Source organism: Granulosicoccus sp. 3-233, assembly GCF_052681095.1.
The window spans coordinates 111,623-169,293 of the sequence record NZ_JBQYLE010000003.1 but is presented as its reverse complement, the minus strand read 5'-3'; the positions used below and the strand labels follow the sequence as shown (position 1 = coordinate 169,293).

At 59.7% G+C, this 57,671-nt stretch carries 45 protein-coding genes (1 of these 45 cut by a window edge); 33 read left to right on the top strand and 12 right to left on the bottom strand.

Going from position 1 to position 57,671, the window contains the following annotated elements; translation table 11 throughout:
- The 7 genes from fabF to ACUNV4_RS10135 form a co-directional block, all read left to right on the top strand.
- Positions 1-30, top strand: partial view of a beta-ketoacyl-ACP synthase II gene (gene fabF / locus ACUNV4_RS10165; protein WP_430878429.1) — the end only. Its footprint begins 1,218 nt before the window's first position; the window shows 30 of its 1,248 coding nt (coding positions 1,219-1,248); the start codon falls outside the window, past its left edge; the stop codon is at positions 28-30.
- Positions 27-1,034: an endolytic transglycosylase MltG gene (gene mltG, locus ACUNV4_RS10160; protein ID WP_430878428.1), complete on the top strand. Its 1,008-nt coding sequence runs from the start codon at positions 27-29 to the stop codon at positions 1,032-1,034. The genes fabF and mltG overlap by 4 nt, the downstream gene beginning before the upstream one ends.
- A gap of 82 nt (positions 1,035-1,116) precedes the next feature.
- On the top strand, positions 1,117-1,749 hold the full coding sequence (gene tmk / locus ACUNV4_RS10155) for a dTMP kinase (RefSeq protein WP_430878427.1): 633 nt from the start codon (positions 1,117-1,119) through the stop codon (positions 1,747-1,749).
- A gap of 1 nt (position 1,750) precedes the next feature.
- Positions 1,751-2,725, top strand: coding sequence for a DNA polymerase III subunit delta' (gene holB, locus ACUNV4_RS10150; RefSeq protein WP_430878426.1), 975 nt, complete (start codon positions 1,751-1,753; stop codon positions 2,723-2,725).
- A 10-nt stretch (positions 2,726-2,735) separates the two neighbouring features.
- On the top strand, positions 2,736-3,083 hold the full coding sequence (locus ACUNV4_RS10145) for a PilZ domain-containing protein (protein ID WP_430878425.1): 348 nt from the start codon (positions 2,736-2,738) through the stop codon (positions 3,081-3,083).
- A 184-nt stretch (positions 3,084-3,267) separates the two neighbouring features.
- Positions 3,268-3,750 carry an SET domain-containing protein gene (locus tag ACUNV4_RS10140; protein ID WP_430878424.1) on the top strand — a complete coding sequence of 161 codons (483 nt, stop codon included), beginning with the start codon at positions 3,268-3,270 and terminating at the stop codon, positions 3,748-3,750.
- A 6-nt stretch (positions 3,751-3,756) separates the two neighbouring features.
- The gene (locus tag ACUNV4_RS10135; RefSeq protein ID WP_430878423.1) at positions 3,757-5,271 is read left to right on the top strand and encodes a carboxypeptidase M32; all 1,515 of its coding nucleotides are present in this window, start codon (positions 3,757-3,759) and stop codon (positions 5,269-5,271) included.
- 525 nt (positions 5,272-5,796) lie between these two features.
- Here ACUNV4_RS10135 and ACUNV4_RS10130 read toward each other — a convergent pair.
- Together ACUNV4_RS10130 and ACUNV4_RS10125 are read right to left on the bottom strand one after the other, a co-directional pair.
- Positions 5,797-6,918 (bottom strand): CaiB/BaiF CoA transferase family protein, encoded by a 1,122-nt coding sequence (locus ACUNV4_RS10130; protein WP_430878422.1) that lies wholly within the window; start codon positions 6,916-6,918, stop codon positions 5,797-5,799.
- Positions 6,919-6,995: 77 nt separating this feature from the next.
- Positions 6,996-7,682 (bottom strand): histidine phosphatase family protein, encoded by a 687-nt coding sequence (locus ACUNV4_RS10125; protein ID WP_430878421.1) that lies wholly within the window; start codon positions 7,680-7,682, stop codon positions 6,996-6,998.
- 79 nt (positions 7,683-7,761) lie between these two features.
- Between ACUNV4_RS10125 and ACUNV4_RS10120 the strand changes: the two genes are divergently transcribed.
- Positions 7,762-8,637, top strand: a complete 876-nt coding sequence (locus tag ACUNV4_RS10120) for a fructosamine kinase family protein (protein ID WP_430878420.1) — start codon at positions 7,762-7,764, stop codon at positions 8,635-8,637.
- A gap of 28 nt (positions 8,638-8,665) precedes the next feature.
- On the opposite strand, the gene ACUNV4_RS10115 is transcribed toward ACUNV4_RS10120, so the two are convergent.
- Positions 8,666-10,066: a M20/M25/M40 family metallo-hydrolase gene (locus ACUNV4_RS10115; RefSeq protein WP_430878419.1), complete on the bottom strand. Its 1,401-nt coding sequence runs from the start codon at positions 10,064-10,066 to the stop codon at positions 8,666-8,668.
- A 324-nt stretch (positions 10,067-10,390) separates the two neighbouring features.
- Here ACUNV4_RS10115 and ACUNV4_RS10110 point away from each other — a divergent pair, with 324 nt between their 5' ends.
- A complete protein-coding gene (locus tag ACUNV4_RS10110; RefSeq protein WP_430878418.1) occupies positions 10,391-11,173 on the top strand; it encodes an urea carboxylase-associated family protein in 783 nt (260 codons plus the stop codon).
- Between the two features lie 50 nt (positions 11,174-11,223).
- On the opposite strand, the gene ACUNV4_RS10105 is transcribed toward ACUNV4_RS10110, so the two are convergent.
- Both ACUNV4_RS10105 and ACUNV4_RS10100 read right to left on the bottom strand, forming a co-directional pair.
- On the bottom strand, positions 11,224-11,943 hold the full coding sequence (locus tag ACUNV4_RS10105; protein ID WP_430878417.1) for a maleate cis-trans isomerase family protein: 720 nt from the start codon (positions 11,941-11,943) through the stop codon (positions 11,224-11,226).
- Positions 11,944-11,946: 3 nt separating this feature from the next.
- Complete coding sequence (locus ACUNV4_RS10100) at positions 11,947-13,191, bottom strand: M24 family metallopeptidase (protein ID WP_430878416.1); 1,245 nt, start codon at positions 13,189-13,191, stop codon at positions 11,947-11,949.
- 212 nt (positions 13,192-13,403) lie between these two features.
- Here ACUNV4_RS10100 and ACUNV4_RS10095 point away from each other — a divergent pair, with 212 nt between their 5' ends.
- From ACUNV4_RS10095 to ACUNV4_RS10040, 12 genes are all read left to right on the top strand, one after another.
- Positions 13,404-14,105: an SDR family oxidoreductase gene (locus ACUNV4_RS10095; protein ID WP_430878415.1), complete on the top strand. Its 702-nt coding sequence runs from the start codon at positions 13,404-13,406 to the stop codon at positions 14,103-14,105.
- 250 nt (positions 14,106-14,355) lie between these two features.
- Entirely contained in the window at positions 14,356-14,964 is a 609-nt protein-coding gene (rnhB, locus tag ACUNV4_RS10090) for a ribonuclease HII (RefSeq protein WP_430878414.1), read from the top strand.
- Positions 14,965-15,011: 47 nt separating this feature from the next.
- Positions 15,012-18,521: a DNA polymerase III subunit alpha gene (gene dnaE / locus ACUNV4_RS10085; protein ID WP_430878776.1), complete on the top strand. Its 3,510-nt coding sequence runs from the start codon at positions 15,012-15,014 to the stop codon at positions 18,519-18,521.
- 203 nt (positions 18,522-18,724) lie between these two features.
- On the top strand, positions 18,725-19,687 hold the full coding sequence (locus ACUNV4_RS10080; protein ID WP_430878413.1) for an acetyl-CoA carboxylase carboxyltransferase subunit alpha: 963 nt from the start codon (positions 18,725-18,727) through the stop codon (positions 19,685-19,687).
- Positions 19,684-21,081, top strand: a complete 1,398-nt coding sequence (gene tilS / locus ACUNV4_RS10075; protein ID WP_430878412.1) for a tRNA lysidine(34) synthetase TilS — start codon at positions 19,684-19,686, stop codon at positions 21,079-21,081. The genes ACUNV4_RS10080 and tilS overlap by 4 nt, the downstream gene beginning before the upstream one ends.
- 294 nt (positions 21,082-21,375) lie before the next feature.
- Positions 21,376-23,094, top strand: coding sequence for a CTP synthase (locus tag ACUNV4_RS10070; protein ID WP_430878411.1), 1,719 nt, complete (start codon positions 21,376-21,378; stop codon positions 23,092-23,094).
- A 67-nt stretch (positions 23,095-23,161) separates the two neighbouring features.
- The gene (gene kdsA / locus ACUNV4_RS10065) at positions 23,162-24,001 is read left to right on the top strand and encodes a 3-deoxy-8-phosphooctulonate synthase (RefSeq protein ID WP_430878410.1); all 840 of its coding nucleotides are present in this window, start codon (positions 23,162-23,164) and stop codon (positions 23,999-24,001) included.
- A 128-nt stretch (positions 24,002-24,129) separates the two neighbouring features.
- On the top strand, positions 24,130-25,416 hold the full coding sequence (gene eno / locus ACUNV4_RS10060; protein ID WP_430878409.1) for a phosphopyruvate hydratase: 1,287 nt from the start codon (positions 24,130-24,132) through the stop codon (positions 25,414-25,416).
- A 100-nt stretch (positions 25,417-25,516) separates the two neighbouring features.
- Entirely contained in the window at positions 25,517-25,849 is a 333-nt protein-coding gene (ftsB, locus tag ACUNV4_RS10055) for a cell division protein FtsB (protein ID WP_430878408.1), read from the top strand.
- Positions 25,846-26,562 (top strand): 2-C-methyl-D-erythritol 4-phosphate cytidylyltransferase, encoded by a 717-nt coding sequence (gene ispD, locus ACUNV4_RS10050; protein WP_430878407.1) that lies wholly within the window; start codon positions 25,846-25,848, stop codon positions 26,560-26,562. The genes ftsB and ispD overlap by 4 nt, the downstream gene beginning before the upstream one ends.
- Positions 26,559-27,056 (top strand): 2-C-methyl-D-erythritol 2,4-cyclodiphosphate synthase, encoded by a 498-nt coding sequence (gene ispF, locus ACUNV4_RS10045; protein ID WP_430878406.1) that lies wholly within the window; start codon positions 26,559-26,561, stop codon positions 27,054-27,056. The genes ispD and ispF overlap by 4 nt, the downstream gene beginning before the upstream one ends.
- Positions 27,056-27,814, top strand: a complete 759-nt coding sequence (locus tag ACUNV4_RS10040; RefSeq protein ID WP_430878405.1) for an S-methyl-5'-thioinosine phosphorylase — start codon at positions 27,056-27,058, stop codon at positions 27,812-27,814. Before ispF ends, ACUNV4_RS10040 begins: the two co-directional genes overlap by 1 nt.
- Before the next feature lie 9 nt (positions 27,815-27,823).
- Here ACUNV4_RS10040 and ACUNV4_RS10035 read toward each other — a convergent pair whose 3' ends face one another.
- From ACUNV4_RS10035 to ACUNV4_RS10025, 3 genes are all read right to left on the bottom strand, one after another.
- Complete coding sequence (locus ACUNV4_RS10035; protein WP_430878404.1) at positions 27,824-29,296, bottom strand: protein adenylyltransferase SelO; 1,473 nt, start codon at positions 29,294-29,296, stop codon at positions 27,824-27,826.
- Positions 29,297-29,452: 156 nt separating this feature from the next.
- Entirely contained in the window at positions 29,453-30,292 is an 840-nt protein-coding gene (gene fghA, locus ACUNV4_RS10030; RefSeq protein WP_430878403.1) for an S-formylglutathione hydrolase, read from the bottom strand.
- Positions 30,292-31,401: an S-(hydroxymethyl)glutathione dehydrogenase/class III alcohol dehydrogenase gene (locus ACUNV4_RS10025; RefSeq protein ID WP_430878402.1), complete on the bottom strand. Its 1,110-nt coding sequence runs from the start codon at positions 31,399-31,401 to the stop codon at positions 30,292-30,294. The genes fghA and ACUNV4_RS10025 overlap by 1 nt, the downstream gene beginning before the upstream one ends.
- A gap of 259 nt (positions 31,402-31,660) precedes the next feature.
- On the opposite strand from ACUNV4_RS10025, the gene ACUNV4_RS10020 reads away from it, so the two are divergent.
- The 4 genes from ACUNV4_RS10020 to ACUNV4_RS10005 all read left to right on the top strand — a co-directional run bounded on the left by ACUNV4_RS10020 (position 31,661) and on the right by ACUNV4_RS10005 (position 37,050).
- Complete coding sequence (locus ACUNV4_RS10020) at positions 31,661-32,770, top strand: Gfo/Idh/MocA family protein (protein ID WP_430878401.1); 1,110 nt, start codon at positions 31,661-31,663, stop codon at positions 32,768-32,770.
- A 68-nt stretch (positions 32,771-32,838) separates the two neighbouring features.
- On the top strand, positions 32,839-34,035 hold the full coding sequence (locus ACUNV4_RS10015) for a phytanoyl-CoA dioxygenase family protein (protein WP_430878400.1): 1,197 nt from the start codon (positions 32,839-32,841) through the stop codon (positions 34,033-34,035).
- Positions 34,036-34,153: 118 nt separating this feature from the next.
- Positions 34,154-35,176 (top strand): tRNA dihydrouridine(20/20a) synthase DusA, encoded by a 1,023-nt coding sequence (gene dusA, locus ACUNV4_RS10010; protein ID WP_430878399.1) that lies wholly within the window; start codon positions 34,154-34,156, stop codon positions 35,174-35,176.
- Positions 35,176-37,050: an ABCB family ABC transporter ATP-binding protein/permease gene (locus tag ACUNV4_RS10005; RefSeq protein WP_430878398.1), complete on the top strand. Its 1,875-nt coding sequence runs from the start codon at positions 35,176-35,178 to the stop codon at positions 37,048-37,050. The genes dusA and ACUNV4_RS10005 overlap by 1 nt, the downstream gene beginning before the upstream one ends.
- 26 nt (positions 37,051-37,076) lie before the next feature.
- On the opposite strand, the gene folE is transcribed toward ACUNV4_RS10005, so the two are convergent.
- Positions 37,077-37,628 carry a GTP cyclohydrolase I FolE gene (folE, locus tag ACUNV4_RS10000; RefSeq protein WP_430878397.1) on the bottom strand — a complete coding sequence of 184 codons (552 nt, stop codon included), beginning with the start codon at positions 37,626-37,628 and terminating at the stop codon, positions 37,077-37,079.
- A 279-nt stretch (positions 37,629-37,907) separates the two neighbouring features.
- On the opposite strand from folE, the gene ACUNV4_RS09995 reads away from it, so the two are divergent.
- Positions 37,908-40,340 carry an acyl-CoA dehydrogenase gene (locus ACUNV4_RS09995; RefSeq protein ID WP_430878396.1) on the top strand — a complete coding sequence of 811 codons (2,433 nt, stop codon included), beginning with the start codon at positions 37,908-37,910 and terminating at the stop codon, positions 40,338-40,340.
- A gap of 114 nt (positions 40,341-40,454) precedes the next feature.
- Here the strand turns inward: ACUNV4_RS09995 and ACUNV4_RS09990 are convergent, their stop codons facing one another.
- The 3 genes from ACUNV4_RS09990 to ACUNV4_RS09980 all read right to left on the bottom strand — a co-directional run bounded on the left by ACUNV4_RS09990 (position 40,455) and on the right by ACUNV4_RS09980 (position 44,810).
- Positions 40,455-41,030, bottom strand: coding sequence for a chalcone isomerase family protein (locus tag ACUNV4_RS09990; protein ID WP_430878395.1), 576 nt, complete (start codon positions 41,028-41,030; stop codon positions 40,455-40,457).
- Positions 41,031-41,210: 180 nt separating this feature from the next.
- Positions 41,211-43,358 (bottom strand): hypothetical protein, encoded by a 2,148-nt coding sequence (locus ACUNV4_RS09985; RefSeq protein ID WP_430878394.1) that lies wholly within the window; start codon positions 43,356-43,358, stop codon positions 41,211-41,213.
- Between the two features lie 12 nt (positions 43,359-43,370).
- Complete coding sequence (locus ACUNV4_RS09980; RefSeq protein ID WP_430878393.1) at positions 43,371-44,810, bottom strand: OmpP1/FadL family transporter; 1,440 nt, start codon at positions 44,808-44,810, stop codon at positions 43,371-43,373.
- 648 nt (positions 44,811-45,458) lie between these two features.
- Here ACUNV4_RS09980 and ACUNV4_RS09975 point away from each other — a divergent pair.
- The 7 genes from ACUNV4_RS09975 to ACUNV4_RS09945 form a co-directional block, all read left to right on the top strand.
- Positions 45,459-47,780, top strand: a complete 2,322-nt coding sequence (locus ACUNV4_RS09975) for a hypothetical protein (RefSeq protein WP_430878392.1) — start codon at positions 45,459-45,461, stop codon at positions 47,778-47,780.
- The gene (locus ACUNV4_RS09970) at positions 47,765-48,763 is read left to right on the top strand and encodes a hypothetical protein (protein ID WP_430878391.1); all 999 of its coding nucleotides are present in this window, start codon (positions 47,765-47,767) and stop codon (positions 48,761-48,763) included. The genes ACUNV4_RS09975 and ACUNV4_RS09970 overlap by 16 nt, the downstream gene beginning before the upstream one ends.
- The gene (locus ACUNV4_RS09965; protein WP_430878390.1) at positions 48,750-51,029 is read left to right on the top strand and encodes a tetratricopeptide repeat protein; all 2,280 of its coding nucleotides are present in this window, start codon (positions 48,750-48,752) and stop codon (positions 51,027-51,029) included. Before ACUNV4_RS09970 ends, ACUNV4_RS09965 begins: the two co-directional genes overlap by 14 nt.
- Positions 51,030-51,032: 3 nt before the next feature.
- On the top strand, positions 51,033-52,043 hold the full coding sequence (locus ACUNV4_RS09960; protein WP_430878389.1) for an AAA family ATPase: 1,011 nt from the start codon (positions 51,033-51,035) through the stop codon (positions 52,041-52,043).
- Between the two features lie 71 nt (positions 52,044-52,114).
- Positions 52,115-53,014 carry a DUF58 domain-containing protein gene (locus ACUNV4_RS09955; protein ID WP_430878388.1) on the top strand — a complete coding sequence of 300 codons (900 nt, stop codon included), beginning with the start codon at positions 52,115-52,117 and terminating at the stop codon, positions 53,012-53,014.
- On the top strand, positions 53,011-55,038 hold the full coding sequence (locus tag ACUNV4_RS09950; protein WP_430878387.1) for a BatA domain-containing protein: 2,028 nt from the start codon (positions 53,011-53,013) through the stop codon (positions 55,036-55,038). The genes ACUNV4_RS09955 and ACUNV4_RS09950 overlap by 4 nt, the downstream gene beginning before the upstream one ends.
- Positions 55,035-57,671, top strand: a 2,637-nt coding sequence (locus ACUNV4_RS09945) for a hypothetical protein (protein ID WP_430878386.1), incomplete at its 3' end; no start/stop codon positions are given. The genes ACUNV4_RS09950 and ACUNV4_RS09945, both read left to right, overlap by 4 nt.

The window sequence follows — 57,671 nt, the reverse complement described above, 5'->3', positions numbered from 1 at the left end:
ACTCTGATTTTCGCGAAAGACGGCGTGTGATCCGTTTACTGCTGTTGCTTGTCACGCTGGGCGTGGCAGCTGCCGGTTGGTATGGCTGGAATGATTACCACCGTTACCTGACCGATCCACTGGATCTGCCAGAAGCCGGTGAAACATTCACCATCGAAAAAGGCTGGTCGGCCGGCCGTGTGGCCGTCGAGCTGGAGCAGCAGGGTGTCATCGACAAGCGCTACTGGTTCGATCTGTTCGTGAGGTTGAGCGAGAAGGCCGGCGGCATCAAGACCGGTGAATATCGTCTGATGGCGCCAATGACAGTGCCTGACTTGCTGGATACCTTTCACGGTGGCCAGACAACCCAGTATACCCAGAGCGTCATCGAGGGATACAACTGGCGCCAGACACTGGCTCATGTAGCGGCATCCAGTGATCTGCAACACACGCTGAGTGCGGAGCAGCTGAGCTCTCCCGAGAGTCTCATGGCGCTGCTGGGTTTCCCCGGTCTGCATCCGGAGGGGCAGTTCTACGCTGACACTTACGCCTTTCCCCGCGGTACCACCGACGTTGAATTCCTGCAGCGCGCAAAATCGACCATGGACCGTGTTCTGGCCGAAGAATGGGCTGATCGCCAACCGGACCTGCCGCTGGAAACTCCCTATGAGGCTCTGATTCTGGCGTCGATAGTCGAGAAGGAGACGGCACTGGTCAGCGAACGACCTCTGATCGCGGGGGTATTTGTCTCGAGGCTGCGCAAGAACATGCGCTTGCAGACCGATCCCACAGTCATCTACGGTATCGGTGAAAGCTTTGATGGCGATATCCGTCGCAAGGATCTGACCACCGATACACCCTACAACACGTATACTCGGGCAGGATTGCCACCATCACCCATTGCCATGGTCGGTCGTGAAGCCATTCATGCAGTCATGCATCCGGAGGACACGACAGCCCTGTATTTCGTGGCGCGTGGCGACGGCTCCCATCAGTTCTCTGAGACACTCTCGGAACACAATGCCGCGGTCCGCAAGTACCAGTTGAAGCGCTGACACGGCGGCGAGTGGGACGGTTCATCCGTCAAGGCACGGGTCCGACTCAACCATGAGGAACACAGGCCGGAGTGACAGAGGCATGACTGAAGGACGTGGCAAGTTCATCACGCTTGAAGGGCTGGAGGGTGTTGGCAAGACAACCAATCGGCAATTCGTTGAAAGCCTGCTGGATGATGCGGACATCGATTTCATCGGTACGCGTGAGCCCGGAGGGACCGCTCTCGGGGAAGCTCTGCGTGAGCTGGTACTGGCGGCAGATGGCCAGATGCAGGATCTCACCGAATTGCTGCTGATGACAGCTTCACGGGTCGAACACATTGCCAATGTCATCGAGCCGGCACTGGCAGCCGGTCAATGGGTGCTGTGTGATCGCTTTCTCGACGCCAGCATTGCCTATCAGGGGGCGGGGCGCCAGTTGGGCGTCGAGCGAGTCGCCGACTTGCATCGACTGATGGATGTGACCCTGGAGCCCGATCTGACGCTGTTGCTGGACATGCCGGTTGCAACGGGACTCGAGCGCATGGCCGCGCGCGGAACTCCGGACCGGATAGAACGCGAAGCCATGGCGTTTTTCGAACGGGCGCGCCAGGCCTATCTGCAGCAAGCCGCCATGGCGCCTGATCGGGTGCTTGTCGTCGATGCCGCCAGACCGCTGGATGCCGTACAGGAATCGGTACGGCAAGCGCTGTTGCCCTTGCTGGAGGGTGCCTGATATGGCCGAGCTGACTGCCTGCCCGCCCTGGTTGCGAGAGGACGGGCAGGCCTTGATGAGTCGCTCTCGAGAAGGTCGTCTGCCCCATGCCATCCTGCTCGGCGGTATCCATGGCATCGGCAAACGGGCTTTTTCCCAGTGGCTGTCAGAATCTCTGCTGTGTCGCAATCGGGGAGAATCGGGAGCCTGCGGGCAATGTGATTCCTGTCTGCAGTTGCTCGCCGGGGCTCACCCTGACTTTCGCAAGCTGTTGCCCGAAGGCGCCAACGCCGCCATCAAGGTCGATCCGGTGCGCGATCTGGTGGAGTGGCTGCAGTTGACCGCCAGTCAGGGCAGTTACCGAATCGCCGTGCTGGAACAGGCGGACAGCATGAACCGAAGCGCAGCCAACAGTCTGCTGAAGACGCTGGAAGAGCCGAGTGATCATGCGGTGATCATCCTCACTGCCACACGTACCGGAGCCTTGCCGGCCACCATTCGCAGTCGCTGTCAGACCATCAACCTGAAGATGCATGACAGGGCCGCGGCCATCGAGTGGTTATCAGCGTCGGTCCAGGACCCGGAGACAGCGCTGCTGGAGGCCGGCGGCGGACCCTATGCGGCATTGGCGATGCAGAACGACGAGTATCTGGCTGCCCGTGAGCTGTTGCTCAAGGCCTGGCACGATCTCTTTCTGCACAAGGGAAGTGTCGGGCGCATCAGTGATTCCCTGGCCGATCTGGAAACATCATTGTGCCTGGCGACCTTCAGTCGCTGGACCTTGCTGGCGGCCAAGCAGGGAGCAAATCTGTCCATCGAAGCCAATCCGGCTGTGATGGAGGTTATATCGGAGACGCGAGATCGACTTCGTAGTGAGCAATGGTTCACACTTCACGAGCGTTTACTGCAATTACATCGATCTGACAGTGCCAGCTTCAAGACTCAAGCTGTGCTTGAGGGAATGTTTGCCGATACGAGAATCATGACCAACAGCTGAAGTCTCTCCAATGACCGAAGAAACTCGCAAGGGAATCATCTCCTTTTCCATTACTGACCGTGGCGCGCTGTACTCATCCTATATGTCGTTCGTGCAGAACGGTGCGGTGTTCGTGCCCACGGCCCGGAGTTACGAGATAGGCGACAAGGTGTTCATGCTGTTGAAGCTCATGGACGACCACAGTGTTTCGCCGGTCAGTGGCACTGTGGTCTGGCAGACTCCAGCCGGAGCGCAGGGTAACAAGGTTGCCGGCGTTGGGGTGCAATTCTCGGATGAAGATCAGGGCAGCACCAAGAACAGTATCGAGCAACATCTGGCAGCGGCCATTCAGGGCGATCGTCCTACCCAGACCATGTAGGCGCAGCAGAGTCCGCAGCCCGCCCAGATGGCCTTGCCGACTGAGCTTGCCGTCATGGCCTGGCGCTGATGGCAAGCCGTGACATCTTCCGGTGAAATCCTGTTTGCGAAGTATCACGACATGGGAATGCATCGGAGCTCGGTAATCCGGTAGGCTTCATGTTTTTGCATGGCTGAATCAGAACATGGCTGCGGTCAGGAAGAAGGTTGAAGTATCCGGTACGCGTACTACCGGGAAACGTGCGGTTTCCGGCAAGCCGACCGGCAAGAAAACGGGAAACCGGAAGGCCTCGGTGACGACAGGCAGAAAAACCTCACCGCGAGCCCGAAGAACGGTGGAGCAGGTCATGGCGTACTTCGAGGATGCTCGCCCCAGCGATGTCTCCGACAAGGTTTTCGTCGCGACCAGTCCGGTTCACGGCAAGGGGCTTTTTGCGGCCACACGTCTGAAGGCGGGGACTCTCATCAGCCGCTTGCACGGCATGCCTACCTTCGACGATGGTACCTACGTCTTGTGGATTACCGACGAGCTGGGTCTCGAGTTGACCAACGATCTGAAGTACATCAACCACGACAAGAACCCCAATGCGGCCTATTCCGACCTGGATGTCACCTTGTTGCGTGACGTCGAGGCTGGCGAAGAGCTGCTACATGATTACGGGTGGTAACGACAAGTGAGCCGAACGATCAAGCAACTGGAAGGGCAGTTTCACCGTATCGCCCAGCTGGATCATGCCAGTACCTTTCTGTCCTGGGACCAGATGGTGATGATGCCCGATGGGGGCAATGCTCCTCGGGCGGCGGCTCTGGCGGAGCTTGCCAGTCTGCGACATGAGCTTCTGACTGCACCGGCAATGGGCGACTGGCTCAGTGAAGCAGAGTCTGAAGTCGTTTCAGGCAAGCTGGCCCCCGAACTCCTGCCGCATGTGCGGGAAATGAAACGGACCTGGCAGCAGGCGGTTGTCCTGCCAGCCAGCCTGGTACATGCCAAGGTGCTGGCTGGATCACGTTGCGAGCACGGCTGGCGGAAGCAGCGGGGAGAGAACGACTGGAAAGGCTTTCTCGAGAATTTCACGGAGGTGGTGGAGCTGTCCAGAGAGGAGGCAGGCTGTCGCCAGTCAGCCGCCGCGGACGACTTTGCCACACCCTATGACGCACTGCTGGATCTGCATTGCACCGGTGACACCCAGGCTCTGATCGATCGCGTTCTGGCAGAACTTCGGCAGGAGCTGCCATCCTTGTTGCAGGAAGTGATGGAGAAGCAGGCATCGCAAACGGTTGTCGATCTGCAGGGGCATTACCCGCTTGCTCAACAGCAATTGCTGAGTGAAGAGCTGATGCGCATGCTGGGCTTCGATTTCAGTGCCGGTCGACTCGATGTCAGCATGCATCCGTTCAGCACCGGTGGAAAAGGTGATCAACGCATCACGACTCGTTATCGCGAAGTCGACTTTGCCGATGCCTTGCAGGCCACTGCTCATGAAACCGGCCATGCCAGTTATGAAGCGGGTTTGCCGGAGGCCTGGCAATCCTTCCCGTTGGGCCGTTCACGCAACATGTGCATTCATGAAAGCCAGAGTCTGATGTTCGAGAAGCAGATCTATCTGTCGCGTGCCTTTACCCGGTCGATGGCCACGGTAGTGAAACGGTTTCTGCCAACCGCCGGCTTTGCGGACAGTGATTCCCTGTGGGCGGCGCAGACTCGCGTCAAGCCGAGCTTCATTCGGGTGGAAGCGGACGAAGTCACCTATCCACTGCATATCATGCTGCGCTACGACATCGAGAGCGCTCTGATCAACGGGCGGATGGAGGCAGCCGACATTCCAGCGGCCTGGGAGTCGGCGATGCAGCATTACCTTGACTTGTCCGTCGATGGCAATCATGCCATCGGATGCTTGCAGGACATCCACTGGACGGATGGGGCCTTCGGTTACTTTCCGTCCTATACCATGGGGGCAGTCAATGCCGCGCAGCTCATGGCATCACTCAAGCAGCAACATCCGGATTGGCAGGCGCACTTTTCCCGGGGCGATATCGCGTTTGTTCGCGAGTGGCTGTCCCGAACGATCTGGCAGCACGGCTGTGAGCTGGAATCTCAGGATCTGATGAGTTCGGCTACTGGTGAGGGCAGTAATGCGGCCCATCTGCTGGCCCATCTGCGCTCGAGGTATCTTGACGAGAGTGATTGAACCGTGAGCCCAGGGCTTGTCGTGTACTTCGAGTCTGGGGGCGGGGTGGTCAAAGGCGCCCTGGGCTTGAAGGTGTTCCTGCGAGTTCTGAGGCGCGGTGGTCAAAGGCGCCCTGGGCTTGAAGGCGTTCTTGCGAGTTCTGAGGCGCGGTGGTCAAAGACGCCCTGGGCTTGAAGGCGTTCTTGCGAGTTCTGAGGCGCGGTGGTCAAAGGCGCCCTGGGCTTGAAGGCGTTCTTGCGAGTTCTGAGGCGCGGTGGTCAAAGACGCCCTGGGCTTGAAGGCGTTCTTGCGAGTTCTGAGGCGCGGTGATCAAAGGCGCCCTGGGCTTGAAGGTGTTATTGCGAGTTCTGAGGCGCGGTGGTCAAAGACGCCCTGGGCTTGAAGGCGTTCTTGCGAGTTCTGAGGCGCGGTGATCAAAGGCGCCCTGGGCTTGAAGGTGTTATTGCGAGTTAAAGGGCGCGGTGGTTACTGGCGTTCAGGGCTTCTACGTGTTCTTTCAAGTGCCGGCGCAACAGTGTCAAGGCGTCAGGGCTCGTCGTGCTCTCCGAGTCTGGGGGCACGATGATCAAGATTCAGACGGCTGTTACTGAACCGGATCGGTGTGCGTACACCGGGAATGCCATCCGGTTCGATCTGCATTCCCCGTGCCTTGAACTGAGGGTCGGCAAAGACATCAGCCACGCTGTTGATCGGACCTGCGGGAACCACGGAGTCCTCCAGTGCCTGCAATAATGCATCTCTGGTCCACATTGAAGTGCGGGCACTCAGCACTTCCTCAAGCGAAACACGGTTCATGACCCGGGCCGCATTGGTGGCGTAGCGCTCATCGCTGGTCAGTTCATCGAGTTCAAGCAAGGAGCACAGGCGAGCGAATTGTCCATCGTTGCCCACGGCAATGATCAGGTGGCCGTCGCTGACAGGAAAGGTCTGATAAGGCGCAATGTTCGGGTGACGATTGCCCATGCGGGTGGGTGATTTGCCGCTGGCCAGAAAATTCATGGACTGGTTGGCCAATACGGCCGTCATGCAATCGAACAGCGACAGGTCGATGTGCTGGCCCTGGCCATTGGACTGGCGTTGCAGAAGAGCCGCCTGAATGGCAATGACACCATAGAGCCCGGTGAAGATATCGGCAAAGGCGACACCGATCTTCTGCGGCTGGCCATCGGGTTCGCCGGTCAGATCCATGATGCCGCTCATGCCCTGGATCATGAAATCGTAGCCTGCCCGGCTGGCATAGGGCCCGGTCTGACCAAAGCCTGTCACCGAGCAATAGATCAGGGCCGGATGCCGTTTACACAGTGTTTCTGCGTCCAGACCGTATTGCTCGAGACCACCCACCTTGAAATTCTCGACGACCACATCGGCCTCGGCAATCAGCTCCAGAACGCGCTGCTGGCCGGCCTCGGTCTTCAGATCGACCACAATGGATTGCTTGCCGCGATTGCAGGCATGGAAATAGGCAGCGCTGCGTTCACCGTCGATGTCGATCCAGGGAGGTCCCCATTGCCGCGTATCGTCTCCCATCGGGCTTTCCACCTTGATGACTTCGGCACCCAGGTCAGACAGGGTTTGTCCGATCCAGGGGCCGGCAAGGATTCGCGCCAGCTCCAGCACCTTTATTCCAGTCAATGGGGCTTCGTTCATGAGGCAGTGCTACTCGCTTTGTTGGATGGAACGGCTCTGTACGCTTCGAATCTGCAACAGGCCGGGCAAGGCAGATTCTAGACGGTTGGCACTTCCCCGGCACCGTGGTTGGCACCGGGAATCAGCTGATCGGCCGATGCCCAGGGCGTTTCACTGAAAGGGCGACTTTCGATCTGCTCGACGCTGCGAGTCTCACCCGAGACTTGCAGAATGCAGTGTGAGCAGTTTGACAGGGTCGGCAGTTCGTGCAGGACGTTCAGGTCGACATTGGCGTAGTGCGCCAGAATGGTTTTCATTATCGCGCCATGGCTGACAACCAGCAGATTCGCCTCTTCAGGCAAATGACTGTGCTCGCTGATGATCGACTCGATGGCGCTCACGCCGCGTAGCTGGACTACCTGTGAAGTCTCGGCGCCTTCCACTTCGAACAAGGGCGAGGCGATGCGGTGCAGCTCGACCATTTCCGGGTGAGCGCTTTCGATATCGGCCCACATGTGGCCCTGCCATATGCCCAGTCGCACTTCTCGCAGATCATCCCGGTAGACGACTTCATCCTCGCGTTCACCGAGAATCAGTGCTGTGGTCTGTCGGGTGCGCACACTGCTGCTGGAATACACCGCACTGAGCGGCATGTCCCTGAAATCCGCCCCTCTGTCGGTAGCCTGTTGTCGGCCGATGTCATCCAGCTCGGATTCCAGCTGACCCTGAATCCGTCGAATTGCGTTCCAACTGGTCTGGCCGTGACGGACGATGTGTATTCGCATGGTGGTAGTGACGAACAGTCAAAGTGAGCGGGCAGATAGGGTAACGTATAGTGCAAGAGTCTGTATGGAGCGTCAGGAGATGTGGCAACAATCGGCAGAACGGCAACTGGGTGTCGTGTTGCGCAGCTGGTGGCAATTGGGTGGCGGAGATTTTGCCCAGAGCTGGAGAGCCGAGGTTGTTGGTGGAGATTCCACGACGTTGCGTACGGGCGATCATGTCTTCATCAAGACTCACGCCAACCCGCCTCCACGGCATTTTTCGACAGAGGCAAGGGGCCTGTCCTGGCTTGCTGACGCCGGTCCGGTTGCCGTGCCTGCGGTGCTGGGTGTCAGTGATGACCCGCCCTGGCTGGCCTTGCAATGGGTGGAGGAGGGGTCTCCTGTGGAGGTGACGGAGCAGTGTCTGGGTGTGGCTCTGGCTCAATTGCATCGAGTACCGTGTCCACTGTTCGGCCGGGAAGACGAACGCAGCACTGGCAGCCTGGGCTTGCCGAATTCGCCCTGTCAGTCATGGGCGGAATTCTATGCAACGCAGCGCCTGTTGCCACTGGCGGCCATTGCGGCTGAGAGACAGGCCCTGTCCGCCAGGACTCTGCGTCGCATCGAGCAACTGGCCGAGCGACTGGACGAGCATGAGGATGATGCCGTGCAGGCATCTCGCCTGCATGGCGATCTGTGGGCGGGAAACCGATTGGTGGATATCGAGGGGAACAGCTGGTTGATCGACCCGGCCTGCCACGGCGGGCACCGGGAATTCGACCTGGCCATGATGCGATTGTTCGGTGGCTTTGGTGATGCCTGTTTCGCGGCCTACCAGGAAAGCTGGCCATTGGCAGCAGGCTGGCAAGAGCGTATCGCTCTACACCAGCTTGCCCCCCTCATCGTTCACGCCATCAAGTTCGGCAGTGCCTATGTCGGCCCGACCGAAGCCGCATTGGACCAGTATCTGGGCTGACCGGGTCTGGTACCGCCCGAGTAACGTTTCAGCCGGCCTTTTCGTCCTGCGCCAGTGCATCGAGGATTCTGACCCAGCTGCGGATTCCCTTGTGGAAGCTCTTCAGAGAATATTTTTCATTGGGGGAATGGATGGCATCGTCGTCCAGCATGAAGCCGATGAGTAGGCTGTCCATGTCCAGTATCTTCTTGATATGACCCACTACCGGAATGGAGCCGCCACAACCGGCATAGACGGCTTCCTTCTGCCACTCCCGTGTCAGGGCTTGCTGGGCCTGCCTGAACGCAGGAGCCTCTACCGGCATCACGGTGGCGGGAGAGCCGTCCTTGCTCAGATAGGATGCGGTGCAATCCGGTGGCAGACGGTCTTCGATGTGCTTGTACAGTGCCTGCTGGATACTGACCGGGTCCTGATTGCCGACAAGACGGAAGCTGACCTTGGCCATGGCCCTGGAGGGCAGCACTGTCTTGAATCCTTCACCGGAATAGCCGCCGGCTATACCGTTCACATCGCAGGTGGGGCGTGCCCATATCTGCTCCAGTACCGAGTAGTCCGCTTCGCCGGCAGGCTTTGACAGTCCGACGGATTCGAGAAAGCCTGCATCGTCATGCTGCAGGGATGCCCATTGGGCGCGTACGTCTTCAGGGAGCTCGGGCACACCCTCATAGAAACCTGGCAGGGTGATGCGGCCCTCATCATCGTGCAGGTCGGCCAGTATGCGAGTCAGCACGCGAATCGGATTGATGGCCGGGCCTCCGTACATGCCGGAATGCAGGTCCAGCGACGGTCCCGTGATGGTGATTTCCTCGCCGACCATGCCGCGCAGCATGGTCGAGATCGTGGGTGTTTCGCTGTCCCACATGCCGGTGTCACAAACCAGGGCCAGGTCGGCCTTGAGCTCGTCGTTGTGCTTCTGCATGAAAGGTATCAGCGATGGCGAACCACTTTCCTCTTCGCCTTCGAAAAACAGGCTGACACGGGTGGGCAATGAACCGGTGACCTGCTTCCAGGCTCGGCAAGCCTCCACGAACGTCATCAATTGACCCTTGTCATCGGCAGCTCCGCGGGCGCGAATGACCTTTCCCTTGTCCGTCTCCTCGACGGCCGGCTCGAACGGCGGCCGGTGCCACAGCTCCAGAGGATCCACGGGTTGCACATCATAATGACCGTAGAAGAGCAGGTGCGGACCCTGCTCACTGGCGCCGGCCTGATGTCCGACGACCATCGGGTGGCCCGGTGTGTCATGTCGCTGAGTCTCGAACCCGATGCTGCTCAGATCCTCCACCAGCCAGTCGGCCGCCTTTCGACAGGAATCCCGATAGGCCGGGTCCGTCGAGATGCTGTCAATTCGCAGCAACTCGAACAACCGCTCCAACGCCCCCGGCAACCCCTCATCCACCTGCCGCAATACTCGCTCTACATCACTCATCGGGTCGGACCACGCTATGTCGTTGATTATCAGTAAGAATCATGCGGATTCCCGGTGCTATCACACCTTGAATCAGCCTTTTGACATGGAATTATGGCATTCAAAGACCAAATCTCCAGCCAATGACGTTGACGCTGCACGAAAGTGAGGTGCGTTTCTTTCGCTCTACTGGTGTCAGATGCTTCCTTGATCGACTGTTTTCGGGTTGAAAAACGGCTCGTCTAGAGTTATGAACAGGTACTTTTTACTCGTTAGTGTTTTAATATCAAGTGTTTATGGTGGTCCGACCCGGGGGGGGATGTGATTTGTTATGAGGTGGGGGCAGTGCCGAGGCGCGATGAGGGGTGGTTGCGGCGGTGGCGTGAGAGTCTGCAGGTGGTGGACACGGTCATGGTGCCGCCTCGCGATGCGGCCACATTCGAGGTGCCTGCGGGCCACGGCTTTCGCATACACAGTGTTGAAGGGCCGCAGGTGGGTGATCTCAATCTGTGGAATGCGGACGACCTGACAGAGCGATTCTTCAGTGGCAAGACGCGTCAGCTGCATGCCACCCATGTGACTCGTGGTGATCGTCTGTGGTCTTCCATGCCCGGCATCCGTGCCATGGCGACGATTACGCACGATACTCTGGAGTGGTATGGATGGGACGAGGAGGGAGGAGGTGTGCATGATGTGATCGGCACACGTTGTGATCCCTACACCAACCGTCTGTTGAAGGGTGTTGATTATCATCACTGCTGTCATTCGAATCTGACTCGCGCCATGGCACGCAAGCTGGGTCGACCTGTCGCGGAGGTGGAGCCGCTGATCCACGATGTGCTGAACGTGTTCATGTGCACCGGATTCACACTGGACACTCACCAGTACTTCATGAAGGCAAGCCCGGTTCGACCTGGTGACTATCTTGAATGTCTGGCTGACATCAATCTGCTGGGTGCCCTGTCAGCCTGCCCTGGCGGTGATTGCGGCAGCAGCCATTCGGATGATGAAACCCCCTGTTATCCGCTGAAGGTGGACATCCTTGCCCCCTCGAAGGAGATACTGGCAAGCTTCGAACCTGAACCGGCCAATGCCTATGATCGAAGTCACGGCATACCGGTTACGTAGCCTTGAATCGGCCCTTGCCGGTGAAGCGGAAGAGTCGCCGGTCTGTGGGGTCACCCCTGCATATCAAGCAACTGGAGCACATGCCAGGCCAGCGCTGAATTGCTGCTGATGACCGGTATGCCCAGTCGCTGGCTGGCCTCCTCGATCAGGCCGTGCGTTCGAAGATTGGTGCATGAGGCAACGATTGCATCGGGTCTGCCGTCACGCGCAAGCATGTCCAGAGAATGCATGAGAGAAGAGCGGGCGATGCGTGCAACCCGATCGTCGCGCGATTCGTTGAACGAGGCCACGCTGACCAGCTGCCGTTCGGGCGTTTGCAGGGCATCGATGAGTGCCCGGGAAACTTCCGGCACATAGGGCGTCAGCAAGGCCGGCCGACAGACCTGCAGGACATCGAGCTGCGCCTTGATGGCACTCAGGGGGTTGCTCACGGCAACCCCGGGAAACACGCCACGCACGGCGTCACTGACGGCCTGCTCGCCGATGACGGTCGTCGCCGAGGTGCAACCGTAGACGATGACCCTGAATGGTGTGGTCGAGGGCAACAGCGCAACACTGGCGGGCAATGCCTGTTTCATCTGTTGCAGGCTGTCATTGCTGATGTCCACGCTGTTGGGGATGCGACTGTGAAACAGTCGGATGGAATCAGGCAACCAGAGCCGCAGCTCATGTTCCATGGTTTCGTCGGTCTGCAAGACGACAAGTCCGACGGCTGGCAGATGTTCGGAGTCCTCGTCAATCTCGAAGGGCAACACCTGAATATCGATCATCGCTTACTCCCCGGTCCAGTCAATCAAGGGTATGTCTCTGGGCGCCCTGGTAGACAGCAGTTCATAGCCGCTATCGGTGACCAGCAGGTTTTCCTCATGCACCATGACCTTGCCATCAGCATAACGGTATCCCGGTTCGAGTGTCATTACCATGCCGGGTAGCAGGGGGCTGTGGTCGAACGGGGTTATGGAGGGAGTTTCGGTCAATTGCATGCCGAGGCCGTGTCCGAGTCGGCCCACACCGGAGTCGGACTTGTCTTTCTGGTCTGGAGAAAGAATGGATTGCATGGCGTCGTAGACACTGGCGCAGCTTGCATGACCTGCAGCAATGCAGGCCAGACCTGCCTCGGTGGCATCCCAGGTTCTCTGGTGCGCAGCAGCACTTGCCGGGTCGACATGGCCTATGGCGAAGTTGCGATCGAAATCGGCATGATAGCCATCGAAAATACAGCCAGTATCCAGAATCAATACATCTCCGGCCCCGATCGCACGATCCCCGGGCGGCGAGATGATGTCTTCATAGCCACCGGTACCTGCCGCTCCCACCAGATAGGGCACGTCATCGGCCCCCTGTTGCAGGCACAGAATTCGGAAGGCGCGAAAGACTTCCACTTCAGTCATGCCCGGACGAACAAGCTCTGGCAATAGTGCGAAACTGCGTGAGACCAGCGCGCAGACATGCCGCAGTTTCTCGATCTCGGCGGCTGACTTGATCTGCCGCACGGCCCTGAGTGACGCGGTGGCATCAACGAAACGACTTCCACCCAGAGCGGCTCTGAGGCGTTCGAAGTCGTTCAGTGGATAACGCAACTGTGTCTCTGCCGCCATCGGCAGACCGATGGTTCCTCTGCTGCCCGCCAGTTCCGTCAGGGTATCGATCAGCAGAGAGACGCCGTCGTCGCTCGGATGCGGCGATGACCAGCTGCGAATATCGCTGACCCAGGTGCGTTGCATGCAGCTCAGACCGATGCTCGGTATGACCGCCACCGGTGCGCCGGCTTGCGGTAGCAGCAGATGCCACGGTCGGGTCGGACTCTGCCAGAACTGCGTCATGAAGCCGCTCAGGTAGCGAACATCGGCTTCACTGGTCAACCATAGCAGATCGATGTCGGCCGAACGCATGTTGGCCTGTACCCGACGAGCCCGCTCTTCGAACTCACGCCTGTCGAAGCCACGAGGGGGCACTATTTGTCCGGTTAGCCGAATGGACAGGTCCGTCATCGCCTGCGGCAGGCTGTCATCGCTCATATGCTGCAGAATCTCAGGTTATGATGCAATCATGGGCCGCAGGAGGTGGTCGCTTGCCTGCGTAACACCGTAAACAGTGTCCACACGGTTGTTGCCATATATTTACAGGCAGTTGCAAGACCACGCAAGCCAGTCAACCGGGTACCCGGATGCACCTGGGACTGTAGTCGCAGAACTCGTCGTCACTGCCGTGCCAGGTCAAGGATATGTTCATGGGCCACAAGAAGACCAAAACAAGAACCATCGTCATCACCGGCTGCAGTCGCGGCCTGGGGCGCGCGCTCGTCGATGAGTTCGTGGCAGCCGGGCATACGGTGGCTGGCTGCAGCCGTTCGTCCGTGGAAATGCAGGAGCTGGCCCGAAGCTATCCCGACGGCCATGACTTTCGAGCGCTGGATGTCGCTGATGACACGGCAGTGACCGAGTGGTCTGCCGACGTGCTGCAATCGGTTGGTGTACCCGATCTGCTGATCAACAATGCCGGGATCATCAATCGCCCCCTGCCTCTGTGGGAAATTCCGGCAGAGGAGTTCCAGCAGCTGCTGGCGGTCAATGTCGCTGGCGTCCATCATGTCATCCGCGCGCTGTTGCCGCACATGATCGAAGCGGGTAGAGGGGTCATCATCAATCTCAGTAGTGGCTGGGGGCGTTCGGTCTCTACCCAGGTTGCACCGTACTGCGCCAGCAAGTGGGCCATCGAAGGTCTGACCAGGGCACTGGCGGAGGAATTGCCCGATGGCCTGGCCGCCATACCGGTCAGCCCCGGCGTCATCGATACGCAGATGCTGCGTCAGGTCTGGGGCGAACGGGCAGGTGGCTATCGCACTCCACAGCAATGGGCACGGCAGGCCGCACCCTATCTGCTGGGGCTGAATGCATCCCACAGTGGTCAGCCACTGACGGTACCGGGTTGATCCTGGCGCTCTCTGCTCAGGGGAAAGATCGGCAGTGTGTGTTAACTCGCGAACCTCGCCTCACCCGGTGGGCAGGCGTCACGTGATCGATCTGCTGACACGCTGAATGGCGTGGAATCAAGGGCCTGTCGACAGGTGCTTGAGGGCCGCTTCACGACAATGCCTTGCCCTCTGTGCCAGAACGACATTCGTGAACCATTTTTTTCGTTCAGGGCTTGGGAGTTGGACGCTTTGACAGTATCCTTGTGCGATGCAAATACAGCCCTTTCTGATTGCCGGTGTCGATGAAGTCGGACGTGGCCCGCTGGCTGGTCCCGTGGTGGCCGCCGCTGTGATTCTTGATCCTGACAACCCCATTGACGGACTGCTCGATTCCAAGATGCTGAACGAAGCCACCCGTGATCGACTCGATGTGGACATCCGCGAGCGAGCTCTGGCATTTTGCGTGGCGGAGGCCAGTGTCGAGGAAATCGATACCATCAATATCCTGCATGCCAGCATGCTGGCCATGTCGCGAGCCGTGGACGGCCTGGCCATGACGCCGAATGTGGCCCTGATTGACGGTAATCGCTGCCCCGCGCTGGATTGCCCTGCGCAGGCCATCGTCAAGGGAGACCAGCGTGTGCAGGCCATCAGTGCGGCCTCCATCATTGCCAAGGTAGCGCGTGATCGAATGATGATCCAGCTCCACGAGCAATACCCGGAATACGGTTTCGCCGGCCACAAGGGCTATCCAACGGCCAGACATCGGCAAGCCATCATCGAGCACGGAGTCACTCATCTGCATCGTCGTTCCTTCAAGCCGGTGCGTGAAGCACTGCAGGCAGCTGCAGCGTTGCAATCACAGGTGCCTGTCTGATGAGCGCTGACAGTCATGACGCCGACCCGCTGACAACCGGCACCGACATGGCAGAGGCCAGCCCGCCACCGCCGTTCGTGCACCTGAGCATTCATACCGAATTCTCGCTGGTCGACAGTACCATTCGCATCAAGCCCCTGGTCAAGCAGGTGGCGAAGAGCATGCCGGCCGCGGCCGTGACCGATCGCGTGAACATGTTCTCGCTGGTCAAGTACTATCGCGCGGCCATGGGAGCTGGTATCAAACCGGTTGCCGGTGTCGACATGACGCTGCGCGGTGCCTTGCCCGATGGCGAGACCAGCCGAGTCATCCTGCTGGTGCAGAACGACAGGGGGTACAGCAATCTGACGACTCTCGTGTCACGCGGTTACCAGGAAGGCCAGCACGGTGGCTCGCCGGTGGTGGACATCGAGTGGTTGTTCGAGGCCAATGATGGCCTGATCGCACTGTCCGGCAGCGTTGATGGTGATGTGGGTCAGGCGCTCAAGCGTGGTCATGCAGATGAAGCGCAGGTACTGGCGCAGCGCTGGAAGGCGGTTTTCGGCGATCGCTATTATCTGGAGCTGACGCGCACCGGCAAGGACTTCGAGGAAGAGTACATTGTCGGCGCCTGTGCCATCGCCATCGACAATGATATCCCGGTGGTGGCCACCAACGATGTGCGCTTTCTGGAAAAGGATGATTTCAGTTCTCACGAGGCACGTCTGTGCATCCAGTCGGGCTATGTGCTGGCCGATACGCGACGCCCGAAGCTGGTTACCGAAGAACAGTACCTGAAGTCAGCCGATCAGATGCATGCGCTGTTCGCCGATATTCCGGTGGCGCTGGCCAACTCGGTGGAAATCGCCCGCCGTTGCAATCTGACGCTGAATCTGGGCACACCGGTGCTGCCGGATTTCCCGATTCCCGACGGCATGACCGAAACGGAATTCTTCTATCAATCGGCTCAGGAAGGGCTGGAGATCCGTCTGCAGCAGTTGTATGACACGAATCGTCCGGATTTTGCCGACATTCGTGCGCCTTACGATGCCCGCCTGAAGCGCGAACTGGACGTCATCGCCGAGATGGGCTTTCCCGGTTACTTCCTGATTGTCGCCGACTTCATTCAATGGTCACGCGACAACGGCATTCCGGTGGGACCGGGTCGAGGTTCGGGTGCCGGCTCGCTGGTGGCCTATGTATTGACGATCACCGATCTGGACCCATTGCAGTATGACCTGCTGTTCGAGCGCTTTCTGAACCCGGAACGTGTCTCCATGCCGGATTTCGATATCGATTTCTGCATGGATGGCCGTGACCGGGTCATCCAGTACGTTTCGCAGAAATACGGCGCGCACCGGGTCTCGCAGATCATCACCTACGGCACCATGGCCGCCAAGGCGGTGGTGCGAGACGTAGGTCGTGTGATGAGTCACCCATATCATTTCGTCGATTCCATCGCCAAGATGGTGCCGTTCGAAGTGGGCATGACCCTCACCAAGGCCATGGCGGAATCGGAAGATCTGGCGCGCGCCTACAAGGATGACGAAGAGGTCACCTCGCTGCTGGACATGGCTCTCTCGCTGGAAGGACTGTCACGCAACTGCGGCAAGCATGCCGGAGGCGTGGTCATCGCCCCGACCGCCCTGACCGACTTTGCGCCACTGTATTGCGAACCGGACGGTTCGAGTCTGGTGACGCAGTTCGACAAGGACGATGCCGAGGCGGTAGGCCTGGTGAAATTCGACTTTCTCGGCCTGCGCACACTGACCATCATCGACAATGCGGTCAAGGAGATCAACAAGCACCGGGACGAGCCGCTGAATCTGCTGGCGCTGCCACTGGACGATGCTCCGACCTACAAGCTGTTGCAGGATGCCCAGACCACGGCGGTCTTCCAGCTGGAATCCGCGGGCATGAAACGTCTGATCGAACGTCTGCGACCTGACAACTTCGAAGACATCATCGCTCTGGTGGCCCTGTATCGTCCGGGGCCTCTGCAGTCAGGCATGGTGGATGACTTCATCGACCGCAAGCATGGTCGAAAGAAGATGGCCTGGCCGCACGAGGACTATCAGCTCGAAGCGCTGCGGCCCACTCTGGAACCTACCTATGGGGTCATCCTGTATCAGGAGCAGGTCATGGGGATTGCCCAGGTCATGGCGAAGTTCTCGCTCGGTACCGCCGATATCCTGCGGCGCGCCATGGGCAAGAAGAAGCCCGAGGAGATGGCCAAGCAGCGAGCGGTCTTTCTCGAAGGCTGCAAGGGCAATGGCATCGATCCCGAACTGGCGGGCAATATCTTCGATCTGGTGGAGAAGTTTGCCGGATACGGATTCAACAAATCGCACTCGGCGGCCTATGCCTTGCTGTCCTATCAGACAGCCTGGCTCAAGTGCCATCACCCGGCAGCCTTCATGTCGGCAGTCATGTCGGCGGATATGGACAACACCGAAAAGGTGGTTGGCCTGATCGACGAGTGCAATGTCATGGGACTGACCGTGCAGCCGCCGGATATCAATCGCTCGGCGGTGCGCTTCTCGGTTGTCGATGAAAAGACGGTGCTGTATGGGCTGGGGGCCATCAAGGGCGTCGGTGAATCAGCGCTGGCCAATGTACTTGAAGCGCGCGATGCCTCGGGCGCTTTCGAGACGCTGGATGATCTGTGTCGCCGGGCGAGTCCCGGTACGGTCAACAAGCGCGTGCTGGAAGCCTTGGTCAAGGCGGGAGCCGTGGACTCACTGGGCCCGAATCGAGCCAGTCTGTGGAAGCATCTGGCCAGCGCTCTGCGTGGCGCAGACCAGTTTCACAAGAATCAGGCGGCCGGGCAGAATGACCTGTTCGGATTGGGTGAGCCGGTGGAGAGCGATGAGCCGGAACTCATGGAGACGCTGCCGGACTGGAGCGACAGGGAACGGCTGCGAGCCGAAAAGGAGACGCTGGGCCTGTACCTGAGTGGTCATCCGATCAACGAGTATCTGCCGGAACTGTCGCATTTCACCCACGGCCGGCTCAAGGCCGTCTGCGCCAAGGCGGGCAGCGCTGACAGCGGTCCATCCTTTCGCCAGCGCGGTGTGCCGGTGGTAGCGGCAGGTCTGGTCATGGCAGTGCGCCAACGTGATGGAAATCATGGCCGCATGCAGTTCATCACGCTGGATGACGGCACGGGTCGGGTCGAGATCACGCTGCGCGGTGAGCAGATCGATGCCAGCGGACACCTGGTGGTCAAGGATGAAGTGCTCATCGTTGACGGGGATGTCAGTCCGGACGAGTTCAATGGGGGTTACAAGATTCGCGCACGGGAAATCTACGATATGGGCAGTGCCCGTGCCCGCTTCGCCCGGCAGCTGCTGATCCGTCTGGATGGTCGCCTGTGCCGTGAAGGCACGCTGGATCAGATGATCAGTACCCTGTCGAATTACAAGAGCGGAACGATTCCCGTGTGGTTCAGCTATCGGAATGGCAAGGCCCAGGCGCGTATACGTGCCGGAAATCGCTGGGCCGTCACCCCGCAACTGGAGCTGATCGATCAGCTGGGACAGCTGACGGGTGAGGGGAATGTGGAGCTGGTCTATTGACGTGCCGGAATTCCGGCGCCACAGTAGTCACCAGCAGGCACGGTCAGCGTGCCTGAAATCATCAATTGTCACTATCCAGTACACTACGCACTCTGCGAGTGCAGGCAGCTCACCGGAGCGTACCGGATGCAGGCCACAGCCTCGCCGAAACCGATCCGGTAAACTAGAATCCATCTGACCACCAAAGGCGCCGTCGCTTATCCATGAATCCCAATTTTCTTGACTTCGAGCAACCGATTGCCGAGTTGGAGGCGAAGATTCGCGAACTGCAGTTCGCCACCGCCGATGCTGACATCAACATCAGCGAGGAAGTCGATACCCTCAAGAAGAAATGTGACTCGCTCACCAGCAGCATATTTTCCAAGCTGAGTTCCTGGCAGATCTTCAAGCTGGCACGCCACCCCCAGCGGCCCTATACCCGTTTCTATATCGACAACGTCTTTACCGACTTCGATGAACTGCATGGCGATCGGCTGTATGCCGATGACGCCGCGATCATCGGCGGCACTGCCAGGCTCAATGGCAAGCCGGTGGTGGTCATCGGTCACGAGAAAGGTCGGGATACCAAGGAAAAGATTCAGCGCAATTTCGGTATGCCACGTCCCGAAGGCTATCGCAAGGCCAAGCGTCTGATGGAAATGGCAGAGCGTTTTTCGCTGCCGGTCATCACCTTCATCGACACCATGGGGGCCTATCCGGGTGTCGGCGCGGAGGAGCGCGGACAGAGTGAGGCAATTGCCCGCAACCTGTTCGTCATGGCCGGGCTCAAGACACCCATCATCTGTACGGTCATCGGAGAAGGGGGATCCGGTGGAGCGCTGGCCATCGGTGTCGGCGATCGGGTCATGATGCTGCAGTATTCGGTCTACTCGGTCATCAGTCCGGAAGGCTGCGCATCCATTCTCTACAAGAGTGTCGACAAGGCTGCCGATGCTGCCGAAGCCATGGGCATCACGTCGGAGCGACTGCTGGAACTGAATCTGGTGGATCGTGTGATTCCCGAACCGCTCGGTGGCGCTCATCGCGACCCTCAGCAGATGGCTGCCAACATGCAGGCCGCGCTGATCGAGGAGTTGGCCATTCTCTCCGGTCTGCCCATGGATACCTTGTTGTCGAATCGCCAGGAGAAGCTGCGCGCCTACGGACAGTTCCGGGAAAACGCGTGAATCCTGCCGCGGCCGTTGCCCATTACGTAGCGCAACAGCCCCAGGCAACGCAGTATTGCGTTGCCTACAGCGGCGGTATGGATTCGCATGTCCTGCTGTTGCTGATGGCTCAACTGCGCGATCACGGTCGTGTAACGGCGGTACGGGCGCTGCATGTCGATCATGGACTGCAGGCTGCCAGTGCAGGCTGGGGCGAGCATGCCCGGACAATCTGCCGCGACTTGAACATTGCGCTGGAATCAAGGCAGGCCGATTTCGGGCCGACGGAGATGGCGGGCGATGATGGACCCGAAGCGGCAGCTCGCAAGGCGCGCTACGCTGCCTTCTCCCAGGTGCTGCGTCCGGGTGAGCACCTGCTGCTGGCTCAGCATGCCGAAGACCAGGCCGAGACCTTCCTGCTGCAGGCCCTGCGTGGCAGTGGTCCCGATGGCCTGGCCAGTATTCCACGCAAGCGGCGGTTCGCCCAGGGTTACATGGGACGCCCCCTGCTGGTCTGCTCGCAGGAATCGCTGCAGGATGTCGCGCGCCAGCATGGTCTGCACTGGATCGAGGATCCGTCCAATCTGGACCATCGTTTCGATCGCAATTACCTGCGTCACCAGGTCATGCCACTGCTCAAGGCGCGTTGGCCGGCAGCTACCGAAACGCTGAGTCGGGCAGCCCTGCGCAGTGCCGCTGCCAGCCAGAGCCTGCTGGTCATGGCTCGCCAGGATCTCGCCTCACTGCAGATACCGGGTACCACCGAGTTGAGTATCACTGCCATTCGCGCCTTGCCACGAGAGCGCGCCTTCACCGCGCTGCGCCTGTTCATTCGCCAGCGAGGTCTGCGTATGCCACGCCTGCAGGATCTGATGCAGGTAATGAGCGATCTGGTCGAGGCCCGGCCGGACTCCGCAGGGATCGTCAATGTGCGCGACTATGTCATCCGGCGTCACCGGGACAAACTCTACGTTCTGCCGCCGCAGACCCGAACGGCACCTTTCCGCTACGAATGGCAGTCACCCTTCGAGCCGCTGACCATCCGCGAAACCGGATTGACGATGACGCTGGAACTGTGTCGGGAGCAGGGGATCAAGCTACCCTCATCCGGTTCGATCACCGTCAAGAGCCGTGCCGGTGGGGAGCTTGTCAAACTGGGTGAGCCGGCATATCACAAGGCCGTCAAGAAGATCCTGCAAGAGTCTTCGGTACCTCCCTGGGTGCGTGAAACCATTCCCTTGCTGTATATCGATGGTCGTCTGGCAGCCATCTGGAACATGGCAGTGGCCGTGGATTGTCGAGCACCGCGCACCTCCACTGCAGATCGGCACGACGCATCGGCGCCCTCCCGTGATGCGATCGATATCGATGCCGATGGTCAACACCTGGACGCGGAATCCTCGGAACTGCTCTGACGCTGCCTCTTGCCATGCAAGTCGGCGCCGCTCGGCAAGGTGGCAGGACACTTCTATCGGCCTGTTCGCAGTCTGCAGCCCATCGCATCGGGACCGCCGACAAAGAATGCAACGGATAGGTGTTTTGCAATTGTTAGCGCTCGCGCGTTCTGGTAATCTCAACGCCCGTTCAGAGTGCTTATTGCATTCTGTAGCGGGACTTCCCTGAACGTTCCGCGTCACGCTTATTCGCGTCGTCTGCACCCAGAATGATCTTGTTCTGATGTGCTCGCGGCTCCAACAGACTTCCTGTCCATGACGCGTTTTATTTTCGTAACTGGTGGCGTGGTATCGTCACTGGGAAAGGGTATTGCAGCAGCCTCACTGGCGGCGTTGCTCGAAGCGCGTGGCCTCAAGGTCACGATGCTCAAGCTCGACCCTTACATCAATGTCGATCCGGGCACCATGAGTCCTTATCAGCATGGCGAGGTCTTCGTCACGCACGATGGCGCCGAGACCGATCTCGATCTGGGACACTACGAGCGTTTCGTGCGTATCCAGACCAGTCAGAGCAACAACTTCACGACCGGTCGTGTGTACGAGACCGTCATCGCCAACGAACGGCGTGGGGATTATCTGGGAGCCACCGTACAGGTGATTCCCCACATAACCGACGAGATCAAGCGACGGGTACTGGTCGGTGCCGGTGACGCCGATGTGGCCATGGTCGAGATCGGTGGAACCGTCGGTGATATCGAATCCCTGCCGTTTCTGGAGGCGATTCGACAGATGGCCGTGCAGCTGGGTCGCGAGAAGACCCTGTTCATGCACCTGACACTGGTGCCCTACATCGCCTCGGCCGGCGAGATCAAGACCAAGCCGACACAGCACTCGGTCAAGGAGCTGCGTTCCATCGGTATCCAGCCGGACATTCTGCTGTGCCGTGCCGATCGCCTGCTGCCGGATTCCGAGCGGCGCAAGATCGCCCTGTTCACCAATGTGCAGGAACGGGCCGTCATCGCGGCCAACGATGCCGATACCATCTATGACATCCCGCGCATGCTGCATGCACAGGAACTGGACGAACTGGTGGTCGAGCAGTTCAAGCTGGACTTGCCGCCAGCAGATCTGAGTGAATGGCAGCGTGTGGTGGACCGTATCCGACACCCTGGCAAGTCCGTCACCATCGGCATGGTAGGCAAATACACGGAGCTGACGGAATCCTACAAGTCGCTCAATGAAGCCTTGACCCACGCCGGCATCCAGACAGACAGTCGTGTGAAGATCCGTTACCTGGACGCCGAAAAACTCGAGCAGGGCGACCTGCGAATCCTGGGCGAGGTGGATGCCATTCTGGTACCCGGCGGCTTTGGCAATCGCGGTGTGGAAGGCAAGATCATCGCCGCGCAATACGCGCGCGAGCACAAGATCCCGTATCTGGGCATCTGTCTGGGCATGCAGGTAGCCGTCATCGAGCATGCCCGTCACGTGGCAGGTATCGAAGCGGCCAACAGCAGTGAGTTCGATCTCGATGCCGAGGAGCCGGTCATTGCACTGATTACCGAATGGCAGAATGAAGACGGTGAAACCGTGCTTCGAGACAAGGATTCCGATCTGGGTGGAACCATGCGCCTGGGTGGCCAGCTGTGCGTCATGCAACCCGACTCACTGGCCGCCAGAATGTACGGTGCCGAGCAGGTGGTGGAACGTCATCGTCATCGCTTCGAATTCAACAACAACTATGCGAATCGCCTGACCGAAAGCGGACTGGTGATCTCGGCTCGCTCCAGTGGCTCCATCGCTGCAACCGACGAAGGTGAAGCCGACATGGATACCAACGGCCTGGTCGAGATGATCGAACTGCCGGATCACCCCTGGTTCATCGGTTGCCAGTTTCATCCGGAATACACCTCCAATCCGCGTGACGGGCATCCGCTGTTCACCGGCCTGGTCACGGCCGCTCTGGATTATCAGGCAACTCGCAGCAACGAGCCTGCCGTGGAGTCTGTACCGACAGAGCCTTCCACCGAATAGCCGTTACCGTTCTCGCTTGCCGACAGGTGTCGGTGAGTCGTTTCGCCAACAAACGAAGGGCCTTGTCATGCAACTCTGTGGTCACGAAGTCGGTCTGAATCAACCGCTGTTCCTGATTGCCGGTCCCTGTGCCATCGAATCAGAGGACATGGCCATGAACACGGCGGCGATCCTCAAGAAGATGACGGCCGAGCTGGGCATTCCGTTCATCTACAAGTCATCCTTCGACAAGGCCAATCGCTCCTCTCGGCTCAGTTTCCGGGGTCTGGGCATGGCTGAAGGTCTGCGCATTCTGGCCAAGGTTCGCGAGGAAATCGGTGTGCCGGTACTGACCGATGTGCATGAAGATACACCGATGGATGAAGTGGCGGATGTGGTGGATGTCCTGCAGACACCGGCTTTCCTGTGCCGGCAGACCAATTTCATCGAGCGTGTGGCTCGGGCTGGCAAGCCGGTCAACATCAAGAAGGGGCAGTTTCTGGCCCCGGCCGACATGCAGCATGTCGTGGCCAAGGCGCGTGCAGCGGGCAATGACAACATCATGGTCTGTGAGCGGGGTGCCTCATTCGGTTACAACAATCTGGTGTCCGACATGCGTGGTCTGGCCATCATGCGAGCCACCGATTGCCCGGTGGTCTTCGACGCCACGCATTCGGTACAGTTGCCGGGCGGGCAGGGCAGCAGCTCCGGCGGTCAACGCGAATTCGTTCCCGTGCTGGCAAGGGCAGCGGTAGCTGCCGGTATTTCCGGTCTGTTCATGGAAACCCACCCGGATCCGGACAAGGCACTCAGCGATGGCCCCAATGCCTGGCCTCTGGGCAAATTGCAACCGTTGCTGGAAACGCTGATTCGTCTCGATGGTACGATCAAGTCAGGTGAGCTGGCAGAAACCCCCTATCTGGGTTGATGATGCATCCATCAGTGCCGTAACGGTGACATCTTGCCGAACCTGTGGCAGGCAGTGGATGGCAATGGCACAGGCAGGCCATAAGGCTCTACAATTCAACAACCCTCCTTCAAGATCAGGAAAGTCCAATGACATCCCGAATTACCGAGTTGCATGCCCGCGAAATCATGGATTCCCGCGGCAATCCGACTATCGAAGCCGATATCGTTCTGGCATCGGGGGCCAGGGGGCGAGCTGCAGTACCATCCGGCGCATCCACCGGTACCCGTGAAGCGCTCGAACTGCGCGATGGTGACAAGTCGCGGTATGGCGGCAAGGGCGTTCTGAAAGCCGTCGAGCATGTCAATGGGGCCATCCGCGATGCCGTCATGGGACATGATGTCACCGATCTGGCCGGTATCGACAAGATCATGCTGGAACTGGATGGCTCGGAAAACAAGGACAAACTGGGTGCCAATGCCTTGCTGGCGGTGTCCATGGCCAGTGCGCACGCCGCGGCTGCCGATTCGGGGCAGATGCTGTACGAATACCTCGGTGGTGAGGAAGCAGTGAATCTTCCCGTGCCGATGATGAATATCATCAATGGCGGTTCTCACGCCGACAACAGCGTCGATCTGCAGGAATTCATGATCATGCCCGTCGGTGCCAGCTCGTTTCGGGAAGCGCTGCGTTGTGGCGCCGAGATCTTTCACTCCCTGCGAGGTGTGCTGCACGATCGAGGCATGAACACCAGTGTCGGTGATGAAGGGGGTTTCGCGCCCAACCTGTCGTCCAACGAAGAAGCCCTGGAAACCATTCTGGTGGCCATCGAGAAAGCCGGTTATGAAGCGGGCAAGGATGTCTATCTGGCCCTGGATGTGGCCAGTTCCGAATTCTACAAGAAGGGTGTCTACAACCTGGCCTCCGAGAACCGCGAGTTCGATGCGGCGGGTTTTGTCGACTATCTGGCCGACTGGGTTGACCGCTACCCGATCATCTCCATCGAAGATGGGCTGGACGAAGGCGATTGGGCAGGCTGGAAAATCATGTCGGAACGCCTGAATGACTCCATCCAGCTGGTCGGTGACGATCTGTTCGTCACGAACCCGAAGATTCTGGCACGCGGCATCGAGGAAGGCATTGCCAATTCGATACTGATCAAGGTCAATCAGATCGGCACGCTGACCGAGACGCTGGAAACCATTCGCATGGCTCACAAGGCCGGCTACACCACGGTCACCTCACATCGTTCCGGTGAAACCGAGGACACCACCATTGCCGACCTGGCAGTGGCCACCAACGCCAAACAGATCAAGACCGGTTCCCTGTCTCGATCCGATCGGATTGCCAAGTACAACCAGTTGCTGCGTATCGAGGAGCACCTGGGTGACCGAGCAGTCTACCCCGGCGCATCGGCGTTCAATCAGACGCTGTAGTGCCTGATTGTCTGCATCTCTCGATACCAGCGGTCCGTCGGGGCAAGCGCTCCGGACCGCTGCGGCAACTTCCGCATTCAGTGTCGCCCTTGACAATACGATGAAGGTATTGCTGGGTCTCTTGCTGGTGCTGCTGCTTGCCCTGCAGTACAGGCTCTGGTTTGGTGATGGCAGCCTGCAGGAAGTGTGGCGTCTGCGTGAGCAGGCGCGAGCTTCGCAGGCCGAAGTGCAGCGCCTCAGCATGCGCAATCAGGCTCTGGCGGCCGAGGTGGCTGACCTGAAGAGCGGGCTGGAAGCTATCGAGGAGCGTGCACGGGCTGAACTGGGCATGATCGACAAGGACGAAACCTTCTATCAGTTCGTCCTTGAACAGAGTGTCCGGTCCAGACCGCTGGCGTCTCCTGACAATCAAGCGGAATCCGTCGACCCATGAACGAAGACATGTGGATTGTGGTGCCGGCTGCCGGCCGTGGCGAGCGCATGGGCAGCTCGCTGCCGAAGCAGTACATCACCATCGGCGAGCACACCATGCTGCAGCACACCTTGACACGTCTGTTGGCGGTCAAGGATGTCGCTGGCATCGTTGTTACCCTGGCCGAGGGTGACGAGCACTGGCCGTCAGTGGCTGCCGGCAGGGAAGCAAGGGTGCATTCCACCATCGGCGGCATGACACGCGCAGACTCGGTGATTGCGGGCCTGCGATTCGTACTCAATCACGCACCGGCCTCAAGCTGGGTGCTGGTGCATGATGCTGCGCGCCCACTGGTGAGTGTGGCCGATATCAAACGCCTGACCGATGCCGTACGCAACAGCGGTGCGGTGGGAGGCCTGTTGGCCAGCCCGGTGAATGACACGCTCAAACGGGTGGATGAATATTGCTGCGTCGAACTTACCGTGACCCGGAGGAACCTCTGGCAGGCACAGACACCGCAGATGTTTCGCGCGGGTGAGTTGTTCGAGGCGCTGCAGTCGGGAGCACTGTCCGGCGCACCGGCCGACAGCATTACCGATGAGTCCTCGGCGATGGAAGGCATGGGGCATGAACCATTGCTGGTAGAAGCCCTGCAACCCAATCTGAAAGTCACCCGACCGGCAGATCTGACACTGGCCACACTGCTACTAGCCAACCTGCAGAGCAATTCATGAGAATCGGAACCGGGTTTGATGTGCATGCCTTCACGGCAGGTGATCATCTGATGATCGGTGGTGTAAGAATCGATTTCGACCGTGGATTCCTCGCGCATTCCGATGGCGATGTCTTGCTGCATGCCATCAGCGATGCCTTGCTCGGGGCCGCTGGACTGGGCGACATCGGCCGGCATTTTCCCGACACCGATCCGGAATGGAAAGGGGCCGATAGCCGCGATTTGTTGCGTCGAGTCGTGGCACAGCTGAACGAGCGTGGCCTGCGCTGCACCAGTCTGGACGCGACTCTGATTGCTCAACTGCCGAAGCTGGGCCCGCATATTGAGAACATCCGTGAGGTACTGGCCGCAGATTTGCAGATGGAAGGGTCACGAATCAACGTCAAGGCCACGACCACGGAACATCTGGGTTTCTGTGGCAGGGAAGAAGGCATCGCGGCCATGGCCTCGGTGTTGTTATCCGAAACCGGCGACTTACCTCAAGGACCTCAGTAATGACGACTCTGGCAATCATCGGTGGTACCGGTCTGACTCGAATGGAAGGGTTGACGGTTACCCGACGCGAAATGGTCAAGACACCCTATGGGGCGCCATCCTGTCCGATCGTGTTCGGTGAGCTTGGAGGCCGGCAGGTGGCCTTTCTGGCACGTCACGGCAGCACCCATCGAATTCCCCCGCATCGCATCAACTACTGCGCCAACATCTGGGCGTTGCACAGTGTCGGCATCAAGCGCATCATTGCAGTGGGCGCTGTGGGTGGCATCTGTGAAAGCTGTTCGGTGGGCACGATCGTGATCCCCGATCAGATCATCGATTACACCTACGCCCGTGAAAACACCTTCTTCGATGGCGGCGCAGATCCGGTCGAACATATCGACTTCAGCTACCCCTACAACGAGAACCTGCGTTCGGCGCTGATCGATGGAGCCGCGGCGGTCGATGAACTGAATGTGGTCAGCCAGGGAGTGTATGGCGTCATGCAGGGGCCGAGACTGGAAACGGCAGCGGAAATCCGTCGTCTGGCGGCTGATGGCTGCACCATCGTCGGCATGACCGGCATGCCAGAGGCGGCATTGGCCGCCGAACTGGGTCTGGGCTATGCCTGCTGTGCCGTGGTAGTCAATCCGGCGGCCGGGCGTGACGGACAGAAAGTGGACACCACCGCACTGCCTGCCAGCATCAAGTCGGGAATGAGCAATGCCGTCAAGGTGCTGGACAGAACGCTGCAGAGTTCGGTACTCGAGGAGAGTTGAGAAGTCGTCTCAGGTCCCGCAGAAGGTCCGGGTAACCACCTCTTCCGGGCGCGGAGGCGCGGCGAAGGGGCTCTCCTCGTGAGCAGGGTCAAACGGCGACGTGACTGCCTGCAGCAAGGCCTGGAATGGCGCAAGGTTGCCATCATGCACCGCCGCATCGATCATGGCTTCCACCTGATGGTTCCTTGGAATGATGACAGGGTTGCTGTTCTGCATCAGGCGGGTGGCGGCTTCCTGCGCCGTTGCTTCATCACCGACTCGTTGTTGCCAGCTGCGATGCCAGTCGTGCAGCGTGCCGCCCGGGGCGAAGGGGTCGGTGGCCGATCGCTTGCTCAGTTGGCGGAAGGTAAGCGTGAAATCCAGAGAATGCGTCTGCATCAGGTTCAGCAATGAACTGATCAGGGTCAGGTCTTCGTCCTGCTCGCCGACCAGGCCGAGTTTGGCTCGCATGCGGGTCAGGTAGTTGCCGACGAAGCGTTCATCGAAGCGATTGATGGACTCCTGGGCCAGTCGCACGGCTTCTTCCTTGTCCTCGTTCAGCAATGGCAGCAGGCACTGCGCCAGATTGACCAGGTTCCATTGAGCGATACGCGGCTGATTCTGATAGGCATAGCGTGCACCGCGGTCTATCGAACTGAAGACCTTGTCGGCCGCGAAGCTGTCCATGAAGGCGCAAGGACCATAGTCGATCGTGTCACCCGTGATGGATGAATTGTCGGTATTCATGACCCCATGGATGAAGCCGAGGGATTGCCAGTGAGCGATCAGTGACGCCTGTGCGTCGATGACCGCATCGAGCAATGCCAGCGCCGGGATCTCGGCCTGCGCAGCTTCCGGGTAATGACGCTCGATGACATAGTTCAGCAGCTGCTCGACGGCTGCATGATTCTGGCGTGCCGTGAAATACTGGAAAGTGCCTACCCGGACATGGCTTCGAGCAACACGCGTCAGAATCGCACCGGGCAGCGGCCCTAGTTCGCGCATGACATGATCGCCGGTCCTGACGGCTGCCAGTGCCCGCGTAGTGGGAACGCCCAATGCCGCCATGGCTTCGCTGACGACATACTCACGCAGTACCGGCCCGATCCAGTTGCGACCATCACCGCCACGTGAAAAGGGGGTCGGACCTGCACCCTTCAGCTGAATGTCGTAGCGGACACCGTCCTCACCGATGACTTCACCGAGAAGGATCGCGCGGCCATCGCCCAGTTGGGGTACCCAGTTACCGAATTGGTGGCCGGCATATGCCATGGCCAGAGGACTTGCGCCGTCGGGTACCGTGTTACCGGCCAGCATGCGGATACCGCCCGGGCTGCGCAGCGCGTCGGCATCGATGCCCAGATTTCGGGCCAGAGCCTCGTTGATGGCAATCAGTTCAGGCTGGCTGACCGGAGTCGGAGGAAGGCGCTGGTAGAACTCGGGAGGTAGTGCCGCATAGCTGTTGTCAAAGGCAATACTCGGCGAGTCGATGGTTGGCGACATGGATGTCCTGTGCGTTGTACGGGCATGAGTGCCGCAGCGGCCAACTTCACGCAAGATGTCTGAAGGTTGTCAAACAGGCCTGGAGGCAAAGAAAAACCGGTCCCCGTCAGCTTGTGCTCGTGACTGGGGACCGACAAAGGTCGAGTTGTGGTGAAACTACCCTCCCAAAACAGAACAGTGATGTTCGAGGTGATCCTCGATGACGCTGGCAATGAACCAATAGGAGTGATCGTACCCGTTTTGCATGCGATAGTTCAATGCCTGGTCGGCGTCCTTGCAGGCATCGATGAACAGTTGTGGTCGAAGCTGTTCGTCCAGAAACGGATCGGCATCGCCGGTATCGATCAGAATCTGCGCCTTGCTGGGGCGCTTGCCGACCAGCTCGCAGGCATCGTAGTCCGCCCATTGGCTGCGATCCTCTCCCAGATAGGCGGTAAAGGCCTTTTCGCCCCAGGGAACCTGCATGGGCGCGGTGATGGGCGATAGCGCGGACACCGAGCGATAGGTCTCCGGATGCTTCAGGTGCAGCGTCAAGGCACCGTGGCCTCCCATGGAATGACCCATGATGCCCTGGCGTTGCGGATCGGCGCTGGGGAACTGACTGAATACCAGTTCCGACAGTTCGTCCACGATATAGCGGTCCATGTGATAGTGCGTTGACCAGGGTGACTGGCTGGCGCTGAGGTAGAAGCCAGCTCCCTGACCCAGATCGTAGGCGTCGTCGTTGGGTACATCGTCACCGCGGGGACTGGTGTCCGGTGCAACAACCATGACCCCCAGCCTGGCCGCAATGCGTTGCAGACCGGATTTTTCCATCACATTGGACCAGTTGCAGGTCAGTCCGGAGAGATACCAGATGACCGGCAGCCGGGTATCGTCGTTCGCCGCCGGTGGCGTATAGACGGCAAACTGCATGGGGCAGTGGCACACCGCGCTGTCGTGCTCATGCACGGACAGTGTGCCGCCAAAGCTCTTCCAGCTGGATACGGTTTCCATCAGTACAGCACCACGCCCCGGATGCTTTCACCGGAGTGCATCAGGTCGAAGCCCTTGTTGATGTCTTCCAGCGGCATGGTATGCGTGATCAGGCTATCGATATCGATGCGTCCGTCCATGTACATGTCGACGATCTTCGGGACATCGGTACGACCGCGGGCTCCGCCGAAGGCCGTGCCACGCCAGGAGCGTCCGGTCACCAGCTGGAACGGTCGGGTCTTGATTTCCTGGCCAGCACCGGCCACGCCAATGATGATGCTCTCGCCCCAGCCCTTGTGGCAGCATTCCAGCGCCGCGCGCATGACTTCCACATTGCCGATGCATTCGAAGGAATAATCGGCGCCACCGCCGGTGAGTTCCACCAGGTGGCCGACCAGGTCGTCACTCAACTCCTTGGGGTTGACGAAATCGGTCATGCCGAACTTGCGACCGACTGCTTCCTTGGCCGGGTTCATGTCCACGCCGATGATCTGTTTGGCACCCACCATGCGCAGACCCTGGATGACGTTCAGACCGATACCGCCCAGCCCGAATACCACGGCAGTGGAGTTCGGCTCTACCTTGGCGGTAAACATGACTGCCCCGATGCCAGTGGTGACACCGCAGCCGATGTAGCAGATCTTTTCGAAGGAGGCATCCTTGCGGACCTTGGCCAACGCGATCTCGGGCAGGACCGTGTAGTTGGAAAAGGTGGAGCAGCCCATGTAGTGCAGGATAGGCTCGCCCTTGTAGGAAAAACGCGAGGTGCCATCAGGCATCAGGCCCTGGCCCTGCGTGGAACGGACTTTCTGGCACAGATTGGTCTTCGGGTTCAGACAGTATTCGCACTCGCGACACTCCGGCGTATACAGCGGGATGACATGGTCGCCCGGCTCCAGGCTGGTCACGCCGGGTCCGACTTCCACCACGACTCCGGCACCTTCGTGCCCGAGGATCGCCGGAAAGGCGCCTTCAGGATCAGCCCCGGAACGGGTGAATTCATCGGTATGGCACAGACCGGTCGCCTTGATCTCGACCAGCACTTCACCGGCTCTCGGACCCTCGAGATCCACTTCCACGATTTCCAGGGGTTTGCCTGCTTCAAATGCAACTGCCGCACGTGTTTTCAAGGGGTGATTCTCCGTGAGTTGGTCGTTGTGTGAAAGTGCATTGTAGCGGTTCACCTGCTGTTGTAACAGACGTGATCGAATCGCTGAAAAAACGGCACCCTGATGCAAGCCTGTGTGCCAGCCTCATCAAGGGCAGTTCGGATCAGACGACGGAAGCAGACACGATTTGCGCAAGTGCGTCATGGCCAGCAACACACGCCTGATCGCTCTGACTTGGCTTACACTGGGGATACTGTTTCAGCGAGAGAGTCAGAAACCCGTGAAGACAATCGGTATCGGCATCATCGGAGCCGGCTATATGGGAAAGCTGCACAGCGTCGCCATGCAGGCGGTCGGCGCCGTGTTCAACACGGAGCTGCGTCCGATATGCGAAATGCTGTGTGCCACCACCGAGGACGGGGCTGCTCGCAAGGCTGCGGAGTTCGGTTTTCGGCGCTCGACGGCTGATTGGCAAACTCTGGTGGCCGACCCCGCGGTCGAAGCCATCGTGATCGCATCGCCTCAATCCACTCATCGCGAGATTGCGCTGGCAGCCATGGCCGCTGGCAAACCCGTGCTGTGCGAAAAGCCGATGGGTGCATCACTGGCGGAGAGTATCGAGATGACCGAGGCAGCCGAGGCTGCCGGTGTCGTGAACATGGTGGGGTTCAATTACGTGCGCACACCGGCCACGCAATTCGCACGACAACTGATCCAGCAGGGCGTGATCGGCGACATGACCTGGTTCCGCGGTGAGCACACCGAAGACTTCTGCGCCGATCCGGACGCGCCCGGCAACTGGCGCACGCGTGGCCGCGCCAACGGCACGATGGGCGATCTGGCATCACACATGATCAACGCGGCCATGGCGCTGGCAGGTCCCATTCATTCGCTGTGTGCCGACATGGAAACCGTCTACCCGACCCGCCCATCCGCAAATGGTGGGCGGGAACCGGTGACCAACGACGATCACGCACAGTGTCTGTGCCGCTTCGAATCGGGGGTCATGGGTCATCTGTATTTCAGCCGGGTCGCAACCGGCAGAAAGATGGGATATGCCTATGACATCAGCGGCAGCAAGGGGGCCATCCGTTTCGATCAGGAGGATCAGAATGCCTTGTGGCTGTACAAGATGGACGGACCCGAGAGTGAGCGCGGGTTTCGCAAGATACTGACCAACACCGAGCATCCGGACTACGTGAATTTCTGCCTCGGACCGGGCCACGGCACGGGTTACCAGGACCAGCTGATCATCGAAGCCCGTGATTTTCTGGCGGCAATTCAGGCCGGGCAGGCGCAATGGCCGACCTTCCGTGATGGCATGGAGGTGAACCGTGTCATCGACGCCGTCTGGGCATCCTGTGACAAGGCGTCGTGGGTGGAGGTCTGAAGAAGCTTTACCCGAAGTGCACCATGGTGCATTGTGTGTGGCGGGAGCAGCAAGCGAGGATGAAGGAGATGGACAGACCCACTGAGCAGGACCCGACAGTCTGGCTGGATGATTCATCCATGGATCTGTCGCAGCTGGAAGCATTGTGTGAACAACAGACCGATCCGGCGAGTGTTCCGCTGGCCTCCGATATCGTCAGTCAGATACCGGTTTATGACGGGGCGGCGATCCGGGAGGCAGCCGCTGATGAAGCGGCGGCGACACCCCAGGTCCTGGCCCTGCAGGCCGAATGGGCTCGCACGCTCGGTCAGGGCGCCGGCGTGGTGCTGGTCAGGAATGCCGTGGCAGATCTGAACATGCTGGACCGGGTAACAGCGGTGTTCGAAACGCTCATCGACGCCGAGCGAGCCAGCGGTAGCGGGGCGGATCACTTCGCACCTCGGGGTACCAACACCCGACTGTGGAACGCTCACGAGAAACTCTGTCTGCAGTCGCCGGAATTGTTCGCGCGCTACAACGCGAACGATGTGCTGGCATTGATGTGTCGTGCCTGGCTGGGCCCGGGTTACCAGATCACCACGCAGGGCAACATCGTCCATCCCGGCGGTCAGGCACAGCACTGTCATCGTGACTACCATATGGGCTTCCAGCAGGCCGAGCAGCTGCGCCAGTATCCGGCGCATGTGCATGCCATGTCGCCGTTGCTGACGCTACAGGGAGCCATTGCCCATTCGGACATGCCGCTGGAGTCCGGGCCGACCAAGGTGCTGCCGTTCTCGCAGCAGTATCTGCCGGGATATCTGGCCGCCGAGCGAGAGGAATGCATCGCCCTGTTCGAACAACGACATGTCCAGCTGGCCTTGCACAAGGGCGACATGCTGTTCTTCAATCCGGCGGTGTTTCATGCCGCGGGCGAGAACCGGACCACCGATGTGGACCGCTTTGCCAATCTGGTACAGGCGGGCTCGATGTACGGCCGCACCATGGAATTGCAGGACAAGGCACGCATGAGTGTGGCCTTGTACCCGGTACTGCATCAGCTGATCAGCAGTCATGGTTGGCTGCCCAGGCAGACGCGTCAGGTCATCGAGGCCTGCGGTGAGGCTTATCCCTTTCCGGCCAATATGGAGCTGGAGCCACCGGTCAATGGTCTGGCACCATTGTCGCAGCAGCAATTGATGGCGCAATGCCTGGAGGAGGGCTGTACCAGTGATGTCTTCGCACGCCGTATCGGCTCGCAGCTGCAGCTGAAACGCTCACACTGACAGAACTGCACGCTGCCGTGAGCATGAGCAGCTCTTCCTGACGCTATAATGTCCAGTCCGGACTTCGCGATCGCCCAGGATGGCCGTTCCGTCTGCCAGCCGACAAGACCCCTGACGTATGCCTGACACCTTCGACCCCGCTCACCGGCGACTGGTCGTGGCTCCCATGATGGAGCTCACCGATCGTCATTACCGGCATCTGGCGCGCCTGCTGACGCGGCATACGCTGCTGTATACCGAGATGCTGACCTGCAAGGCAGTGATTCATGGTGATCGTCCCTACCTGCTTGGTCGTCACGAGTCGGAGACCCCTGTGGTGCTGCAACTGGGAGGCTCGGATGTGGGCGAGATGGCACAGGCTGCTGCCATCGGTGCCGACTGGGGGTATGAGGAGATCAACATGAATGTGGGCTGTCCCAGTGACAGGGTGCAGGCCGGGCGATTTGGTGCCTGCCTGATGGCCGAACCACAGCTGGTGCGCGAGGTGGTGGCTGGTATGCAGCAGGCCGTCGACGTTCCCGTGACGGTCAAGTGTCGCCTCGGCATCGATCGGGATGACAGTTACGAAGCGCTCGAGTCCTTTGTCGAACAGGTGGCTGACAGTGGTTGCCGATACTTCACGGTACATGCCCGCAAGGCCTGGCTGGACGGCCTCAGCCCGAAGGAGAATCGCAGCATTCCACCGCTGCGTTACGAGTATGTCTATCGCCTCAAACAGGCCTTTCCACAGTTGCACATCAGCATCAATGGCGGTATCGATACGCTTGATGCTGCGCTGCAACATCTGCAGCATGTCGATGGGGTGATGATCGGGCGCGCGGCGTACTACAGCCCGGCCATCCTGGCGGAGGCCGATCAGCGCATCTTTGCCGATCTGCCGGGTGGTCTGCAGGGGACGGTCGATATCGAGTCACTGGCATCCGTGGCACGGGCCTATGCGCAATACATGCAGACCTGGGTGGAACAGGGCGTGCGTCCCAGCGCGCTGAGTCGGCATCTGGTTTCTCTGTTTCAGGAGGTCCCCGGGGCGCGCCTGTGGCGGCGACATATCAGTGAGCAGGCCGGCAAGACGCGCGATGCCGTTGCACTGGTGGATCAGGCGCTGGAATACATCGTCGATCACGCCCGGCGCAGTGCCTGATGGCCGGTCGCGAGGAAGCACCGCACAGCAATCGACGTGATATCGAGAATCTGAAGAAACTCTCGACCTATCTGTGGGAATACCGCGGACGGGTACTGGTTGCTCTGGGCTTTCTGATGCTCAGCAAGCTGGCCATTGTCGCCGTACCGCTGGTGCTCAAGCGCATCATCAACACGCTGGACCAGACCGGTGGCGCAACCGGCGACGGCAACGCAGGCAACACCCTGGCGGATTCGCTCGCGGACCCGCTCGGCGACCCGCTCGCCGTTGGCAGCAATGAGATACTGCTGGTCGGTCTGGGTCTGGTGGCGGCGTATGGCCTGTTGCGCATGTGCAGCTCCCTGTTTACCGAATTGCGCGACTCCCTGTTCGCTCGTGTTCGTTACCGCGCCATGCAGAAGCTGTCCAGCCAGGTACTGACGCAGTTGCACGACCTGTCTCTGGCTTTCCATCTGGAGCGGCGCACCGGCAGTATTGCCAAGGACCTGTCGCGCGGTACCAGCAGTCTCAGCTCGATCGTCAATCTGCTGGTCTTCAACATCGTACCCACGGCTGCCGAATTCCTGCTGGTTGCCGCCATTCTGCTGGGTGGCTATGGCTGGCATTACACGGCGGTGGTGTTCGGTACCGTCATCATCTACGTGGCGTTCACGCTGTTCTTTTCCGGCTGGCGCATGCAGTTTCGTCATGAAATGAATCGCATGGATTCACTGGCCAGTGGTCGTGCCGTGGACAGCCTGCTGAACTACGAGACCGTCAAGTATTTCAATAACGAGAAGCGCGAAATTGCGGTCTACGAGGCCCATATGAATGACTGGGCCAATGCCGGAGTGCGCAGTCAGGTAACCATGTCGACACTGAACTTCGGGCAGGCGGCCATCGTCTCCGTTGGCGTCACGCTGATCATGATGCTCGCTGTTCGCGACGTCACCACCCGGACGATCACCCTGGGTGATATCGTGCTGATCAATGCCATGATGCTGCAGCTGTTTGTACCGCTCAATTATCTGGGCGTGGTGTACCGTGGCTTGCAATATGCACTGGCCGATATGGATCTGGTGCTGCGATTGCTCGAACGCACGCCACAGATCCAGGACAAGCCGGGAGCAAAGCCACTGGAGGTCAGACAGGCGCGTATCGAATTTCGCGATGTCCGGTTTGCCTATCTGCCAGAGCGGCCCATCCTGCGTGGTGTCAGTTTCACGGTGGAGCCGGGCAGCAAGGTAGCGGTGGTCGGACCCTCGGGTGCCGGCAAGTCGACCCTGTCGCGCCTGTTGTTCCGCTTCTACGATGTGGATGACGGCCAGGTCCTGATCGATGGGGTGGATGTACGGGATTGCACGCAATCCAGTCTGCGAGAGGCTCTGGGTGTGGTGCCGCAGGATACGGTGATGTTCAACGATACCATTCGCTACAACCTGGCCTATGCCCATCCGGAAGCCGATGACGAGCGGGTGACCGAGGCTGCGCGGCGTGCAAATCTGGAATCCTTCATCCGGGAACTGCCGCAGGGTTATGACACCGTGGTCGGTGAGCGAGGTCTGAAGCTCTCCGGTGGAGAGAAACAGCGCATGGCCATCGCCAGGGTCGTGGTCAAGGACCCGCCGATCATCATTTTCGACGAAGCCACATCCAGCCTGGATACGCGCAGCGAGCAGGCGATTCTGGAGGGCATGAACGCGGTGGCCAGACGCGCGACCTCACTGGTCATCGCCCACCGACTCTCGACCGTGGTTGATGCTGATCAGATCATCGTGCTCGATGCCGGTCAGGTGGTTGAACAGGGAACGCATGAACAGTTGCTGGAAGCCGACGGCCTGTACGCGGACTTGTGGCAGTTGCAGCTGGGAGCTGATGATGGCGAAGGCGAATGAATCGCTGAAGATACGGATGCAGTGGCTCAGTCACGCACCAGTGACAGGAACTCATTGCGCGTATTGATATCCGAACGGAAACGACCGAGCATGGCCGATGTGGTCATGGAGGAGTTCTGTTTCTGGACACCACGCATCATCATGCACATATGCTGGGACTCGATGATCACACCGACACCGATCCCACCCGTGACCTCGAGCACCGCCGTGGCGATCTGCTTGGTCAGGGATTCCTGAATCTGCAGTCGCCGTGCATACATGTCGACGATGCGCGCAACCTTGGACAGACCGATGACCTTGCCGCGCGGCAGATAGGCCACATGACATTTGCCAATGAACGGCAGCAGATGGTGCTCGCACAGGGAGTAGAGCTCAATGTCACGCACGATGACCATCTCGTCGCTGTCGGATTCGAAGATGGCGCCATTGACCACTTCCTCCAGAGTCTGGTGATAGCCGCGCGTCAGAAACTCCATGGCCTTGGCGGCGCGTTCGGGAGTGTCGCGAAGTCCATCACGCGAGACGTCCTCGCCGACGGATTCAAGGATGCTGCGATACGCTGAGGTCATTGATTCCATGGGAGTGAATGATCGCCTGTGCTACGGGCCAGAGACATGGCCGGAAATGAGCGCAGACTATAACGGATTTTGCTTCCGGCCTGCGTTTCAGGACTATCGAGCCTGGCCGAAAGATGGCAAGTTGTACAAGAGCGCTTGCCGTGGGGGAAAAAAGATTGCATTGGCAGTAAGCTGTGTGATCGGGCATCGTCTACCCGACCTTTCCATGCCGGCTCGGCATGAGCAGTGCTTGTGTAATCCCTTTGCAACGCTGACGCACGTTTCATGGAGTTCATTCTGATGGGCATTGTTTTCTGGTTGTTGGTACTGGCGCTGACGCTTTTCATTCTGTCCAGATATCGTCTCAGCCTGCCGGTTGCAACGGCCGCAGGTGCCGGCATCCTGCTGCTGGCTTCCCTGTTCGGCTTTCTGTCGGGTGTGGTGGGGGCCATTCTCGTGCTGGTATTCATCGCGGTGGCCGTACTGTTCAATGTACGTTCTCTGCGGCATCGCTTCTTCAGTCTGCCCATACTGAAATACGTCAAGGTGGTGCTGCCACCCATGTCCGAGACTGAACGGGCCGCCATCGATGCCGGTACGGTCTGGTGGGAAGCCGAACTGTTTCGCGGCTCGCCTGACTGGGAGAAACTGGGCAACTATCCCGAGGCTCGTCTGACACCGGCCGAACAGGCATTTGTCGATGGCCCGGTCGATCAGCTGTGCAGCATGATGGATGACTGGCAGATCACCTATGAGCTCAACGACCTGCCACCGGATGTCTGGCAGTTCATCAAGGAGCAACGGTTTCTCGGTCTTGTCATCCCCGAATCGTATGGCGGTCTGGGTTTCTCTGCCATGGCCCACTCCGAAGTGGTGACCAAGCTGGCAACCCGCAGTGTCACCGGCGCCGTGAGTGTCATGGTACCCAACTCGCTGGGTCCGGCCGAGCTGTTGTTGCACTATGGAACCGAGGAGCAGAAGAACCACTATCTGCCTCGACTGGCCGTGGGTGAGGAGATTCCCTGTTTTGCACTGACCGGGCCATCGGCCGGATCGGATGCCGGTGCCATGCCGGACTTCGGTATCGTCTGCAAGGGGCAGCATGAAGGGCAGGAAGTGCTGGGGCTGCGGGTCACTTGGGAGAAGCGGTATATCACGCTCGGACCGATTGCCACCCTGCTGGGGCTGGCATTCAAGGCCTACGATCCGGACGGGTTGCTGGGAGATCAGGAAGACCTGGGCATTACCTGCGCCCTGATACCGACATCCACCGAAGGGGTGAATATCGGACGACGTCATTTCCCGCTCAATCAGGCATTCATGAACGGGCCCAACAGCGGCAAGGAGGTGTTCATTCCGATGGACTGGATCATCGGTGGTCAGCCGATGCTTGGTCAGGGCTGGCGCATGCTGATGGAGTCGCTGTCGGTCGGCCGTGGTATTTCCCTGCCGTCCAATGGGGTGGCTTCCGGCAAGGCCACCTCGCGCTTTGTCGGTGCCTATTCACGGGTTCGCAGGCAATTCAATCTGCCGATCGGCAAGTTCGAAGGCATCGAGGAGGCACTGGGCCGGATCGCGGGTCTGACGTACACCATGGATGCCGGTCGTCGTCTGACCTGTGCAGCACTGGATCAGGGCGAAAAGCCCTCGGTTGTCTCCGCCATCCTGAAATACTACAACACCGAGGGCATGCGAACCGTTCTCAATGACGGCATGGATATCATCGGAGGCAAGGGGATCTGCATGGGGCCGGGCAATTTCCTGGGAAGACCCTATCAGGCTATCCCGGTGGGCATCACCGTGGAAGGGGCCAACATCCTGACTCGCAGTCTGATCATCTTCGGGCAGGGAGCGATCCGCTGTCATCCCTGGTTGATGGATGAGATCTCGGCAGCCTCATTGCCGAATCAGCAGGAAGCGCTGGAAAGCTTCGACGAAGCCCTGATGGGGCATGTCGGTTACGCCATCCAGAACGGCAGTCGTTCCCTGTTTCATGGACTCACCAAGGGGGCATTTGCCAATGCACCCGAGGCGGGCGAAAACACCAAGTACTATCGACGTCTGGCACGCATGAGTGCGGCCTACTCCTTCCTGGCGGACTTTGCCATGCTGTTTCTCGGGGGGGGGCTCAAGCGCAAGGAAATGTTGTCCGGGCGCTTTGCCGATGGCTTGATGCAGATGTACATGGCCTCGGCGGTACTCAAGCGGTTCGAGGATTCCGGCCGACCTGCAGAAGACCAGCCGCTGCTGGAATGGTCCGTACGTACCGCGCTGTTCGAGACCCAGGTGGCTCTGGATCAGATCCTGCGCAATTTTCCCAGTACGGCTGTCGGGCTGCTGTTGCGTGGCATCGTGTTCCCCTTGGGACGTCGCTACCGCACACCCAATGATCGTCTGACACAGGCATGCGCGCGAATACTGCTCGAAGAATCGGCGGCTCGGGATCGCCTCACCGCGGGCGTGTTCCTCAGTGATGACCCGAAGGATGTCACCGGTTCTATCGAACATGCTCTGAGAGCCGTGCTGGCGGCCGAGGACGCCGAGCGCAAGCTCAAGGCAAGTGGTCGCAGTCGGCCGGTGGAAATGGACCATGAGAGCTGGCTGCAGCAACTGGCAGGCGAGGGTGTCCTGAGCCCTGCAGAGTGCACCTTGCTGAGCGAGGCGGCCGCTGCCGTGAATACGGTCATCCAGGTGGATGACTTCCCCAACGAGGTCGGTCAGGGTGCCTGCTGATACAGCGGTAGTGAGTCAGTCACGGCACTGACCTTCACTCCCGGTGGGCAGAACGAACACGAGGGCTGAGCGGGCAGATTGCCATTCCAGGCAGTCTGCCCGTCGTCCGGTTCTTCAGTTGCCCAGCATTGCCGCCTTGAGTGAGTCCTGAGCCGGCTGGTCCGAGAGCCAGATGCCGAACAGGGCCTGTTTGAACGGCAGACCTTCGATGACGGTCAGACTCTCCCCGTTACGGCTGATGTGAGTGCCGACGCCGGGTTCATAGGCGAGTGTGTAGCGACTCCCCGGGCTGATCTTGTCCTGCATGAAACTCAGCATCTGATCGATCTGAGGCTGGATGGCCTGTGTGTTGCCACCGGTGGATTTGGCGAAACCTTCATCCAGAGCCTTGACCAGCTTCTTGCGGGTCAGCAGATCCGACAACACATCGAGCCGGATGGCCATTGCCTCGTCGGCCGCCACGATGCTGGCGGCATCGGCAGTGGGCGAAGCCAGATACAGACTGCCCACATAAAGCTTGATGAACAGCTTCTTGCGAACACCGGCGCCGTGGTAGGTCGTGGTCTGTTTACCGACGGTGAGCGTGTCGTCCAGGCTGACGCCTGCAACCTTTGCTGCCTGCGCGGGCAGATGCGTCAGACAGGCAAGCAGGAGCAGCCACGTCAGTGGGCTTCTTGAGAAAGAGGTCATGGCAAGAGTATTCTGCAAAGTCGGGAAGGAGACCTGCATGCCATCTGTCGCCACAGGTCCTGAGGTGATGGATCGGGGTACTGGCAACGCCTCATTGGCTGTTACGGCCACCCGAGCCTATGTGCTCCAGGCATCGGGATGGCGCCCTCCCTGACGTCATCCCGACCCGTTTCCGCCGGCCTATGGCAGCGGGGCGATGACCGTGTCGTCGGTGACGGGCAGCTGGGTGCCCTGGCTTGCGGCAAAGGTGGCTGTCTGGCGCTGCATCTCGACCGTCGCCGCCGCACTGGCTTGCGCTCTGATGATGGAGGCGTGATCGCCGACCGAGAACTTGACCAGTCCGCCATTGGTGGAGTCGGCCACGATCTGGGTCAGACCCAGCTGACGAGCCAGTGGTTCGGTTCCAGCCAACGGTGCAGTTGCCACACTGTTGGGTATGACCGCGTCTCCCAGTACCTCGATCATGTGCAATCGGGTGGCACCCGATTGTGCCAGGGTGGCCGCGTGGTTGATCGGATCTCCCGAATCCAGCAGCGACTGGGCTGCGGTGAGAAAGGTGTTGTAATCATCCGATCCGGTCTCGATGCCGGCGTCCTGCAAACCCGCGTTGATGATTGGCGCGAACGTTTCCGAATTGGCCAGCAACTGGGCGATGCCTCCGCCGGGCATGGCCAGTGTCGCACTCTGGAAGCTGTTGTCGTAGGACAACATGGTGGTACCGACAATGCCGCCCAGTGAATGCCCGACAAAGTTCAGATTGCCGGCATTGAGGGTGACATTTTCCACCTGCGCGGACGACAGACTGGCTGTCAGGGTGAACAGATCGGCCACTGACTGACGCAGATTGTCACGAGAATTGGCCAGGTTCTGCAGATTGATGAAGTATTTGCCGGAAGTATCGGGTTCGCCATCGGGGCCGACATCTTCCACTTCCGTGCCATCCTCCAGCGGATTGGTGGCCAGATCGATGTCAAAGGTTCGTTCGCTGACACCGAATGGCGAATTGGCGGCATGCAAGGGGTTGCTGTCGTCTATCAGGCCATGCAACGGCATGTCGATGGCAATGACAGCCCTGCCGGCATCGGCCATGGCATCGGCGATGGCCAGCATGAAGGAGCGATTACCCGTGATGCCATGCTGGAAGATGGTCACGGGCCAGCCGTCCGCCGGCATGTTGCCACCACTGGCCGAGGTGGCATTGGGCACGCTCATCAGAACCGGAATGGTCTCCGTGGAGGTCAACACCGGTGCGTAATTCGGGGCTTGAGACTCATTCAGGGTGCCTACGACATTGCCGTCACTGTTCTTCCAGAAGCTGTTGAGCACATCCGCAACCCCTGCGTCACCCTGCAGCGCCGTCAGATAGTAGGGGACCTCCAGAGAGCCGATATAGATGTCGGCCTTGCCACCTGCGGGGCTGGTCTGTCCGGAGTTGCCCAGTCGCAGTACACTGCTTGTGGACTGATCCTTGACGGCCTGCAGTACATCACGGGTCGACTGTGTTCTGAAGACCCAGGTCAGCGCAATGTCCGACGCATCGATACCGGTTGCTGCCTGAACGGCGGCAAGCTGCGAGCCGGTTGCGCCGCGCAGCAACTCCAGCTGCCCCAGGGTCTGCTGTCGCTGCAGCAGTTCCGCAAGCTCGGCCTGTTGGCTCTGATCGGGCTGGTCCAGCTGCGACAATTCTTCCAGTCTCTCCAGATCGCTCTGCGGCAGGCCCAGTGCCTGATCACTCTTGAGCAGACCATAGGTGAGGTTGGCCTCCAGTCCATTGCCATCCGGGTCGGTGATGCCATTGGTCAGGGCGACCAGGTAATCGCTCTTGGGGTTCAGGGGCACGGTAGGCAGCAGTATCAGCTGATTGCCGACGGATGTGGCCGCCAGCAGACGCGGGTCCGAGATCTCGGACAGAACTCCGGTGACACCCACGGCCTGTGCCGTGGAGACTTCGAATACACGGATCGTATCGCCGACAATCAGAGAGGCCGGATCCAGGGTTTCACTGATGGTCGTGACAATCGGTGCAACCGTGGAAAATCCGTCCAGCTGGTTCAGGGCCACTCGTGGGTTGGCCAGTGTCTCGTCAGCGCCTTCACCGAGCGGCAGGTCAAGCGTGCCATCGGTGGAGGTCAGCAGGAACAGGCTGTTGGGAAAGGGCAGTACCGGTGCATTCGGGTCCGGACTGAACAAGGCCTGCGGCGAACTGTCTGCCGCAATGGCTGCGTCCAGTTCGTCCTTGCTGCCGTCGAAATCATGGTTCGAATCGCTGCTGCAGGCAACCAGAGTCAACAGCAGGGGCGCTGCAACCAATGAAGAATAGTGTTTCATGTGCATGAGCCTCTAGTTGAACGACCAGTTGAGCTGGGCGCCAACGATGTGGACGTGTGAATCATAGGTGCCGCGGATCTCCTGACCGACGCCTTCGGATTCCGGATCGGAATTGTCGATAGGGGTTTCATCCAGCATCAGCAGGGAGTAGCCGACATCGAACGAGAATCGCTGGCTGACCTGGTAGCCGCCACCCACAGAAAACCAGGTGCGATCATTACCCGGAATCCGGGCGGTGCGGCGAGCGGCACTGGGGATGGCCTCTTCATCGAAGGCAAGACCGGCGCGCAGCGTCAGCTTGTCACTGTGTGTGTAGTTGATTCCGGCGGAGTAGCGCATGACATCTTCCCACTCCTGCACCGACAGGGTGTCGTCCTGCACCGGGTTGTCGTAGACCACCCGAATTTCCTCGAGTGAGCTCCAGCCGGTCCAGGTGATATCGCCCAGCAGCTGCACCTTCGGATTGGCCTGATAGGCTGCGGACACCGAGAACATGGCCGGTAGATCGACCTCTGCCGTGACAGGGGAGTCGGTCAGGAAGTTGGCAGTCAGGAATTGACCGGTTGGATCCGTGCTGGTGTTGCTGGCAAAGACATCCTGCAGATTCTGCGGAATCCTGAAATCACCATCCCCTTCGAGTTCATGGTCGACGGAATGCCGATAGGCCACACCGATCTTGAGTTTTTCATCCGGCGTGAAAAGAGCGCCGAGATTGAAGCCGAAGGCCGTGGAGTCGCCTGTGACTTCGCCGTAGCCGTCATTGTTCACGTTGCCGGGCGTCAGCCCGGCATTGACGCAATCGGTCGAGGTGAAGCTGGTGTCATCTCTGCCGGCCAGGCCCAGGCAGGCGGCACCGGAGTCCACCGCACTTCCCAGTTCGGCATCGAGTTGCTGGAGGCTGATGCCGAACCCCAGACTGATCTTGTCGGACACCTTGTAGGACAGGGCCGGATTGATGTCGATGACACTCAGTCCGCTTTCCACCGTGGTATAGCGGCCTTTCCAGTTGGCATCGTATTCGGTGGATGAGCCGAACGGTGCGCCGATACTCAGACCATAGCTCCAGCGCTCATTGATCGGTGCCACGTAGTAGAAGTTGGGCAGCGCCGAGGTGGTACCGGCTTCCGCCGTGGTGGGGCCTGATGCGACGCCTCGTCCCAGCGCGGCACCCAGCGTGGTGCCTTGATCGGTCCAATCGGTATTGGTGGTCAGCAAGTGCACACCAACCACGACTTCGCGTCCTTCGATCTGGCTCATGCCTGCCGGATTGAACCAGACAGTCGAGCCATCCTGGCTGACGGCAGCTGCGCCGGCATAGGCATTGCCGAGGCCGGAGGCACCGTGTTCGATCAGCGCAAAACCACCCGCTTGCGCGACACCGCTCAGTCCGGCAAGACCGACGAACCCCACAAGGGTTCCCAGCGGTCTGAGCCGCCTGTATGTTGTATTCATCTTTTCTCCTGAAGCTCGTGGTGGTTTTGCAAGGGGCCGAATAGCTGGCTGGCTGATCTGCATGACTGAATAGTCAAGGCAGACTACCCTGACTTAAGTATAGGCTCAAGTCCTTGTCCTCACTATCAATAATGTACAGTAATGATAGTGCCTATCGTTGCGCGGGAGCACGCAGGTAACATGTGCACGATGGGCGTCTGCCAGCGTGCTGATACTTGTCTGTAACGGGCCTTTCGAGCGACTCTTTCGGGGTGTCGCGTCATGCTTGCCGGGGAACATTTCGGTAGATGCGCTGCTCTCAAGGCAGTGGTGCAGTCGTGAATCGTGCAGAACGTTGAGGATATTGTGGGTAATCCAGTGAAGCAAGCAGCGAGGCAGCGTGCATATCGGGCATGATTGTTTGCAATCCGACACCCAGGCGAACCGTTCTGATCGGCAGGATGGTACTTCCGCATTAGCGTTGTCACTGCCATATTCCGTTCATGACAGACATCGCCAGTGCGCTCGATCCGCAGCGTCAGACGATGTCGAGCGTGGGCAATGGAGCACCTGGTGGTGGCACGACAGTATGGAGATCGACCGAACAGGGTGATGGCCGGGATTTTGTTGGCTATACCTCTACCATGGAGTTCAACTGGAAACTGAATGATGTTCGAGCTGCTGTTCAATTACCCGGTAGAGCTGTGGCAGCAGGCGAGGCTGAGTTTCGAGGCTGACCTGCCGTTGTGGGGCCTGCCTGCAGCGATGGCTGTCGTCGCTCTGCTGATACTGGTATCCCTGTGGCGGCGTGATATCAGCCTTGCCCGTCGCGGCAGCATTGCCGTGTTGCAAGGTTTGCTGGCAGCAGTGGTTCTGATCATGATCTGGCAGCCAGTGTTGCAGGTGTCGGTGGCGGAGCGTGGCGAGAATACGGTTGCCTGGGTGCTTGACGGTTCACGCAGCATGAGCTTGCAGGATGTCTCGGCGACAGGATCCGTTGCAAGCTTCGGTGAGCCTCTGTCGCGACTGGAGGCCGGTCGGCAGGCTGTGCAAGAGCTGGCCATTCAGGATACCGATGAATTCTCGGCCCGTCTCTACCGCCTGGGTGACGGACTGAGTTCGCTTGACACCCTGGATGAGGTCTCGAATCAAGACCCTGCAAGCCGCTCCAACATCGCGCCCGCGCTGGATGAGTTGCTGGGCACGGTCAGTGAATCGGCTCTGGCGGCCGTGGTACTGATCTCTGATGGCGCGGACAACAGCGACCGGATAGACAGTCGCTGGTGGCAGACGCTGGCAGCTGCCGGTGTGCCGGTGCATACCGTCGGTGTCGGGCAACCGGAGGATCCGGCCGATCTCGAACTCGCCGAGGTGTTCATGCCGGACACGGCCCAGCCGAACACCGAGTTGACTGCACGTGTACGAATTCGCCATGGTGCCGCTGGCATCGCTCGAGTGCGTGTCATGTCCGGTACGGAGCTGCTGGCGGCCGAAGATGTCCGCTTGCCGGAGGATGTCGGCGAGAGCATCCACTCGCTGAGCTTCTCCAGTGGCGACAGTGGTACTCGCCAGCTGGAATTCAGCGTTGAAGCGACACAGGATGAGGGCAGCGAGAACACGCCAGACGACCCGGTACCTGCCAACAATCGTCAGCCACGCATTCTGCGGGTAGTGGATGCCCCCAGGCGCATCCTGTATGTCGAAGGCGAACCTCGCTGGGAATACAAGTTCCTGCGTCGTGCCATGGATGCCCATCCCGGAGTCACCGTGGTGTCGCTGCTGCGCACATCGCCCAACAAGTTCTATCGTCAGGGGGTTCGGGACGGCAATGAACTGGCCGACGGTTTCCCCACCACGCGTGAACAACTGTTCGCCTATGACGCCGTGGTCATCGGCAGTCTGGAAGCGGCTGAACTGTCCACCGCCCAGCAGAGCGCGTTGCGAGATTTCGTCAGTCTGCGCGGCGGCACCTTGCTGATGCTCGGTGGTCGCCAGGGTCTGGCGGACGGTGGCTGGGGTCGCTCGGTGGTGGCAGCTGCCTTGCCAGTGCAGCTGGGTAGCCGGCCCGGGGCAGAGACCTTTGATCGCCAGCGCGCGTCCGTCATGCCGTCACTGACCGGTTTGCGTACACCCTGGTTGCAGCTGGCAGATGGCACTCAGGCCAATATCGACGCCTGGCAGAGTCTGCCGGAACTGGCTGATCATCAGTCTCTGGGCCAGGTCAAGCCCGGGGCCCTGACTTTGCTGGAACAGGTTGCCGGCAATACCAGCCGACGTTCCGAGCCACTGCTGGTGGCGCAGCGCTACGGACGAGGGCAGAGTCTGGTGCTGGGGACCAGTGGCACCTGGCGCTGGCAGATGCGATTGCCGTCGGAGGATATGCGGCATGAACGTTTCTGGCGGCAGTTGCTGGGCATGACGGTAGAGCAGAGTCTGCCAAGGCTGCGGTTGCAGACCGACAAGCCGGTTTACCGCGATGCGGATACCGCCAATCTGTCATTACTGGCCTACAATGCCGACTATACCGATTTACAGGTATCCGAATTACCGGTCGCGCTCAGTGCTCCCGATGGCAGCACGCAAACCGTTGCGCTCTATCCCGACAATGATCGTCCCGGGCATTATTCCGGGCAGATTCCCATGCACCTCGATGGACCCTATTCGGTGGCAAGCAGCACGCCACTGGAAGGAGAATCGCCCTCTGCGCCGCTGTCCAGCGTGGAACAATGGTGGGTTCGCGAGTCCGGCAATGCCGAGGATTTCGGTTCAGGCCTGCAAGCGGACTTTCTGCAGCGTATCAGCGAGGTGAGCGGAGGCAGCTATCTGCCGCTGAGTGACATCGACCGGCTGAACAGCATCCTGGCTTCGGAGAATGCGGCCTTGAAAAGAGAGAGTCATCTACCGCTGTGGAACATGCCGTTCCTGTTTCTGTGTGTCATTCTGCTCAAGCTGTTCGAATGGGCGCTGCGACTGCGATGGAAGCGATTGTGAGAGGCTTGATCAAGGGTGCGACGAGAGGCTCGCTCGATGATGCGCCGGTGGCTATCGCGCGCGGCCAGCTGTTTGCCGGCCTGCTGTTGCCGGTACTGCTGACTGTTGCAGAGCTCGGGCAGGCCGAGACGCATGCCGTGATCGTCAACGGCCTGGGGGGAGAATCGGCCTATTCGGATGCGTTCGATGCCGCTGCAGATACTTACGTGGAGGCTCTGCAGAGTATCGATGAAGGTGAAGGGCAGATCGTCCGTTTGCAGGAGACGGCGACTCGGGAAGAGATACTGGCGGCCATCGAGACACGCGCCGCCGTCATGCAGGCGTCCGATACCATCGTGCTGATACTGGTCGGGCACGGCACTGCCGACAGTCTCACCTGGCGCTTCAATATTTCGGGGCCTGATGTGACCACCGAAGATCTGGTTGCGGCGCTCAATGGAGTCAACGCCGGACGACAAGTGGTGGTGTTGGCCACCAGTGCCAGCGGTGCCGCGCTGGAAGCCCTGACACAGCCGGGTCGGGTCGTGGTGACAGCGACCAAGAGCGGCGGCGAAGTCAATGCCGTGCGTTTTCCCGGTTACCTGGCCGATGCCATGGCATCCAGTTCGGCAGACTATGATCGCAACGAGATACTGACCGTGGCAGAGGCATTTCGCTTTGCCAATGCCCGTACCGAAGCCTACTACGAACAGCAGAACCTGCTGGCATCCGAGCATGCCAGGCTGGCCGGGGATCTGGCCAGCGATATCCCGCTGGCATTGCTGGGTTCCCTGCGCGAGGCCAAGGATGACCCGCAAGTGGCGGCACTGCTGGATGAGCGGCTGACTCTGGAGGATGCGTTCAAGGCGCTGAAGGCGCGCAAGTCGCAGATGCCGGTGGCCGACTACTATCGCGAACTGGAGATTCTGTTGATCGACATTGCCAGAATGCAGCAATCCATTGATGCCGTGACCGGCTGGAGTGATACCGATGCCGAGAGCTGAGCGCGGGTTGATCTGGCTGGTATTGCTGCTGTCTGTGACAGTCGGCAGCGCTGCACAGGCTTTTCCGATCCACTACGACACGAGCCGAGCGGACACCCTGCGACGCTGTGACCAGCACCAGTACGAGGGCCGCAGGCAGGCCGCCCGAGAGTGCTACGAGCAGCGACTCGAACAGGCCAGCGGGCTGGAACGGGCGGATGCAGCCGCCGCTCTGGGGGATATTCGCCAGGCCAACAAACTGTATCGCGAACTGGCTGCCGACAGCACCGATCCTGCCATCAAGACACAGTGGGCGAAACTGTATCTGCAGACTCACCAGGTGAGTGATGCAGAAGCACTGTTCCGCGAGGCCTTGCTGTATGACGCCAGCTGGTTGCCGGCCCGCATCGGTCTGGCGAAAGCCCTGTCGGAAGGCTTTGAAGGGCAGGCCAGAGTGGCATTGCGGGAGATCATCAACGAGTACCCGGACAATGTCGAGGCCTTGCTGTTGCTGGCCGGCATCGAGCTCGAACTGCAGAATCTGGAAGAGGCTCGCGGGCTGCTCGATCGCGCCCTGGCCAATGTCGACGCTCAGGGGCTGCCGCCTCTGGAGATCTATGCGCTGCATGCCGGTGCAAATCTGCTCGAAGACAAGCCCATGAAAATCTGGACCGAGCGTGCACTGCAATACAACCCTGGGTATGGCGACATTCACGCGATTCCGGCGCACTTCTACATCATCACCTATCGTTATCGGGAGGCTGTGGATCTCTATCAGAAGGCGGTTGCGCTGGACCCCGAGCTGGCGACGGCTCATCGCGACCTGGGTATCAACCAACTGCGTGTCAACAATGTGTTCGCCGCACGCTATCACTTGCAGCGGGCCTATGATCTGGACCCCTTCGATGCGCAGACGGTCAATACACTGCGTCTGCTCGATGATCTGGACGGGATGCGCGTCAGTTACGTGGACGTGCCATATGCCGATGATCCGGATGCCACGATTGGCCGGGTACTGATCCGGCTGGACCGGGAAGATGCCGATGCGCTGGAGCCTTACGTCATCGATCTGGCCGTGCGCGCGGTGCAACTGTTCAGCGAGCGCTATGAGTTCAGCTTGCAGAAACCGATGGTGGTCGAGCTCTATCACGACCATGATGATTTCGGGGTGCGTACGGTCAGCACACCGGGAATCGGCCTGCTGGGTGTCACCTTCGGCTATCTGACAGCCATGGACAGTCCCAAGGCCCGAGCTGCCGGGGAGTTTCACTGGGGCAGCACGCTGTGGCACGAGATGGCGCATGTCTTCACGCTGGAGGCCACCAATCATCGTCTGCCACGCTGGTTCAGCGAAGGCTTGTCGGTCTACGAGGAATGGAATACCGGCCCTTTGCCGGATCGGGAACTGTCGATGGACGTGCTGACCGCCATCCGCGATGGTCAATTGCTGCCCGTTGAAGGACTGGATCAGGGGTTCGTCAGACCCAGCTACAACGGTCAGGTGCAGGTCTCCTACATGCAGGCGGGCCTCATCTGCGATTTCATCGGCCGGCGCTGGGGGCATGACGCTCTGGTGAGCATGCTCCAGGGTTTTGCCGCAGGTCAGAGCACCTCGGAGGCCCTGCACGATGCCATCGGCCTGCGAGGCGGTGAGTTCGACAGGCAGTTCGCCGACAATCTGCAGACCCTGTATGGCGATCTGCTGGAATCACTGGATGACTACGCTGCCGAGGCCCGGCAACTGGAGCGCTCTCTGCAGTTCGATGACTGGGTCAGCGCTGCTGCCCTGTCGCGGGATCTGATCCGGCGGTATCCGCAACGGGTCGGTGCAGGCAATCCCTACCAGGTACTGGCCATGTCCTTGCGTGAACAAGGCCATGTGGATGAGGCGATCGAGGTTCTTCTCGACTGGCAGGCTCTGGGCGGACATGATCCGGATGCGTTGACGCAACTGATCGATGATCTGCGAGCGGCCGGTCGAACGCAGGAGGCGGTACCGGTCATGGAATCGCTCAATTGGGTAATGCCTTATGGCACGGATGTTCACCGTTGGCTCGGTGAACATTATCTGGACCGGCAGCAACCCGAGCTGGCACTGCGCGAGTTCAATGCGCTGATCGGCATGCAGGTCGACGACCTGGCCGGCGCCTACCTGGGCAAGGCGAGAGCGGCGCGCCTGCAGGGCGACGATCAGGCGGCTCGCCGCGAAGTCATCTATGCACTGGAAAGTGCACCTTTCTACCGACCTGCCCAGCATCTGTTGCTGGAGCTTTCTGCTGGAGACTGAATTGTGAGCGACACTGAATTCGACAAGGCCGACACGGCCCAACTGGTTAGCGAGTTCCGGGATGTGACCACGCGCCTGCGCAGTGAGGTAGGGCGTATCATCGTCGGTCAGGACGAAGTGGTGGAACACTTGCTGATCACATTGCTGGTGGGCGGCCACTGTCTGGTGACCGGGATGCCCGGTACCGCCAAGACACTTCTGGTCAGAACTCTGGCTGATGCACTGGGCTTGCAGTTCGATCGCATCCAGTTCACCCCCGACCTGATGCCAACGGATATCACCGGCACCGACATCATCGAGGACAATGACAAGGGGGAGCGCAGCTGGCGCTTCATTCCCGGTCCCATTTTCACCAATGTTCTGCTGGCAGACGAGATAAACCGTACGCCACCCAAGACACAGGCCGCCTTGCTGGAAGCCATGCAGGAGTACTCGGCGACGGTGCGTGGTACTCAGCACACCATCGACAAGCCCTTCTTCGTGCTGGCAACCCAGAACCCTCTGGAACTGGAGGGAACCTACCCCTTGCCGGAAGCGCAGCTCGATCGCTTCCTGTTCAATATCATGCTGGGCTATCTGCCGCTGGAAGATGAGTTGACCGTGGTCGAGCGCTTCACCAGTGACACGCCACCGGAACCTGTCGTTGCGTGCACCAACCCGGCCCAGATCCTGGCATTTCAGCGCCTGACCCGACAGGTGCCGGTCAGCAGGCAGGTTGGCCAGTACGCGGTGCAACTGGTTCGAGCCACTCGCCCTGAAGATCCATCGGCGACGGACAAGGTTCGCCAGTACGTCAAGTTCGGTGCCTCGGTCCGGGCCGCGCTGTTCATCACGCTGGCTGCCAAGGCACGCGCATTGATGGCTGGCCGTTATCACGTGACCACCGATGATATCGATGCACTGGCTGCGCCCGTGTTGCGCCATCGAGTCATGCTCAACTATTTTGCCGAAGCCGATGGCGTCGACATCGATGCCGTTCTGCGGGACCTGGTCGAGCAACGAGTGGCGGCCTGAGGCATGGACGGGCGTCGCTTGCAGTCAGGTCATTGCGGTGAACCGGTTCCTGTACGAGGGAGGTCGATCTGATGGCGGCGCAGACAGCCAATCGGCTTCTCAAGCCCGAGGTACTGGCACGCCTGGGCTCCCTGGAGCTGGTGGCCCGTACGGTGGTGGACGGTGTGACAACCGGTCTGCACCGATCGCCACATTTCGGGTTCAGTCAGGAATTTGCCGAATACCGGGCGTACAACGAAGGAGATGACCTGCGCTATGTCGACTGGAACGTCTATGCGCGTACCGATAGAACCTACATCAAGCGCTTTCAGGGTGAAACCAACACGGCGGTCACCTTGTTGCTGGATGCCAGTGCCTCGATGAATTTCGGCACGCCGGTCAACAAGCTGCATCAGGGCATGTATCTGCTGGCTGCGTTGGCCTACATGGCGCGCAAACAGCATGATGCGATCGGGCTTGCCGTATTCGACGAATCGGTTCGCCACTACCTGGCGCCGTCGGCACGACCGGATTCACTGGTACGCATACTGGGTCAACTGGAGAGTACCGAGGCGGGTGCCGGCACCGACATCATTGCCGCTCTGGCCAGTCTTCGGGCCAGCATGAGCCGCCGTGGCCTGGTCATCGTCGCCTCGGATTTCTACGCCGATGCCGATGAACTGCTGGCAGCGTTACGACCATTGGCACATCAGGGGCAGGATGTGGCGGTGTTCCACCTGCTCGATGTGGAAGAGGTCGAGCCGTCGCTGACACGCACCAGTGCGCTGCGTGATCTGGAATCGGACGAGGCCGTGATAGTCGATCCGGCATTTCTGCGCAACGGCTATCAGTCCCGATTCAAGGCGCATTGCGCCTCCATTGAACAGGCTTGTCATCGCATCGGCGCCGATTACACGCGCGTCATGACCGACGAGCCGCTGGATGCCGCCTTGCAGAGTTATCTGCGTTTCAGGGAGCGTCGCGGTCGATGAGTCTGCTGTTTCCAGCCTATCTGGCCGGCCTGCTGGGGTTGGCCCTGCCATGGTTGCTGCATCGCTTCAGCGATCAGCGGGCTCCTGAACAGGCGTTTCCTTCCCGGCGATTTCTTGAAGCAACAACGCCTCCGGTGTCGCGAACCCGACAGTTGAAGTACCTGATCCTGCTTGCGCTCAGGGTCTTGAGTCTGTTGCTGCTGTGCCTTGTCTTTGCCCAACCGTGGTTGAACCGTGAAGGCGCTGATGCTGTTCGCAGCAAACATCATGTCATCGCCATCGACCAGTCTCTGTCCATGCGAGCTGCAGGTCGCTGGCCGGCAGCCATCGACAGGGCCCGTGACATCGTGTCCGGTCTGCCGGCGGGTGATTCGGTAGAGCTGCTGGGGATCGATGACGGTATCCGCCGCACCGATCGGCGGACCGAACCGGCCAGCGTGCAGTTGCAGGCACTGTCTGCAATGGAGCCCGGTCATGTGTCTGCCGACTATGGCAGCCTGATGCAGGGCATCAACCGGATTGCTTCCGAATCCGATGTGCCGGTCACACTGTGGTTGATTACCGATGTCCAGCAAAGTGCCTTGCCCACCCAGCTCAATGCGCTGTATGCACCGCAGCTGGATGAAATGCATGTCGAATCGGTGGTCACCGAACCACAGCGCAATGTGCACCTGCAGGCCAGTGCATTGTCCACCGATGGCGTCAATGTACAGGTCAATGTCCAGTTGATGGTCAGCGAATCGAGTGTCGAGGAAAATGCAAGTCCGGTTGATGTCGAGCGTCGAAGTACCACGGTGCAGTTGTATGCCGGTGATCGTCTGCTGGCCGAGCAACAGGTGACTTTGCAGCCATTCGAATTGCAGACAATGGTGTTCGATCGCCTGGTCATGCCGGCGGTGGCTGATCCTGTCTTCACCGTTGCCCTGGCAGAGCCGGATGATCTGCCGGATGACGATCGGGTGGATGTGGTGGTGAGAACAGCCAACCCGATGCCTGTGGTGTTGCTCGCCACGGAACGTCAGGTGTCGGACAATGCGGCAGTCTTCCTGGCAACGGCTCTGGAGACCGACGATCTGGCCAGCGTCGACGTGATCACGGGCAATGCTGAGCGCGTTTCCGCGGAGGTTCAGCATGTCATCAGTGGCCGTACCCTGAGCGGAAAGATCGATCTGGATATCCTTCAGTTCGTCGATAGTGGCGCCAATGCGCTGCTGTTCAGTGCGGAGCCGCCGCAGGTGACGCAAACAAGCGGACAGTTGGCTGTGCCGCGCATATCGGGTAGCGAGATGGGTGTGTCCGATGATGCTCACCCCCTCCAGCTGGGTAGACTTGACTGGTCCGGTACCCGCTTCTACGATGTGCCGCCACTGTTGCTGGTCGAGGGTGATCGCGTTCTGCTGCAGACCAGTGATCGCTTGCCCGTGCTGGTGGAACGGCTCACGGAGCGGGGTCGTCTGCTGATTCTGAATGACAGGCTTGACGGATCAGGCAGCAATCTGCCCCTGCAGCCGGCTTTCGTCTCCCTGATGCAATCGATACTGAACTATTTCGATGCCAGCACTGCCTTGCCCGATCAGATCGTCGCCGGCGAGCGGCTGGCATTGCCCGCCAGAGTGCAGGTTCTGGATCCGACCGATCAGCCATTGTTGACACTCGATGCCAGTGCGCATTCCGGCACCATCGAGCTGGATGAACCCGGCATGTACAAGATCGTGGGGGCCAGAGGCGAGCATGCCCTGCAGGTGGTACTGGACAGCCGGGAAGCGAACATTGCCACCTTGAGCCCAGCGGAACTGGCGGCCTGGCAGAATCGCTACACGGAAGGTGCAGACACCGGGGAATCCGGGCAGGGTAATGCTGGCAACGTCGGTGGCAAACAGGCAGAATCAGGTAGCAGCATGAGCGTTGCAGAGGCTGCCCGGCTGGCCACATGGCAACTCATTCTGCCAGTACTGCTGTTGCTGTTCATCATGGAAAGCGCGCTGGCAAACCGACGTCTGGACGTCAGGAGAGATGGTTCATGAGCCCATCCATAGAGCGTTTCGGGAATTATCTTCATCGGGCGATGCAGCGTGAGCGCTGGCGTCATGTTCTGCGTTTTGCCGCCTTGCTCGCGCTCGCTCTGGTCCTGCTCACCGCTGTCGGGGCCTGGGCAGGGCTGTTCCGGGGTTTTACCCCGGCATTGACCAACTCCGTGCGGCTGGCTCTGTTGCTCGTGACCGTGCTGTGTCTGCTGTTCCTGCTGTGGCGTCCCCTGCGCCAGTTGCAACGCGATCAGGGAGCGACACTGGTGGAAAGGGCCGATGCGGCCTTCGATGGGCGGGTTCATACCTATCTGGATACCCGAAGCAAACAGCCTGATCAGCCGTTTCTGGCCCTGCTGGCACAGGATGCCATGTCAGTCGCCCGGCGAGTACCACTGCAACGTATCGTTCCGACTGCCGCACTGGTATGGCCGCTGCTGGTCTTGCTCCTGCTGGGCGCCGCCTTGCTGGCATCACGCGTGCTGGCACCGCCAGGCTGGCAGAACGCCGCATTGCATGTCTGGTGGGGCTGGAGTGACAAGACACTGGTCGAGCCCCGAGCGGTGACCGTTGCACCCGGAGATATCGAATTGCTGGCAGGTGAGGATCTGCCACTGACCATCGAACTGAGTGGTTTCAGGCAGGATTCCGTTACCTTGCACGCCCGCAGCGGTGACGGTGAGTGGCAGGCAACACCGATCAGCGCCTCACCGGATCAACAGTTCCGATTCACGCTCTACCGAGTCAACGAAGCGCTGGAATATCATGTCAGTGCGGCCTATACGCAAAGTCCGACCTATCATGTCTCGGTGGTACAACCGGCACGGCTGGAGAGAATCGATGCCGGTTTCGAATACCCTGAATGGACCCGTCTGACGCCGACAACGCAAGTGGATGTGGGCGATATCAGTGGTGTCAAGAACACTCGAGTCGACTTGTCCTTTCAACTGGATCGCCCCTTGCAGGATGGCGCCCTGCGACTGGGAGATCGCCTGCTGAGCTTGCAGGCACCGCAGTCTGTCCGTAAGGCGGGTGCGAAGACTGCCGTGTCGAGCACGGCCGATTCAGCGACGGATGTCGATGCAGATGACGCAATCACCTCCTACCGTTACAGTGCAAGTTTTGTCATTGACAACGACACACAGTATCAGCTGATAGATCGCATGCTGGATCGAGAAGTGCCGATCAGCCCGGAATACGCAGTCATCGTGCGTGGTGATGAAGCACCGATAGTCAAGCTGGTCAGGCCGGGCAGAGATGTGACTGCCTCGCCGATCGAGGAGGTCGCCATCGGTATCGAGGCCGAGGATGATTTTTCGGTAGAGTCCATCGAGCTGCTGTACTCGGTCAACGCCGGAGACTGGCAAAGTGTCATGCTGCCGCCAGAGAAGCTGACAGAGCACGTCTTCTATCTGGAGTCCATGGGCAGTCCCGACGCTGGCATTGACGATACCGATACGCTGACGCAGGGCCCCACACCGGAATCGGAAACGGCACCACTTTCCACCACACTGACGGGTGTGGTCATGCAGCCGGGCGATCTGATTACCTACTATGCCAGAGTTCGCGACCACGACAGCGTCAGCGAAACCGACATGATGTTGATCGATGTCAGGCCGTTCGAGCGACGTTTCTCGGAAGGCCAGGGCGGCGCCAGTGGTGGCGCGGGCGGCGGCGGCGGTGCCAATGAGGGCAGTGAGATCTCACGGCGGCAAAAGGAAATACTGCTGGCTACGTGGAATCTGCAACGCACCACCGAGGCATTGGGAGGAGAGACTGCCGGGCAGGAAGACAATGCGCGATTGTTGTCCGAATTGCAGGTGACGCTGGCCGAGCAGGCACGCACACTGGCCGATCGTTCGGAAGCTCGTGAGCTGGTCGACCAGGGTGAGAAGATTCGCATGTTCGTGGATTATCTGCGTGCCGCAGCGATACAGATGGAGCCTTCTGCTGCCGCATTGCAGACCCTGGACTTCGAGCGGGCGATACAACCTCAGCAGAAAGCGCTGCAACTGCTGCAGAGAGCCGAAGCCCTGTTTGCCGATATCCGCATGACACAGCAACAGGGTCAGGGTGGAGGAGGTCAGCAGGCCGGACAGGACATGGCGGAAATGTTCGAGCTGGAAATGGATCTGGAACGCAATCAGTATGAACAGCCCGATCGAGGGGGCAACAGTGCCGGTAGCGAGCAGCTGGATGACATTTTCGATCAGTTGGCCGAACTGGCGCGGCGGCAGCAGGCTCTGGCAGAAGCGGAACGCCAGCGCGACCAGCTGACTCGCGAAGAGCAGTGGCAGCAGCAACAGCTGAGACGAGAGCTGGAGCAGATGCAGCGTGATCTCGAGCAATTGCAGCGAGACGCCGAGGAAGCCGAAGGCGAAGACGCTCAATCCCTGGCGGAGGCCGCTCGTTCTCTGTCAGAGCAGCTGCAGCGTGCGCGCGAAGCACTGGAGGACGCAGCTGGACAGGATGGGCAGCAGCAGGCCGACAATCAGCAAGACGCTTCATCAGGTAATGGAGAAGAATCGCAACAGGCCGATTCGCAACAGGGCAGTCAGCAGGGAAGTCAGCAGGGCAGTCAGCAGGGCAGTCAGCAGGGCAGTCAGCAGGGCAGTCAGCAGGGCAGTCAGGCA

Bases quoted from the DNA above. Each gene is read 5' to 3' on its own strand.
- tmk (WP_430878427.1), top strand. From the start codon at position 1,117: ATGACTGAAGGACGTGGCAAGTTCATCACGCTTGAAGGGCTGGAGGGT.
- holB (WP_430878426.1), top strand. From the start codon at position 1,751: ATGGCCGAGCTGACTGCCTGCCCGCCCTGGTTGCGAGAGGACGGGCAG.
- ACUNV4_RS10145 (WP_430878425.1), top strand. From the start codon at position 2,736: ATGACCGAAGAAACTCGCAAGGGAATCATCTCCTTTTCCATTACTGAC.
- ACUNV4_RS10140 (WP_430878424.1), top strand. From the start codon at position 3,268: ATGGCTGCGGTCAGGAAGAAGGTTGAAGTATCCGGTACGCGTACTACC.
- ACUNV4_RS10130 (WP_430878422.1), bottom strand. From the start codon at position 6,918: ATGAACGAAGCCCCATTGACTGGAATAAAGGTGCTGGAGCTGGCGCGA.
- ACUNV4_RS10125 (WP_430878421.1), bottom strand. From the start codon at position 7,682: ATGCGAATACACATCGTCCGTCACGGCCAGACCAGTTGGAACGCAATT.
- ACUNV4_RS10120 (WP_430878420.1), top strand. From the start codon at position 7,762: ATGTGGCAACAATCGGCAGAACGGCAACTGGGTGTCGTGTTGCGCAGC.
- ACUNV4_RS10115 (WP_430878419.1), bottom strand. From the start codon at position 10,066: ATGAGTGATGTAGAGCGAGTATTGCGGCAGGTGGATGAGGGGTTGCCG.
- ACUNV4_RS10105 (WP_430878417.1), bottom strand. From the start codon at position 11,943: ATGATCGATATTCAGGTGTTGCCCTTCGAGATTGACGAGGACTCCGAA.
- ACUNV4_RS10100 (WP_430878416.1), bottom strand. From the start codon at position 13,191: ATGAGCGATGACAGCCTGCCGCAGGCGATGACGGACCTGTCCATTCGG.
- ACUNV4_RS10095 (WP_430878415.1), top strand. From the start codon at position 13,404: ATGGGCCACAAGAAGACCAAAACAAGAACCATCGTCATCACCGGCTGC.
- rnhB (WP_430878414.1), top strand. From the start codon at position 14,356: ATGCAAATACAGCCCTTTCTGATTGCCGGTGTCGATGAAGTCGGACGT.
- dnaE (WP_430878776.1), top strand. From the start codon at position 15,012: ATGGCAGAGGCCAGCCCGCCACCGCCGTTCGTGCACCTGAGCATTCAT.
- ACUNV4_RS10080 (WP_430878413.1), top strand. From the start codon at position 18,725: ATGAATCCCAATTTTCTTGACTTCGAGCAACCGATTGCCGAGTTGGAG.
- ACUNV4_RS10070 (WP_430878411.1), top strand. From the start codon at position 21,376: ATGACGCGTTTTATTTTCGTAACTGGTGGCGTGGTATCGTCACTGGGA.
- kdsA (WP_430878410.1), top strand. From the start codon at position 23,162: ATGCAACTCTGTGGTCACGAAGTCGGTCTGAATCAACCGCTGTTCCTG.
- eno (WP_430878409.1), top strand. From the start codon at position 24,130: ATGACATCCCGAATTACCGAGTTGCATGCCCGCGAAATCATGGATTCC.
- ftsB (WP_430878408.1), top strand. From the start codon at position 25,517: ATGAAGGTATTGCTGGGTCTCTTGCTGGTGCTGCTGCTTGCCCTGCAG.
- ispD (WP_430878407.1), top strand. From the start codon at position 25,846: ATGAACGAAGACATGTGGATTGTGGTGCCGGCTGCCGGCCGTGGCGAG.
- ispF (WP_430878406.1), top strand. From the start codon at position 26,559: ATGAGAATCGGAACCGGGTTTGATGTGCATGCCTTCACGGCAGGTGAT.
- ACUNV4_RS10040 (WP_430878405.1), top strand. From the start codon at position 27,056: ATGACGACTCTGGCAATCATCGGTGGTACCGGTCTGACTCGAATGGAA.
- ACUNV4_RS10035 (WP_430878404.1), bottom strand. From the start codon at position 29,296: ATGTCGCCAACCATCGACTCGCCGAGTATTGCCTTTGACAACAGCTAT.
- fghA (WP_430878403.1), bottom strand. From the start codon at position 30,292: ATGGAAACCGTATCCAGCTGGAAGAGCTTTGGCGGCACACTGTCCGTG.
- ACUNV4_RS10015 (WP_430878400.1), top strand. From the start codon at position 32,839: ATGGACAGACCCACTGAGCAGGACCCGACAGTCTGGCTGGATGATTCA.
- dusA (WP_430878399.1), top strand. From the start codon at position 34,154: ATGCCTGACACCTTCGACCCCGCTCACCGGCGACTGGTCGTGGCTCCC.
- ACUNV4_RS10005 (WP_430878398.1), top strand. From the start codon at position 35,176: ATGGCCGGTCGCGAGGAAGCACCGCACAGCAATCGACGTGATATCGAG.
- folE (WP_430878397.1), bottom strand. From the start codon at position 37,628: ATGGAATCAATGACCTCAGCGTATCGCAGCATCCTTGAATCCGTCGGC.
- ACUNV4_RS09995 (WP_430878396.1), top strand. From the start codon at position 37,908: ATGGGCATTGTTTTCTGGTTGTTGGTACTGGCGCTGACGCTTTTCATT.
- ACUNV4_RS09990 (WP_430878395.1), bottom strand. From the start codon at position 41,030: ATGACCTCTTTCTCAAGAAGCCCACTGACGTGGCTGCTCCTGCTTGCC.
- ACUNV4_RS09985 (WP_430878394.1), bottom strand. From the start codon at position 43,358: ATGAAACACTATTCTTCATTGGTTGCAGCGCCCCTGCTGTTGACTCTG.
- ACUNV4_RS09980 (WP_430878393.1), bottom strand. From the start codon at position 44,810: ATGAATACAACATACAGGCGGCTCAGACCGCTGGGAACCCTTGTGGGG.
- ACUNV4_RS09975 (WP_430878392.1), top strand. From the start codon at position 45,459: ATGTTCGAGCTGCTGTTCAATTACCCGGTAGAGCTGTGGCAGCAGGCG.
- ACUNV4_RS09970 (WP_430878391.1), top strand. From the start codon at position 47,765: ATGGAAGCGATTGTGAGAGGCTTGATCAAGGGTGCGACGAGAGGCTCG.
- ACUNV4_RS09965 (WP_430878390.1), top strand. From the start codon at position 48,750: ATGCCGAGAGCTGAGCGCGGGTTGATCTGGCTGGTATTGCTGCTGTCT.
- ACUNV4_RS09955 (WP_430878388.1), top strand. From the start codon at position 52,115: ATGGCGGCGCAGACAGCCAATCGGCTTCTCAAGCCCGAGGTACTGGCA.
- ACUNV4_RS09950 (WP_430878387.1), top strand. From the start codon at position 53,011: ATGAGTCTGCTGTTTCCAGCCTATCTGGCCGGCCTGCTGGGGTTGGCC.